The following is a 56,998-nucleotide window of genomic DNA, read 5'->3' on the forward strand; positions in this document are numbered from 1 at the left end:
CGCTCCGCCAGAAAATGAAGAAGCCCGCCTTGTGCGGGCTTTTTCATTTGCGTTCCCGGTTGCGCCCGCTGGCGGGCGCGTAACTTCCGGTCATCCGGCGTCGAGCCGCTACGAGAAATCCGCGATTGCATCCGCACGCGACTGCGCTATCGTGGCGGGATGCGTTCTTGACCCCTGCGCGATGCTCGATCCGACCGACCTGCGACTCCTGTATCAGCTCCGGCCCGCGGAGGCTGGCGATTTTCCGTTTGCCGAAGCGTTGACGCACGGCAACATGGGCGGCTATTACAAGCGCCATGGGCTCGTGTGGCGCAGCGACCTGTTCTACGCGAGCTGGCGCGAATCCGAAAACTTCATCCTCGAGGCCGACGGCGAGCGCATCGGCGTGCTGCGCGTGACCGAGGAGGGCGACTCGCTGCACATCCGCGACGTCCAGATCGCGGCCGGCCATCGCGGGCAGGGCGCCGGCACCTACATGCTCGACATGTCGCATCGCTGGGCGCGGGCGCGCGGGCTGCACGAACTGCAACTGCGCGTGTTCGTCGACAATCCTGCCGCGCGTCTCTACCTGCGCATGGGCTATCAGGTTGCCGGGTCGCGGCTCGCGCAACTTGGCTCGATCCGCCACATGGTGCGGCCGGTCTGAAGACCCGACGACCCGGAACCCGGCGTTCAGCGGACAGCGCCGATCGCGTCGTCGTCCGGGGTTTCGTCGTCCGCGAGCCTGCCTTCCGGGCCGCGATGCTCGTAGCCGCGCAGCATGAATGCGCGCGGGCTTTCGCCGAATGCACGCCGGAACATCGCCGAAAAGGCGCTCTGGCTCTGGTAGCCGAGTTCGCGCGCGATATGCGACAGCGGGCGGCCTTGGTTCAGCAGCGGAATGGCTCGCGCCAGCAGCGCCTGCTGGCGCCACTGCGAAAAGCTCACGCCGAGTTCCTGCTTGAAGAGCCGCGAAATCGTGCGCGTGCTCGCGCCGACCTCGCTTGCCCAATGTTCGAGCGACTCCGCATTTGCCGGATGCGCGAGTACCGATTCGCACAGCAAGCGCAGCCGTTTTTCGTCGGGCATCGGCACCGCGAGCGGCAGCGGTTCGGCGTGGCTCAGTTCGTCGAGCACGAGCCCGCACAGCAGGCGCTCGCGCGCAGTGCTCAGGTCGCGCGCGTCGAGCGCGACGATCAGTTCGCGCAGGAGTCCCGTCACTTCGACGACGCGGCACGCGTCGAGCCCGTCCGGCACGATCGACTCGTCGATATACAGCGTGCGCAAATACGCCTCTTCGACGATCACGACCTCGTGCGTCACGCGCGGCGGCACCCAGATCGCGCGGGACGGCGGCACCATCCATGTGGTGCCGGTCGTTGCGACGCGCAGCACGCCGCGCGACGCGTACGCGAGCTGCGCCCACGCATGCGTATGCAGCGGGATGCGATGCCCGGTATTGACCTGCCGTGCGCGCACGCGCATCGGATGGATGGCGGTCGGTGCGAACTCGGGCGGAATGTCGATGACGTACGGGTTCGGTACGTCGGCTTGGAACGGCGGGTTCATGGACGATTCGGGCAGCGCGGCGGCGATGCCGTTATTGTAGAAGGCGCCGCGAAAGTGCATGCGGCGGTTTGTCGGGCGATCATGCCGCGTTCGAATGAACTTTGTGTGGAGGCCTGGCGATTTCGGCCCGGCGCCGGGCGCGCGTGCGGGGTCGAACCATCGGGCCGGTATCGTGGTCTATCGATGCGCGGGCGATTTCGCAAGAATCGCGCGCGAACACGGCAATATGCGAATCAAAGAGGAGAACCACGATGCGTTACGTATTCGTCTACGGCACCTTGAGAAACGGAGAGGCCAACGACATCGGCCACGCGGCCGCCAGGCACGGGATTGCCGCGCCGACGCTGCTCGGCGCCGCCGCGCTGCCGGGCGAACTGTACGATTTCGGTACGTATCCGGGGATGATCGCCGGGTCGGCCGGCAAGTCGCTGGTCTGGGGCGACGTCTACGAGGTCGACGACCAGCTCGTTCCGGTGCTCGACGAAATCGAGCGCGTCTATCCGGGCGTCGACTCGCTGTTCAAGCCGGAAGAGGTGACCGTCGAGCTCGGTGGCCGGCAGTACGCCTGCCTTTACTATCCGGTCGCCGCACATGCGATTGCCGGGCGTCCGCGCATTGCGTCGGGCGACTGGGTTCAGCACCGGCGCGAGCGGGAAGCCGTCTGACCGGTTGCGTGGCAGTTGGCCCCGCTGCTAAAGAAAAAGCGCCCCTGTGGGGCGCTTTTTTGATGCCGTGATCGCATGCGACCGGCGCCGACGCCGGCACCGATCGCAGCGGGCAGCTACGTCAGATTTCCTCGTACAGCGGCAGCGTCAGGAATTCGGTGAAGCCTTCCGACGTCGACATCTGCTCGAAGATCGCAGCGGCGCGCTCGTACGGCTGCGTGTTGCCGCCGACCGAGCGCTTCACGTTGTCGAGCTCGGCCTTCGCGAAGTCACGCACGAGTTCGGCCGTGACCTTGCGGCCGTCGTCGAGCACGCCCTTCGGCGAACGGATCCATTGCCACACCTGCGACCGGGAGATCTCGGCCGTGGCCGCATCTTCCATCAGGTTGTGGATCGGCACGCAGCCGTTGCCGTCGAGCCATGCGCCGAGGTAGTGGATGCCGACGTTGATGTTGTTGCGCAGGCCGGCTTCGGTGATCGGCGCCTCAGGCTGGAAGTCGAGCAGGTTCTTGCCTTCGACCTGCACGTCGTCGCGCTGCTTCGCGATCTGGTTCGGCTTGTCGCCGAGCACCTTGACGAACTCTTCCATCGCGATCGGCACGAGGCCCGGGTGCGCCACCCAGCCGCCGTCGTAGCCGTCGGTCGCGTCGCGCTGCTTGTCCGAGCGCACGCCGCCCATGGCCTTGTCGTTCGCTTCCGGATCGTTCTTGATCGGGATCAGCGCGCTCATCCCGCCGATCGCCGGCGCGTTGCGCTTGTGGCAGGTCTTCAGCAGCAGGAGCGCGTACGCGCGCATGAACGGCACCGTCATCGTGATCTTCGAACGCTCGGCGAGGCAGAAGTCGCGGTCGTTCTTGAACTTCTTGATGGCCGAGAAGATGTAATCCCAGCGGCCGGCGTTCAGGCCCGAGCTGTGTTCGCGCAGTTCGTACAGGATCTCGTCCATCTCGAACGCGGCAAGGATCGTCTCGATCAGCACCGTCGCGCGGATCGTGCCGCGCGGCACGCCGACGCCTTCCTGCGCGGCGACGAAGATGTCGTTCCACAGGCGTGCCTCGAGATGACTTTCCATCTTCGGCAGGTAGAAGTACGGGCCCGAGCCGCGTGCGAGCAGTTCCTTCGCGTTGTGGAACAGGAACAGCGCGAAATCGAAGATGCCGCCGGACACGCGCTGGCCGTCGACCGTCACGTGCTTCTCGTCGAGGTGCCAGCCGCGCGGGCGCACGATCAGCGTCGCGACCTTGTCGTTCAGCTGGTACGACTTGCCGTTCTGCTCGAGCGAGATCGTGCGGCGCACCGCGTCCTTCAGGTTGATCTGGCCGTCGATCTGGTTCGTCCAGCTCGGCGCGTTCGAATCCTCGAAGTCCGTCATGTACGAATCCGCGCCCGAGTTCAGCGCGTTGATGATCATCTTGCGCTCGACGGGGCCCGTGATTTCGACGCGGCGGCATTGCAGGTCGGCCGGCAGCGGCGCGACCTTCCAGTCGCCTTCGCGGATCGCCTTCGTCTCGGCCAGAAAGTCGGGGCGCTCGCCCGCGTCGAGGCGTTTCGTGCGCTCGACGCGTGCCTGCAGCAGCGCCTGGCGGCGCGGCTCGAACGTGCGGTGCAGCGCCGCGACGAGTGCAAGCGCTTCGGGCGTCAGGATTGCTTCGTAACCCGGCTTGATTTCGCCGGTGATCGCCATGCCTTGCGGCAGCGTGATCGGGGTGCTCATGAGTCTCATCTCCTTGGTCGGTCAGTTGCGGTTTCGGTGAAGGGGGAAGGCGGCAGCGCTGCGAATGTCATGCACCCGGGCCGGGGCGCGTGCGGTTCGCGGGTCTGCCGGACGGAGCCGGGGTGGCGAGGAATGCGAGCAGGTCGGCCATGCCGGTGCCCGTGCCGTCGGGCGGCGCGCCGAGTTCCTCGGCGGGCGCGCCCGTGCGGTTGAGCCAGAACGTCGTGTAGCCGAACCAGACGGCGCCGGCGACGTCCCATGCGTTCGACGACACGAACACGATGCCGCGCCGGTTCGGTCCGAACGCGTCGGTGCCGAGCGCGTAGGCGGCCGGGCTCGGCTTGTACGCGCGCACGGTGTCGGCCGACAGCACGCGATCGAACAGCCCGGACATGCCGGCGCTCTTGATCGCGATGTCGAGCATCTGCGGCGTGCCGTTCGACAGGATCCCGAGCGGCGGGCGCGGGTCGAGCGCGCGCAGCTTGCGCAGCGCGGGCACCGTATCGGGATAGGTGGACAGGCACGCGTATTCGTCCATCAGCCGCTTCTCGGCCGCGCTGTTCAGCGCGAGCCCGAGCCGGCGCGCGGCGAACCGCAGCGCATCGAGCGTGATGTCCCGGAACGGGCGATAACGCGCGCCGGCCGGATCGGCGAGCGTGCGCAACTGCGAGTATTCGATTTGCTTGCGTCGCCACAGCTGCGACAACCGTTCCCCGTGACCGGGAAACATCTGCTCCGCCGCGGCCAGGACCGCACGCACGTCGAACAACGTGCCGAATGCGTCGAAGAGGATTGCGTCGGGAGAGGAGAGTGTCGTTGTGGCCGACATAGCCTTGCGCTCCAGTTTCAGAGGTCCGGTGAATTCTATTCGTGATCGTATGCGCTAAAAAAGACGCTAATCATCACTTGATCTTTTACTTTCATATACCTAATCTGGAGCGGTTTAAGCTATTTGAAGGGCGGCAGCGCCGCCCGTGCGAGTCATGGACCGGTTCAAGCAGATCGAAACGTTCGCTGCGGTCGCGGCGAAGGGCAGCCTGTCGGCGGCCGCGCACGCGGAAGGCGTCGCACCGGCGATCATCGGCCGCCGCCTCGATGCGCTCGAGGAGCGGCTCGGCGTGAAGCTGCTGGTGCGCACGACGCGCAAGCTCACGCTGACGTTCGAGGGCTCGGCGTTCCTCGAGGATTGCCAGCGCGTCATCAACGACATGCAGAACGCGGAGGCGAGCGTGTCCGCCGGCGGCGTCAAGGCGAGCGGCCACCTGCGCATTTCTGCGCCGGCCGGCTTCGGCCGGCGGCACGTCGCGCCGCTCGTGCCCGAATTCAGCGTCGGTCATCCGGATGTATCGGTCACGCTCGACCTGTCCGACCGGATGGTCGACCTCGTCAACGAAGGGTTCGATTGCGCGGTGCGGCTCGGCGAGCTGCCCGACTCGTCGCTCGTGTCGCTGAAGCTCGGCGAGAATCGCCGCGTGTGCGTCGCCGCGCCCGCGTACCTCGTACGGCGCGGCACGCCGGCCACGCTCGCGGAACTGGCGCGGCACAACTGCCTCGCGCTCGCGGCCAACGCGAACCAGCAACGCGGCTGGGCGTTCCAGGAGGACGACAAGGTCGTGTCGATCCGCGTGAACGGCACGATGGAATGCTCGGACGGCGCGGTGCTGCACGAGTGGTGCCTCGCCGGTCATGGCCTGGCGTGGCGCTCGTGGTGGGAGGTCGGCGAGGACATCGCGGCCGGCCGGCTCGTCAGCGTGCTCGACGCATTCGCCGCTCCACCGATCGGCATTCACGCGGTGTTTCCGCAACGCCGGCATCTGCCGCTGCGCGTGCGGCTGTTTCTCGATTACCTGAAGCACACCTACGAACAGCCCGGATATTGGGGCGAATAGGCCGCGCATGCCCGCGCGTTTCCGATATGAGGGCGAACCCGCTGCCGGCGCCGGTTGGGCGGTTTCGCGCACTACACTCGTAGGAGGCATGACCGACGCGTCGCGGCCGGCTCGGATGGGATCGCGGCGCGCGGAGTGCGATTGACGAAGGAGAGCGCGATGTTCCGGCACATCCTCGTTCCAACCGACGGTTCCGAACTGTCGCAGAAGGCAATCGACGGCGCGATCGACCTGGCTCGGGCGGTCGGTGCACGTGTGACGGCCTACGCGTGCCTGCCGCAGTATCCGTACTCGCCGTTTTCCGAAGTGATCATCGAGCCGCCCGCCGATTTCCGGGCGCGCAGCGAACGCGAGGCGCGTGCGCATCTCGACGAGGTCGAATCGGCCGCGAAGGCGGCCGGCGTCGATTGCGACACCTGGACGAGTGTGCATCCGTCGCCGTATCTCGGCATCATCGAGGCGGCCGAACGCGGCGGCTGCGACGTGATCTTCATGGCGTCCCACGGACGCCGCGGGCTCGGCAGCTTGCTGATCGGCAGCGAGACGCAGCGCGTGCTGACCCATACGAAAATTCCGGTGATCGTCTATCGGTAGGGCGGCGCCCTGGAAAAAGGGCGCGCCGGGCGGAGCCGGCGCGCGTCGTTGCTGGCGGCCCGCAGGCCGCGCGGCCGGTCGCGCGATCGGTATCGCGCGCCTGCCGTCTCCTCCCTGATTTTTGTTCGGTGGCCGATGCCGCACCGTCGCGAGACGGGGCGGACATCAGCATGACGCGTGGCGCGTCGTGTCCTGCTTATGCGACCTTCTTGCCGTCGAAGAACTGCTCGTCTTCGGTCGAGCCGTGCAGCGCGGTGGTCGATGCTTCGCGCTCGACCGTCTGCGTCACTGCGTCGAAGTAGCCGGTGCCGACTTCGCGCTGGTGCTTGACGGCCGTGAAGCCCTTGTCCGCCGCCGCGAACTCGGCCTGCTGCAGTTCGACGAACGCGCTCATCTGCGTGCGGGCATAGCCGTGCGCGAGGTTGAACATCGAGTAGTTCAGCGCATGGAAGCCGGCCAGCGTGATGAACTGGAACTTGTAGCCCATCGCGCCGAGTTCCTTCTGGAACTTCGCGATCGTTGCGTCGTCGAGATTCTTCTTCCAGTTGAACGACGGCGAGCAGTTGTACGACAGCAGCTTGCCCGGGAACTGCTTGTGGATCGCTTCCGCGAACTTCTTCGCGTACTCGAGATCCGGCTTGCCCGTTTCGCACCAGACCAGGTCGGCGTACGGTGCGTATGCGAGACCGCGCGAGATCGCCTGTTCGATGCCCGGCTTCGTGCGGAAGAAGCCTTCCACCGTGCGCTCGCCCGTCAGGAACGGCTTGTCGTTGTCGTCGACGTCGGACGTGATCAGGTCGGCCGCTTCTGCGTCGGTGCGGGCGACCAACACGGTCGGCGTGCCCATCACGTCGGCCGCGAGACGCGCTGCCGACAGCTTCGCGACGGCTTCGCGCGTCGGCACGAGCACCTTGCCACCCATGTGGCCGCACTTCTTCACCGAAGCGAGCTGGTCCTCGAAGTGGACGCCCGACGCGCCGGCTTCGATCATCGCCTTCATCAGTTCGAACGCATTCAGCACGCCGCCGAAGCCGGCTTCCGCGTCAGCGACGATCGGTGCGAAGAAATCGACGTAGCCTTCGTCGCCCGGGTTCTTGCCTTCCGACCACTGGATCTGGTCGGCGCGCGTCAGCGTGTTGTTGATGCGCTTCACGACGAGCGGCACCGAGTTTGCCGGGTACAGCGACTGGTCCGGGTACATTTCGCCCGCGACGTTCGCGTCGCCGGCCACTTGCCAGCCGGACAGGTAGATGGCCTTCAGGCCGGCCTTCACCTGCTGCATCGCCTGGTTGCCGGTCAGTGCACCGAGTGCGTTGACGAACGGCTCGTTGTTGATGAGGCTCCACAGCTTTTCCGCGCCGCGCTTGGCGAGCGTGTGCTCGATCGGGATCGAACCGCGCAGGCGGACCACGTCCTCAGCCGAGTAGCTGCGCTTGGTGTCCTTCCAGCGCGGATCGGTTTCCCATTGCTTTTGCAGTTCCTGTGCCTGTTGCTGACGCGACATGATGAGCTCCTTGATGCGGTGCGATGCCTGATAGGTTGACTCTGACGGTGGTGAGGCTGTTCTCGAAGCCGGGAGCGGTGTGTTCCGGTTCGTGAGGTCTTGTATAAGAGTCTAGGCAAATCGACCGGAGCGGGACAGGGGGCTTTCAGAGGAGTGGGGTAAATTTTTAGTTGTTTTAAATCAATATCTTGAAATTGCAATTTCGGGATAAGAAATGCTTTTTCCCATCCCGCAATCGCCTGGGTTGTGCCACGCAGCATGATTTTTTACGACACAAAAAAATTTTCCGCATCGTGAAATGTGGGGCGGGGCGAAAAAAAACCGGCGCAGATGCGCCGGTTGGCTGGATGGGCAGGGCGGCTATTCGCCGGTTTGCCCTCCGTGGGGCGGCCGGTGGCCGCCCGTGCGTGCTTACGACGCGGAGTTGCTGCGACGCGGGCCGCCGCTGCGCTGGCCGTCGCGACGCGGGCCGCCGTCACGGCTGCCGCCCGGCTTGCCGCTCCAGCCGCCGCCATTGCCGCCGCCGTAGCTGCGGCCGTTGCCGTTACCGTTGCCGTTGCCGCCATAACCACCGCCCGGCTTGCCGCCGAAACGGCGACCGCCGTTACCGCCACCCGGACGGCCGCGGCCACCGTTGCCGCCGTTGCGCGGGGGGGCCTTGCGCGGCTCGAAACCTTCGACCACGTTGACCGGCAGCGGCGAGCGCACGAAGCGCTCGATGCGCTTGAGCGCGCCTTGCTCGGCGTGGTGCACGAGGCTCACCGCGGTACCCGAACGGCCGGCACGGCCCGTACGGCCGATCCGGTGCACGTAGTCTTCCGCGAACTTCGGCAGGTCGTAGTTGAACACGTGCGTGATGCCCGGGATGTCGATGCCGCGTGCCGCGACGTCGGTTGCCACCAGCACGCGCACGCGGCGCTCGCGCAGCGCACGGATCGTGCGGTTACGCGCGCCCTGCGGCAGGTCGCCGTGCAGCGCGGCCGATTCGAAGCCCGCGTCGGCGAGGCGGCCGGCCAGCTGGTCGGCGTCGATCTTGGTTGCCGTGAAGATGATCGCCTGGTCGAGCGCGTCGTCGCGCAGCAGGTGATCGAGCAGGCGATCCTTGTGATCGCGGTCGTCGACGTAGTGCACGGTCTGCGCGATGTTCGTACGCGATTCGAGGCGCTGCTGGATCTCGATGCGTTCCGGATCCTTCAGCAGGCGGCCCGTCAGCGAACCGATCTTGCCGTCGAGCGTGGCCGAGAACAGCATCGTCTGGCGCGACTCGGGCGTCGCGGCGACGATCGTTTCGATGTCGTCGATGAAGCCCATGTCGAGCATGCGGTCGGCTTCGTCGAGCACGAGCATCTTCAGTTCGGACAGGTCGATACGGCCGCGCTCGAGGTGGTCGAGCAGACGGCCCGGCGTGGCGACCAGGATTTCCGGGTTCTTCGCGAGCAGCATCAGCTGCTGGCCGTAGGCGACGCCGCCGAGGATGCTGACCGTGCGCAGGCGCTTCAGGTGCTTGCCGTAGGTCGATGCGGCCGTGGTGACCTGCATCGCGAGTTCACGGGTCGGCGTCAGCACGAGCAGGCCCGGGCGCGCGACGGGTTGCGGGCGGCGCACGCGGCGGTCGCCCTGGTTCGGTTCGCGCGGCGCGCGCGGTTGCTGCGCCTGCGTCTTCTGGAGCTGCGCGAAACGTTCGATCGCGGGCAGCATGAATGCAGCGGTCTTGCCCGAACCGGTCGGGCTCGAGACCAGCAGGTCGCGGCCGGCGATGCCGGCCGGAATCGCGCGCTGCTGGACCGGCGTCGGCTTCACATAGCCGGCGGCCTGCAGCGCGGAGACGATCTCCGGCGACAACCCGAGCGACGCGAAGCTCGGCTCGTCCGACGCCGGTTCGACCGCGGCCGGTGCGGCGGCGTCGTCGAGACCGAGCGCCTGGTCGGCGATCGCGTTGAGCGGGCTGGAGTTGATGCTCGAAGTCATAACAATCCTTGAAACACAGTGGGTGAAACGTCGGCGCCAATCGCGCATACCCAAGTCGTCGGATTCAGCGAGCAAATCGGGAAACGGGTGCAATCCGCCGAACCTTCAGCGGATGAGGCATTAGAAGCTGTTTTGGGTGCGGCGCGCTTCAGGAGCGGGGCCGCCAGCCTGATAAGTGACGACCGCGAAGGTCGAAGCAGGAGGGGACAGGTTCTAAACCGGATTGGAGCTTAACGCTACGAGGCGTCAGGCCGGACGGCTTGCGGGCCGAGCGCGGAGGGTGACGCAGGCCGCATTATAAAGAGATTTGCTGCGCTGCGCCACTGATTTGATTGCCTATTGCGGCCGGGGGCGATTCGGTCAGGAAGCCGTGCCGTTCTTCAGCGATTCGACGAGTTCGACGTACTGCTGCTTGGCCGCGTCCTGCGACGTGCCCTTCAGCGCATCCCATGCGTCGTACTTGTATTTGCCGACGATGTCGGTGAAGCCCGGCTTGTCGCCATGGGCGTCGCCGTCGGTCGCCTGCTTGAAGAGCGCATACAGGCGCAGCAGGGTCAGGTTGCCCGGACGTTCCGTCAGTTGCTTGACGTCGATCTGGGCCTGGTCGAATTGGGCGGTGAGTTCGCTCATCGGGTGTCTCCGTAAGGGTTTCAGGTCGGGCGATCTTAACAAGCGGACCGCCGCGCGGGGTCGAGCGATCCTTCCAAACCGCCGCCGGCGCGGCGCGCGCGCACGGATCGGGCCCGATCGCCCGTGGGAGCGGGGCGCCGCATTACAATGTCGCCCATGACGCAAACAGTGCTCCTCGCCATCGATACGTCGACCGAATACTGCTCGGTCGCGCTGCTGCGCTCGGCCCACGCCGATGACGCCGTTTCCACCCCGCAAACCTGGGTCCGCCACGAGCTGACGGGCGCCGTGTCGAGCACGCGCGTGCTGCCGGCCATCCAGGAGCTTTTCGCCGAATCGGGGCTGACGCTCGCCGATTGCGACGCGATCGCGTTCGGCGCGGGCCCCGGCTCGTTCACGGGCCTGCGCACCGCGACGGGCATTACCCAGGGTCTCGCGTTCGGGCGCGGGCTGCCGGTCGTGCCGATCGGCACGCTGCTCGCGTGCGCCGAGCACGCGCGGCTGCGCGCGCCCGGCACGACCCGCGTGCTGGCCGCGCTGGATGCGCGGATGGACGAAGCCTACTGGGCGGATTTCGCGTGGGACGACAGCGCCGGCGACTGGCTCACGCTGCATCCGGCTTCGCTCGATGCGCCGGGTGCCGTCGGCGTGCCCGATGCGCCGTTCACGCTCGCGGGCAATGCGGCCGCCGCATTCGGCGCGCAGTTGCCGGCCGCGGCGCACGCGGCCGTGATCGACGGCGACGCGATGCCGCACGCGCTGGCGGTCGCCCATGCCGCGCTGCGCGCGTTCCGTGCCGGCCGTGCAGTGCCGGCCGATCAGGCCGCGCCGGAGTACGTGCGTGACAAGGTTGCGCAGACCACCGCCGAGCGCGTCGCGGCACGTGCCGCGCAGACGGGCGGAGCGAAGGGATGACGGGTGTACTGCTGAGCGACCGCTATCTGGCGCCGATGACGGATGCGGATCTCGACGAGGTCGTCGCGATCGAGCACGTCGCGTACGAATTCCCGTGGAGCCGCGGCAACTTCGAGGATTCGTTGCGCAACGGCTATCTGGGCGTGTGCCTGCGGCACGTGACGGGTTCGCTGGTCGGCTATTGCGTGCTGATGCCCGTGGTCGACGAGATGCACCTGCTGAACCTGTGCGTCGCGCCGGCGGCGCAGTGCGCGGGCGCGGGCCTGGCGCTGCTGCGCGAGGCCGTGCGCATTTCGCGCGCGGAAGGGCTCGACGGCGTGCTGCTCGAGGTGCGGCCGTCCAATCCGCGCGCGATTCATCTGTACGAGCGTTTCGGCTTCTTGACGATCGGCCGGCGCAAGAATTATTACCCGGCGAAGCATCGCAGCCGGGAGGACGCGATCGTGATGCGTCTGACGCTGAACAAGGACGAAGGGGACGCGCATGGCATGGGCTGAAGCGGCGCTCGAGGAAATGGGCCTCGCGCAGATCTGGGTACGGCGCGGGCAAAGCGCGGATGAAGGCGTCGACGAGCGCGCGGCAGCCGAAGCGCCCGCCGCGGCGCAAACCGGCGCGGCGCACGCCGCACCGGCCGTCGCGACCGAGCGACCTGCGCGGATCGCGCGTACGCCGGTGCAGGACGAGGCGCCGCCGACAGTGGCGCGGAGCGGCGATGCTTCGCCGGCTCGCGAGCCGGTCGCTCCGTCAAGCCGTGTCGGCGGCGGCGATCGCGCACCGGTCGCGTCGGCCGACACGATGCCGCCGATGGACGACATGCCGCCTGCCGGCCCCGACGATTTCGCGTGGTTCGATGCGGCGCCGCCGGGCGACCCCGTGCCGGCGGCCGAATCGCGTCCCGCCGGTACGCCGGTTGCCGCGCTCGACTGGGATGCGCTGGCCGCGCGCGTGGCCGACTGCACGCTGTGCCGGCTGTGCGAGAAGCGCACCAACACCGTGTTCGGCGTCGGCGACCGCGAAGCGGACTGGATGCTGATCGGCGAAGCGCCGGGAGAGAACGAGGACAAGCAGGGCGAGCCGTTCGTCGGCCAGGCCGGCAAGCTGCTCGACAACATGCTGCAGTCGCTGTCGCTCAAGCGTGGCGAGAACGTGTACATCGCGAACGTGATCAAGTGCCGGCCGCCCGGCAACCGCAACCCGGAGCCGGACGAGGTCGCGAGCTGCGAGCCGTATCTGCAGCGCCAGGTCGCGCTCGTGAAGCCGAAGCTGATCGTCGCGCTCGGCCGCTTCGCCGCGCAGACCCTGCTGAAGACGGACGCGAGCATTGCGTCGCTGCGCGGCCGCGTGCATGAGTACGAAGGCGTGCCGGTGATCGTGACCTACCACCCGGCGTACCTGTTGCGCAGCCTGCAGGACAAGTCGAAGGCGTGGGCCGACCTGTGCCTCGCGCGCGACACGTTCCGGCGCGCAGACGGCGCCGACGCGAACGGGCCGGCCGGACAATGACGGCCGGCGCGGCGTTCGCATTCGTCGATACGCTGCACGACGTCGCGGTTCGGGATCTGGGCTGGCTGCTGGCCAGCCCGAGCCTGCTCACCGCGGTACCGGACGCGCCGCTTGCGCGCCCATGGCTGGATGCGGCCGGGCAGTCGGCCGTCGAAGCCTGGCTCGCCGCGCTCGATGCGCAGCCCGAGCCGCTGCATCGCGCGCTCGACGGGTTCCGGCCGACGCGGCTCGGCCGCTACGCCGAATGTCTGCTCGAGTATTTCCTGACGCACGGGCCGGTGCTGCGGCTCGTCGCGGCCAATCTGCCGTTGCGCAGCAACGGCAAGACGCTCGGCGAAGTCGATTTTCTCGTCGATGCACCGGACGGACAGCGCCTGCACTGGGAACTCGCGGTGAAGTGCTACCTGTGCGCGCCGGTGCAAGCCGGCGCATCGCTTGCCGATTTCGTCGGCCCCAACCTCGTCGACCGGTTCGACCGCAAGCGCAGCCGGTTACTTGAGCACCAACTGCGGCTCGGCGATCGCGACGGGTTTGCGCGGCTCGGCTACGGCGCGCCGTCCGACGCGCAGATGTTCATCAAGGGCTGGTTGTTCTATCCGTACGGCGCGCCGTTGCCGCCGGTGTCCGCGGAAATCGCGCCGGATCACCCGCACGGCTTCTGGCTGACGCACGCGCAGTGGCCGGCGTGGGCGGCCGCGCAGCGTGCCGGCATCGCATGGAGCGTGTTGCCGCGGCTGGCGTGGTTGGCGCCGAGACGTGCTGCCGCCGATACCGGATTCGAACCCGAGCCGCTGGCGGCCGCTCTGGAGCTGCCGCCCGTGCTGACGGCGCGCGAAGCCCCCGCGTTGATCGGCATTCATGAAAAGGGCAGTGACGGCACGTGGCGCGAAACGGCGCGCGGCTTCGTCGTGCCGGACGACTGGCCGGTACGCGCACAGGCGTTCGCGGCGCAGGATCACTGACGCCGCGTCACCCGGTGCTTACCACCAGCGATGGAAGTGATGGACAGGGCCGACGCCGTGGCCGACGTCGAGGCGGCCGCTCGCGGTGATCGCGCCGGTCAGGTAGGTCTTGGCTTCGCGCACCGCGCTTTCGAGGTCGGGCTGCTGAGGCAGCAGCGCGGCGATCGCCGACGACAGCGTGCAGCCGGTGCCGTGCGTGTTGCTGACCGGCACGCGTGCGCCGCCGAGCCGCACGGTGCGCGTCGCTTCGACGAGCCAGTCGGGGCTCGCGGACGCGTCGGGCAGGTGGCCGCCTTTCATCAGCACGGCGCGCGCGCCCGTCTGCAACAATGCCTGGCCTTGCCGGACCATGTCGTCTTCGGTGGTTGCGGGCACATCGTTAAGCAGCGCGGCCGCTTCGGGCAGGTTCGGCGTCACGACCGTCGCGAGCGGCAGCAGCGCATCGCGCAACGCGTCGACCGCATCGGGCGCGAGCAGCGCGTGCGAACTCTTCGAGATCATCACCGTGTCGAGCACGACGAAGCGCGGCGCGTAACGGCGCAGCGCGTCGGCGACCGCGTGCACGATCGCCGCATTCGCGAGCATCCCGATCTTGACCGCGTCGATGCGGATATCGCCGAACACCGCGTCGAGCTGCGCGGTCACGAATGCCGCGTCCGGCGCATGCACGCCCGTCACGCCACGCGTGTTCTGGGCGGTCAGCGCAGTGACCACGCTTGCGCCATACGCGCCGAGCGCGGAAAAGGTCTTCAGGTCGGCCTGGATGCCTGCGCCGCCGCCCGAATCGGAGCCGGCGATCGTCAGGATGTTGGGTATCGGGTGCGTCATGAGGGCAACGCGCCGGTTCGAGGACCGGCGCCGGCGGACGGAAACGGGAAGTGTAGCGTCAGTGCCGCGATTCGCCGATCAGCGCGACCGAGTCGAACTGACGCTGGTTCGCCTGGTGGCGGCGCATCACGAGCCACATCGTCAGGCAGACGAACGTGCCGAACAGCACGATCACGACGCCGACCGGCACGTCGAGCCACACGAGCACCGCATACAGGCACAGCATCACGAGCACCGACAGGTTCTCGTTGAAGTTCTGCACCGCGATCGAGTGGCCGGCCGACAGCAGCACGTGGCCGCGATGCTGCAGCAGCGCGTTCATCGGAACGACGAAGTAGCCGGACAGCGCGCCGACGCACATCAGGAAGATGTACGCGATGATCAGGTACACGGGCATGCGCAGGTGGCCGAAGTGCACGACCCAGTTCGACGGGAACAGGTCGCGCGTATAGAACGCCATCAGCATCACCGCGATGCCCATGATGATGCCGACGGGCAGCACGGTCAGCGACTTCTTCAACGGGATCCGGGCGGCGGCGGCGATTGCGCCCGCCGCGACGCCGACGGCGACCACGGCCTGCAGGATCGCGCCTTCCGACAGCGACATGCCGAGCGACACTTCAGCCCACTTCAGCACGATGAACTGCAGCGTCGCGCCCGCGCCCCAGAACAGCGTCGTGACCGCGAGCGAGATCTGGCCGAGCTTGTCGCGCCACAGCACCATGAAGCAGTCGGCGAAATCGGTGAGGAGCTTGACCGGGCCGCGTTCCTGCTTCGGGTAGCGGGCGCCGGTATCGGGAATGCGCAGGTTGAACAGCGCGGCGATCACGTAGATCGCCATGATGATCGCCATCGCCGCTTCGGCGGGCGTGCTGATCCAGGCGGGTGTGTGCGCGATCACGTGCGACGCGATGTGCGGGCTGATCAGCGCACCGCCGAGCACGGTGCCGAGGATGATCGAGCTGACGGTCGTGCCTTCGATCCAGCCGTTCGCCGCGACCAGCCGGTCGGCCGGCAGCAGCTCGGTGAGGATGCCGTATTTCGCGGGCGAGTAGGCCGCCGCGCCGAAGCCGACGATCCCGTACGCGATCAGCGGGTGGGCGCCGATCAGCATGATCATGCAGCCGACGACCTTGATCGAGTTGGTGATGAACATCACGCGGCCCTTCGGGCGCGAATCCGCGAAGGCGCCGACATAGGCCGCCAGCACCACATAGGACAACACGAAGAACAGCTTCAACAGCGGTGTCATCCAGTTGGGCGCGTGGAGGTCTTTCAGCAGGGCGATGGCGGCGATGAGAAGCGCATTGTCGGCCAGCGACGAGAAAAACTGCGCGGCCATGATGGTGTAAAAACCTTTTTTCATCTGATGCGATGCTTTCGTCGCTGCGGCAGGGCCGCGTAGGCCGCCTGGTATGCGATCGGCTTATTCCGTTCGAAATGGGTTGTGCGCACGGCTTTATAACATGAAAATACGCCAATTCGGACTAGCAAGATTCCCCGATCGTTCCGCAAATTGTCGGCTTCAGTGCTCAAAAGGCGCGGTAAGCTGATGATTCGCAAGCGTCTTTACGTAAATTTCCCATGCCGCGCCCGATCTCCGCCACCATCCATACCGCCGCTCTCGCGAACAATCTCTCCGTCGTCCGCCGCTTTGCCGGCCCGTCCAAGGTCTGGGCGGTCGTCAAGGCCAACGCGTACGGTCACGGTCTCGCGCGTGCGTTTCCCGGCCTGCGCGGCACCGACGGCTTCGGCCTGCTCGACCTCGACGAGGCCGTCAAGCTGCGTGAGCTCGGCTGGGCCGGCCCGATCCTGCTGCTCGAAGGGTTCTTCCGCTCGACCGACATCGACGTGATCGACCGCTACAGCCTGACGACGACCGTCCACAATGACGAGCAGATGCGGATGCTGGAAACGGCGCGGCTGTCGAAGCCCGTCAACGTGCAGCTCAAGATGAACAGCGGGATGAACCGGCTCGGCTACCTGCCGGAAAAATACCGCGCCGCATGGGAGCGTGCCCGCGCGTGCCCCGGCATCGGCCAGATCACGTTGATGACCCATTTTTCGGATGCCGACAACGAGCGCGGCGTCGCCGAGCAGCTCGCGACGTTCGAGCGCGGCGCGGAAAACATCGCCGGCGCGCGCAGCCTCGCGAATTCCGCGGCCGTGCTGTGGCATCCGGCTACGCACTTCGACTGGGTGCGCCCGGGGATCGTGCTGTACGGCGCGTCGCCGTCCGGGCTGTCGTCCGACATCGCCGATACCGGGCTGAAGCCTGCGATGACGCTCGCGTCCGAGCTGATCGCGGTGCAGACGATCGGGAAGGGGCAGGCCATCGGCTATGGCTCGACGTTCTCCGCGCAGGCGCCGATGCGGATCGGCGTGGTCGCGTGCGGCTACGCGGACGGCTATCCGCGGGTCGCGCCCGAAGGCACGCCCGTGATCGTCGACGGCATCCGTACGCGGATCGTCGGCCGCGTATCGATGGACATGATTACCGTCGACCTGACCCCGTGCCCGCAGGCCGGCGTCGGCGCGCGCGTCGAGCTATGGGGCAATGCCCTGCCGATCGACGACGTCGCCCGCCATTGCGGCACGATCGGTTACGAGCTGATGTGTGCGGTCGCCGGCCGCGTGCCCGTGCGCGCGGAATAAGGGCGTCGCGCGTGGCCAAACAGAAAACCGTATACGTCTGCAGCGAGTGCGGCGGACAGACCCCGAAGTGGCAGGGCCAATGCCCGTCGTGCCAGGCCTGGAACACGCTGGTTGAATCGGTCGCCGAGGCGCCCGCAGCCCATCGTTTCCAGTCGCTCGCTAAGCGGGCGCCCGTCCAGCGTCTCGTCGACATCGAAGCGGCCGACGTGCCGCGCTTCTCGACCGGCATCGGTGAATTCGACCGCGTGCTCGGCGGCGGGCTCGTGCCGGGCGGCGTCGTGCTGATCGGCGGCGACCCGGGCATCGGCAAGTCGACGCTGCTGCTGCAGTCGCTCGCCGACATCGCGAGCGAGCGGCGCGCGCTCTATATCAGCGGCGAGGAATCGGCCGCGCAGATCGCGTTGCGCGCGCAACGGCTTGCGCTGCTCGACGGCGGGGCGCCGGCGGATGAACTGAAGCTGCTCGCCGAGATCCAGCTCGAGAAGATCCAGGCCGCGATCGACGCGGAACGGCCGGACGTGGCCGTCATCGATTCGATCCAGACCGTCTATTCGGAGGCGCTCACGTCGGCGCCGGGTTCCGTCGCGCAGGTGCGCGAGTGCGCGGCGCAGCTCACGCGCATCGCGAAGCAGTCGGGCACCGCGATCATCATGGTCGGGCACGTGACGAAGGAGGGCAACCTGGCCGGCCCGCGCGTGCTCGAGCACATCGTCGACACGGTGCTGTACTTCGAAGGCGACACGCATTCGTCGTTCCGGCTCGTACGCGCGTTCAAGAACCGCTTCGGTGCGGTCAACGAGCTCGGCGTGTTCGCGATGACCGAGCGCGGGCTGCGCGGTGTCGCGAATCCGTCCGCGCTGTTCCTGTCGCAGCACGAGCAGGTCGTGCCCGGCTCGTGCGTGCTCGTCACGCAGGAAGGCACGCGCCCACTGCTCGTCGAAGTCCAGGCGCTCGTCGATACGGCGCACGTGCCGAACCCGCGCCGGCTCGCGGTCGGCCTCGAGCAGAACCGGCTCGCGATGCTGCTCGCGGTGCTGCACCGGCATGCGGGCATCGCGTGCTTCGATCAGGACGTGTTCCTCAATGCCGTGGGTGGCGTGAAGATCACCGAGCCGGCCGCCGACCTCGCGGTGCTGCTGGCGATCCATTCGTCGATGCGCAACAAGGCGCTGCCGAAAGGGCTGATCGTGTTCGGCGAAGTGGGGCTGGCGGGCGAGATCCGGCCGTCCCCGCGCGGGCAGGAGCGGTTGCGCGAAGCGGCGAAGCTCGGTTTCACGTCCGCGCTGATTCCGAAGGCGAATGCGCCGAAGCAGCCGATCGAAGGGCTGAACGTGATGGCGGTCGATCGGCTCGAACAGGCGATCGACCGCGTGCGCGATCTCGAGTGACCGGCCCGGCAGGCGCCCGGGCCAAGCGCGCGGGCGATCTGTCGCGTAATTCGTTGTAAAGAATATGTAGGGTTCTGTAACCCGCCGGACATTGCTTTTCCCTATCCTTTGCCGGATTGTCGAACCGCGCAATGCGAAGGGAACCTATGTTGAAATCGTATGGGGAAGCGCCGAGCGGACGCCTTTACAACCTGCGTGGCTGCCGCGTGTCGGAGCCGATTCGCCAGCCCTGGGGCGGCGGATGCCGGATCGTCGAGTGGATCGACGAAGAGGGGCGCTTGGCGCGCAAGGTCGTGTCCGAGGACGTGACCGAAGCGGAAGTCGCTGCCGCGATCCGGCGGCCGACCGAAGGGCGCCGGCACCTTATGGGCGACGACGAACAGATGCCGCGCGACACGTTGCCGCGCCGCTGAGCCGGTGGCTTGGCGAATCGGGTGACTGCGGTAATGAATGAACAGGCCGGGCTCTAGCGCCCGGCCTTGCCGTATCTGGGCCCGCAAAGGGCCCGATGGGCTGTCGAGGTGCCGCGATACCAGGGTACCGCTGCCCCGAGGCAGCCGGCACGCCGGGCTGGCTGGCGTATCGGCCGGCCGCGGCGCGACGGCGGTCAGCCGATCTGCTCGAGCTCTTCGTGCGCGGCGAGCCAGTCGGCCTCGACCGTTTCGAGACGCGTGTTGACGTCCCCGAGCTTGCGGATCGCGTCGGTCAGTTCGGTCTTGCGCTCCGCTTCGTAGCTCGCCGGATCGGCGACGAATGCGTCGAGGCGCGCCTTCTCCGCGTGCAGCGTCTCCATTTCCTTTTCGAGCTTCGTGATGCGCGTCTGCAGCGGTTTCTTCAACACGGACAGGCGCTGCCGCTCCTCGGCGGCCTGACGCTTCTGGTCCTTGCGGTTGGCCGCGGCGCCCGCGCCCGGCGAAGCTGCGCTGTCGGCCTTCGCGGCCGCGCGCTGTTCGGCCGCGTGCTGCAGCAGCCAGTCGCGGTAGTCGTCGAGGTCGCCGTCGAACGGCTGCAGACGGTGCTTCGCAACCAGCATGAACTGGTCGGTCGTCGCGCGCAGCAGATGGCGGTCGTGCGAGACGAGGATCAGCGTGCCTTCGAACTGCGCGAGCGCCATCGTCAGCGCATGGCGCGTTTCGAGGTCGAGGTGGTTGGTCGGTTCGTCGAGCAGCAGCAGGTTCGGCTTCTGCCAGATGATCAGCGCGAGCGCGAGGCGAGCCTTTTCACCGCCGGAAAACGGCCCGACCGGGGTGGTCGCCATGTCGCCCGAGAAGTTGAAGCCGCCGAGGAAGTCGCGCAGTTCCTGCTCGCGCGTGTCGGGCGCGAGCCGCGCCAGATGCGCGAGCGGAGAATCGTCCTCGCGCAGCGTTTCGAGCTGGTGCTGTGCGAAATATCCGATCGTCAGCCCCTTGCCGTCGCGGACATGCCCCGACAGCGGCGCGAGCGTGCCGGCCAGCGTCTTGATCAGCGTCGACTTGCCCTGGCCGTTCGCGCCGAGCAGGCCGATGCGCTGGCCATTCTGGATCGACAGCGCGACCCGCTCGACGATCGGGATTTCCGCTCCGCCGTCGGCGTGGTAGCCGCAGCGGACGTCTTCCATCACCATCATCGGGTTCGGCGCGGCATCGGGCGTGCGGAATTCGAACGTGAACGGCGACGCGATGTGCGCGGGCGCGATCAGCTCCATCTTCTCGAGCGCCTTCATCCGGCTCTGCGCCTGCTTGGCCTTGGTGGCCTTGGCCTTGAAGCGGTCGACGAAGCTCTGCAGGTGCTCGATCGTCTTCTGCTGCTTTTCGTAGGCGCTTTGCTGCAGCGCCAGTTGCTGCGCGCGCAGCACTTCGAACTGCGAGTAATTGCCGCCGTAGCGCTTCACCTGGCGGTTTTCCAGGTGCAGCGTGACGTTGCAGATCGAATCGAGGAACTCGCGGTCGTGCGAAATCACGACGAGCGTGCCGGGGTAGCGGTGCAGCCAGTCTTCGAGCCAGACGATCGCGTCGAGGTCGAGGTGGTTCGTCGGTTCGTCGAGCAGCAGCAGGTCGGAACGGCACATCAGCGCTTGCGCAAGATTCAGGCGCATGCGCCAGCCGCCGGAGAAGCTGGCGACGGATTCGCGCGTTTGCTCGAGCGTAAAGCCGAGGCCGAGCAGCAGCGCCTCGGCACGGGCGGGCGCGGTGTAGCCGTCGGCGTCGGCGAACGCCGCGTGCGCGTCGGCTTCGGCGGCGCCGTCATGCGCGGCGGACGCAGCGGCGATGCGCGCCTCGATCTCGCGCAGCGCGGCGTCGCCGTCGAGCGTGTAGTCGAGCGCGGAGCGATCGACCGCGGGCGTTTCCTGCGACACATGGGCGATCCGCCAAGACGGCGGCATCGAGAAATCGCCGCCGTCCGAGTGCAGCTCGCCGCGCAGGACCGAGAACAGGGTCGACTTGCCGGCGCCGTTCGCGCCGATCAGGCCGGCTTTCTCGCCGGGATTGAGCACAAAGGAGGTCGACTCGAACAGCGGCTTGGTGCCGCGCGCAAGGCTGAACTGATTGAAACGGATCACGGCGGAAATGACTGGCCAAAACCGCTATTCTAGACTGCGCGCCGCTCGCGCCGGGTATTGGCCGTTCGGCGGATGCCGCAATGGGGCAATTTCGCCTAGACTCCACGTCGATCCGGTTTCGTTAAAGGAGTGCCCGATGTCCACCCTGTATTCGTTCAGCGCAGAGACGCTTGCCGGCGCGCCGGCCTCGCTCGACGCGTATCGCGGCAAGGTGCTGCTGATCGTCAACACCGCGAGCGAGTGTGGTTTCACGCCGCAGTACGCGGGCCTGCAGAAGCTGTACGACCAGTACGCGGCGCGCGGCTTCTATGTGCTCGGCTTCCCGTGCAACCAGTTCGGCAAGCAGGAGCCCGGCGACGCCGCGCAGATCGGCACGTTCTGCGAGCGCAATTACGGCGTCACGTTCCCGATGTTCGCGAAGATCGACGTGAAGGGCGACCATGCGCATCCGCTGTACCGCTACCTGACCGACGAGGCGCCCGGCATCCTCGGCCTCAAGGCGATCAAGTGGAATTTCACGAAATTCCTGGTCGATCGCGAAGGGCGCATCGTCAAGCGCTACGCGCCGTCGACCAAGCCGGACGAAATCGCCGCGGATATCGACAAGCTGCTGTGACGGCTGCCGGTGGCGTTCGCGGCGCCGGTGCGGATCGCACGGGCGCCGTCGTCCCGGCCGTTACAGGATCGGTGCGAACAGCCGCGCGACGTGCATCGCGATGCGCCGCCAGGCGGGCGACCGCCGGTATTCGTTCGCATCGACCTCGTACGCCTGCGCGAAATCGGCATCGAGCATCGTCTCGACCTCGTCGGCGAACGCGCGGTCGACGGTCAGCACCATGATCTCGAAATTGAGGCGGAACGAGCGGTTGTCGAGATTCGCGCTGCCGATCGCCGCGGCGATGCGGTCGATCAGCACGACCTTCTGGTGCAGGAAGCCGGGCCGGTAGCGGAACACCTTGACACCTGCATCGACCAGGTCGCGCGCGTACAGCTTCGACGCTTCGAACACCACGTAGTGATCGCGCCGGCTCGGGATCAGGATGCGCACGTCGACGCCGCGCATCACGGCGAGCTTCAGCGCGGAGATCACCGCTTCGTCGGGGACGAGGTACGGCGTCGTGATCCAGACCCGCTCGCGCGCGGCGTTGATTGCCTCGACGAAGAACAGCGAGCCCGTCTCCTGCTTGTCGGCCGGCCCCATCGGCACCGCGAGGCAATGCATGCTGTCGCCGGGCTGCGCGGGCGGCGGCAGCGCGAGCGGTGGCAGCTTCTGCGTCGCCCAGTGCCAGTCTTCGGCGAACACGTACTGGATGCTCGCCACCACCGGGCCGCGGATCTCGATGTGCGTGTCGCGCCACGGCGACAGGCGCGGCTTCGCGCCGAGATACTCGACGCCGACGTTGTGGCCGCCGACGAACGCGCGATTGCCGTCGACGACGACGATCTTGCGGTGGTTGCGGAAGTTGAGCTGGAACCGGTTGACGAACTTCCGGTTGGTCGCGAACGGATGAACCTCGACGCCACCCCGGCGCAGCGCGTCGACGTAGCTGTGCGGGAGGTCGAAGCTGCCGATGCTGTCGTACAGCAGGCAGCAGCGCACGCCGGCTGCCGCGCGCGCGAGCAGCGAGTCGCGCAGCATCCGGCCGAGCGCATCGTCGCGCACGATGAAGAACTGCACCACCACGTAGTCGCGCGCGGCGTCGATCGCCGCCAGGATCGCGGAGAACGTCGCGTCGCCGTTCACGAGCGTGCGCACCGAATTGCCGCCGAGGAACGGCATGCCGCCGAGCCGAGTAAGGGCGAGCACCGCGGCCTGGCCGAGTGCGTCGGCGGCCGGCCCGTCGGTTGCGTCGGTCGCGTCGGCGCTGAGCCAGGGCGAGCGCGGTGTGTGCATGCGCAACATTTCGAGCTCGTGGCGCCGGGCGTCGACGTAGCCGGAGAACTTGCTGCGGCCGAGGAACAGGTACGGAACGAGCGTCAGGTACGGCATGGCCGCGAGCGAGACGGCCCACGCGATCGCGCCTTGCGACGTGCGCGTGTTCATGATCGCGTGGCACGCCGCGACGATCCCGAGCACGTGGATGGTCAGGATCAGGGTGCCGAGATGTAGCCAGTCGAGGGTCATGGGCGCGTGACGGACTCCTGAGGTCGCGCGGCCGGGCGGCCGCCTACGCGCATCTTACCCAACCGTGCGGCGCAACGGTGCACCGCACGGTGGGCGAGCCGGAAAGGCTCAGGCCTTGCGCGGCAGATCCGACGCCTGGATCAGGAACACGGCGTCGTCGCCCGCGCTGGTGGGCAGCCACGTGAGTTCGAGGCCGCCGAACGCGGCTTCGACGTGTTCGCGCTCGTTGCCGATCTCGACGACGAGCACGCCGTCGTCGTGCAGCCAGCGATGGGCCTCGGCGACGATGCGTCGCACGATGTCCATCCCGTCATCGCCACCCGCGAGCGCCATCTCCGGCTCGTGCCGGTATTCGGGCGGCAGCGCGGCCATCGACGATGCGTTCACGTAAGGCGGGTTCGTCAGGATCACGTCATAGCGTGAGCCCGGGTCGGTGCGGAACGCGGGCAGCGGCGCGTAGAGGTCGCCGCGATGCAGCGCGACGCGGTCTTCGAGGCCGTAGTCGCGCACGTTGATCTCGGCGACTTCGAGTGCCTTGTCGGACAGGTCGACCGCATCGATCTCGGCGTTCGGGAACGCGCTCGCCGCAAGGATCGCGAGGCAGCCGGAGCCCGTGCACAGCTCGAGCACCGCGCCGACCTGCTCGGGATCGGCGACGTACGGCTGCAGCCCGTCGTCGAGCAGCTCGCCGATGAACGAGCGCGGCACGATCACGCGTTCGTCGACGTAGAAGCGGTGGCCGTGCATCCACGCTTCATGCGTGAGGTACGCGGCCGGCACGCGGTCGGTCGCGCGCCGTTCGATCACCGCGAGCACGGCCGCGATTTCGTCGGGCAGCAGCCGTGCATCGAGGAACGGCTCGAGCGTGTCGAGCGGCAGGTCGAGCGTGCGCAGCACGAGGTAGGCCGCTTCGTCGTACGCATTGTCGGAGCCGTGGCCGAACGCGAGCTTCGCCTTCGAGAAGCGCGTGACCGCGTAGCGCAGCAGGTCGCGAACAGTTGCAAAAGGTGTCGTCATGCGAGGCTCCATCAGGCGATCAGTTGTTCGAGCACGCGGCGGTACACGTTCTTCAGCGGGTCGACGAAGCGCACTTCGATGTGCTCGTCGATCTTGTGGATGCTGCCGTTCGGCGGGCCGAACTCGATCACCTGCGGGCAGAGGCGCGCGATGAAACGACCGTCCGACGTGCCGCCCGTCGTCGACAGCTCGGTCGTGATGCCGGTTTCGGTGCGGATCGCGTTTTCCAGCGCGCCCGACAGCTCGCCGCGCGGAGTGAGGAACGGCAGGCCGCTCACCGACCACTTCAGCGTGTATTCGAGGCCATGCTTGTCGAGGATCGCGTGCACGCGTGCCTGCAGGCCCTCGACCGTGCTGGCGGTCGAGAAGCGGAAGTTGAACAGCAGGTCGGCGTGGCCGGGGATCACGTTGGTCGCGCCGGTGCCGGCGTGCAGGTTCGACACCTGCCAGGTGGTCGGCGGGAAGTATTCGTTGCCTTCGTCCCACTGCTCGGCGGCGAGCTCGGCGAGCGCCGGCGCGAGCAGGTGGATCGGGTTCTTTGCAAGGTGCGGATACGCGATGTGGCCCTGCACGCCCTTGACGACGAGTTCGCCCGACATCGAGCCGCGGCGGCCGTTCTTGACGACGTCGCCGAGCTCGGTGGTCGACGTCGGCTCGCCCACGATGCAGTAGTCCATGCGTTCGCCGCGCGCTTCGAGCAGTTCGACGACCTTCACGGTGCCGTCGGTGGCGGGGCCTTCCTCGTCGCTCGTGATCAGGAACGCGATCGCGCCGCGGTGGCCGGGATGGGCCGCGACGAATTCCTCGGACGCGACGACGAATGCCGCGAGCGACGTCTTCATGTCGGCTGCGCCGCGGCCGTACAACTTGCCGTCACGATGGGCGGGGATGAACGGCGGCGAGCTCCACTGCTCGAGCGGGCCGGTCGGCACGACATCGGTGTGGCCCGCGAACGCGAGCAGCTTGCCGTCGCGGCCGTCGGTGCCGCGCTTGACGGCCCACAGGTTGGTCACGCCGTGCGACGCGATGGTCTCGCATTCGAAGCCGAGCGCGGCGAGGCGCTCGGTCATGATCTGCTGGCAATGCTGGTCGTCGGGCGTCACGGACGCGCGGGCGATCAGCTGTTCGGTAAGGGCTAGGGTGGCGGACATGGTTCGGACCACTTTCGATAAAAAATGCCGGCGCGGTGGCCGGCAGCGACAAGACGTCGGGCTGCGCCGACAGGCGCAGCGCGGGCAACCCTATGCGGCAAACAGCGCCGCGTATTGATCGGCCGCGAAGCCGAGCGATTTCACACGGCCGTTGACCACCAGCACGGGGCGCTTGATGACCGACGGCTTGTGGATCATCAGCGCGACCGCGCCGGTTTTCGTTTCGGCGGCCGCCTTCATCGCATCGTCCAGGCCGCGCCACGTCGTGCCGCGCTTGTTGACGAGCGCGTCGAGCGACACGTCCTTCAGCCAGTCCTCGACGAGCGGTGCGCTGACACCGAGCTTCTTGAAATCGTGGAACTCGAATTCGACGCCGTGATCGTCGAGCCACACGCGGGCCTTCTTCACGGTGTCGCAGTTCGGAATGCCGTAGACGACCACGGTGTGCGGCTTTGCCATCAGTCGCCTCGCAGCAGCTCGTTCAGGCCGACCTTCGCGCGGGTCTTCGCGTCGACCTTCTTGACGATCACCGCGCAGTACAGGCTGTGCGAGCCATCCTTCGACGGCAGGTTGCCGGCGACGACGACCGAGCCGGCCGGGATGCGGCCGTAGCTGACTTCGCCCGTCTCACGGTCGTAGATCTTCGTGCTCTGGCCGAGGTACACGCCCATCGAGATCACCGAGTTTTCCTCGACGATCACGCCTTCGACGACTTCCGAGCGCGCGCCGATGAAGCAGTTGTCTTCGATGATGACCGGGTTCGCCTGCAGCGGCTCGAGCACGCCGCCGATGCCGACGCCGCCCGACAGGTGCACGTTCTTGCCGATCTGCGCGCAGGAACCGACCGTTGCCCACGTGTCGACCATCGTGCCTTCGTCGACGTACGCGCCGATGTTGGTGTACGACGGCATCAACACGACGTTCTTCGCGATGAACGAGCCGCGGCGCGCGATGGCCGGCGGGACGACGCGGAAGCCGCCCGCGGCGAAATCTTCAGCGGTGTAGTTCGCGAACTTCGACGGTACCTTGTCGTAGAACTGCGAGTAGCCGCCGGCAGGCATCGGCGCGTTGTCCTCCAGGCGGAACGACAGCAGCACGGCCTTCTTCAGCCACTGGTGCACGGTCCAGTTGCCGTCGATCTTCTCGGCAACGCGCAGCGCGCCTTTGTCGAGCTGCTCGATCGCGTGCGCGACGGCTTCGCGGACGTCGGCCGGTGCGGCCTTCGGCGACAGCTCGGCGCGGTTTTCCCAGGCGGTATCGATGATTTGCTGAAGTTGTTGCGACATGTTCGTTTTCGCAGGAGATGGATGGAATTGATCGGATGGACGATTACCGCGCGAGAGAGCGGCAGAAATCGACGATGCGTTGCGCGCCCTCGACGCATTCGGGGGTGCCCGCGACGAGCGCGATCCGGATGAAATCGCGGCCCGGATTCGTGCCGTGCGCATCGCGCGCCAGGTACGAGCCGGGCAGAACCGTCACATTATAGTCGGCGTACAGGCGGCGGGCGAACTCGGTGTCCGACAGCCCGGTGCGCGACACGTTGGCCCACAGGTAGAACGCCGCGTCGGGCAGTTTCACGTCGATCACCTCGGCCAGCATCGGCGTGACCGTATTGAACTTCTGCAGGTACAGCGCGCGGTTCTCGCGCACGTGCGCCTCGTCGTTCCACGCGGCGATGCTCGCGTGCTGCCAGACCGGCGACAGCGCCGCGCCGTGGTACGTGCGGTACAGCAGGAATTTCTTCAGCAGCGCCGCGTCGCCGGCGACGAAGCCCGAGCGCATGCCCGGCACGTTCGAGCGCTTCGACAGGCTCGACAGCATCACGAGCCGCTCGAAGCCGCGGCCGAGGCGGTGCGCGGCCTCGAGGCCGCCCAGCGGCGGCGCCGCTTCATCGAAATAGATTTCCGAATAGCATTCGTCGGACGCGATCACGAAACCGTGGCGGTCGGACAGCGCGAACAGCTCGCGCCAGTCGTCGAGCGTCAGCACGGCACCCGTCGGATTGCCCGGCGAGCACACGTACAGCAGTTGCGTGCGCGCCCAGACTGCGTCGGGCACGGACGCGTAGTCGCACGCGAAGTTGCGGGCCGGGTCGCTGTTCGCGAAATAGGGTTCGGCACCGGCCAGCAGCGCCGCGCCTTCGTAAATTTGATAGAAAGGATTCGGACAGAGTACGATCGCCTTCTCGCCCTGTTCGGACGGGCGTGCGTCGATCACCGTCTGCGCAAGCGAGAACAGCGCTTCGCGCGACCCCGACACGGGCAGCACCTGCGTGGCCGGATCGATGGCCGGCAGCCCGTAGCGGCGCTCGATCCAGTGCGCGATCGACGTGCGCAGCGCGTCCGAGCCGGCGGTGGCCGGGTACGACGCGAGACCGTCGAGCGCGGCGACCACGGCGTCGCGGATCAGCGCCGGAGTCGCATGTTTGGGCTCGCCGATGCCGAAGCTGATCGGTTTGAGGGCGCCGGATGGCGTCACGTCCTTGAACAGGGCGCGCAGCTTTTCGAAGGGATAGGGCTGGAGCGAGTCGAGTCGAGGGTTCACGGGCGAAGCGGCCATCGCGGCCGGTTGGAGCGAAAGAAGCGGCGGGCGCGCCGCGCGGCTGCGAACGGGCGCCGATGGCGCGCGGGTCGCAACGGACGATTATAGCGTGACGCAATGCGGTCGCGGCCCGCCGGAACGGCGGCCGGGCCAGTCGAATAAAGGGTATTGAACCAAATGAATAACGCGGTACGCGGCAGCCTGCCGACGCTGGCCATCCTGATCGGCGCATCGGTATGGGGCCTGATCTGGTATCCGCTGCGGATCCTTGCATCGCTGGGCGTGACGGGCACACTGGCGAGCGCGCTGACGAGCCTCGTCGCGTTCCTGTTCGTGGTCGTCGCGCGACACCGCACGATCGCGACGCTGCGTTGGCACTGGGTGCTGCCTGGGATTGCAGTGACGGCCGGTGTGACGAACCTCGGGTTCGTGTGGGGCACGATCCACGGCGAGGTGCTGCGCGTGATGCTGCTGTTCTACCTGACCCCCGCGTGGACCGCGATCTACGCGCACTTCCTGCTGCGCGAGCGGCTGACCTGGGCCGGCGCGGGGCTCGCGGCGCTGTCGATCGGCGGCGCGATGCTGATGCTGTGGTCGCCGAAGCTTGGCCTGCCGCTGCCGGCCAGCCCGGCCGAATGGGCCGGTCTTGCGGCCGGGTTGAGTTTCGCGATGAGCAACGTGCTCGTGATCAAGGCGAGCCGCGAGCTGCCGGAGATGCGTGCCGAGATGCGTACCGCGACGCTGTTCGGCGGCGCGGCGGTATTCGGCGCGATCGCGTCGCTGTTCGAGGGGATACCGGCTGCGCCGGCGGGCGACCACCTCAGCACGGCCGCGCTGATCATCGTCGCGATCGGCGTGACGATGGCGTCCAACAACCTGCTCGTGCAGTACGGGCTGGCGCGCGTGCCGGCGAACCGTGCGTCGATCATCATGCTGTTCGAGATCGTGATCACCGCGCTGTCGGCGTGGGTGTTCGCGAACGAGCTGCCGACCGCGCGCGAGTGGGCGGGCGGCGCGTGCATCGTGCTGGCGACGCTGCTGTCGAGCCGGGTCCATCGTGCCGCGCCGGCACCGGACAAACCCGGCGACGGTCGGGACGGCGCACGCGCGATGGTATGATGGAAGCCGTTTGCGGGGCCCAACGCTGTATGCGCGCGGCCCCGTTTTTGAATTCCGGGGCGCGTCGCGCGCAGGGGCCGTCCGGCCTCGCGCAGTGCGGCTCCGTCCGTTTCACACCTTCTTCACATCCGATACCGCCGTGCGTCTGAGCTCGATCAAACTCGCTGGCTTCAAATCCTTTGTCGATCCCACGCATTTCCAGGTTCCGGGCCAGCTTGTCGGCGTGGTGGGCCCGAACGGGTGCGGCAAGTCCAACATCATCGACGCCGTGCGCTGGGTGCTCGGCGAGTCGCGCGCTTCCGAGCTGCGCGGCGAGTCGATGCAGGACGTGATCTTCAACGGCTCGACCGCCCGCAAGCCCGGCAGCCGGGCCAGTGTCGAACTGATCTTCGACAACTCCGACGGCCGCGCGGCCGGCCAGTGGGGCCAGTACGGCGAGATCGCCGTGAAGCGCGTGCTCACGCGCGACGGCACGTCGAGTTACTACATCAACAACCTGCCGGCGCGCCGCCGCGACATCCAGGACATCTTCCTCGGCACCGGCCTCGGGCCGCGTGCATACGCGATCATCGGGCAGGGCATGATCGCGCGGATCATCGAGGCGAAGCCGGAAGAGCTGCGCGTGTTCCTCGAGGAAGCCGCGGGCGTGTCGAAGTACAAGGAACGCCGCCGCGAAACCGAGAACCGCCTGCACGACACGCGCGAGAACCTGACGCGCGTCGAGGACATCGTCCGCGAACTCGGCGCGAACCTCGAGAAGCTCGAGGCACAGGCCGTCGTTGCCACCAAGTACAAGGAACTCGTCGCCGACGGCGAGGAGAAGCAGCGCCTGTTGTGGCTGCTGCGCAAGAACGAGGCCGCCGGCGAGCAGCAGAAGCAGCAGCGCGCGATCGAACAGGCGCAGATCGACCTCGAGGCGCAAACCGCGAAGCTGCGCGAGGTCGAGGCGCAGCTCGAGACGCTGCGCGTGGCGCATTACTCGGCGAGCGACGCGATGCAGGGCGCGCAGGGGTCGCTCTACGAAGCGAACGCCGAAGTGAGCCGCCTCGAAGCCGAGATCAAGTTCATCGTCGAATCGCGTAATCGCGTGCAGGCGCAGATCGCCGCGCTCAATGCGCAGCGCGAGCAATGGCGCGCGCAGGCCGAGAAGGCGCAGGACGAGCTCGAGGACGCCGAAGAAGCGCGCGCGATGGCCGACGAGAAGGCCGCGCTCGCCGAAGACAACGCAGCCGCGAAGCACGACGCGCTGCCGGCGCTCGAAGCGAAATTCCGCGATGCGCAGGCGCAGCTCAACGACGAGCGCGCGCGGATCGCGCAGACCGAACAGTCGCTGAAGCTCGAAGCCGCGCACCAGCGCAACGCCGACCAGCAGCTCCAGCAGCTTCAGCAGCGCCATGAGCGCCTGAAGAGCGAAGCGGGCGGGCTCGACGCGCCGGACGAGGCCCAGCTCGAGGAGCTGCGCATGCAGCTCGCCGAGCAGGAAGAGATCCTGGCCGAAGCGCAGGCGCGCCTCGCCGACGCGCAGGAAACGGTGCCGCGTCTCGATGGCGAACGGCGTGCCGCGCAGGAGCGCGTGCAGGCCGAAGCCGCGCAGATCCACCAGCTCGAGGCGCGTCTCGCCGCGCTGAAGCAGCTGCAGGAAAACGTGCAGACCGAAGGCAAGGTGCAGCCGTGGCTCGACAAGCACGAGCTCGGCGCGCTGCCGCGTCTGTGGAAGAAGCTGCATGTCGAAGCCGGCTGGGAAGCCGCGCTCGAAGCCGTGCTGCGCGAGCGCCTCGCCGCGCTCGAAGTGTCGAACCTCGACTGGGTGAAGGCATTCGCAACCGACGCACCGCCCGCGAAGCTCGCGTTCTACGCGCCGCCCGCGGCCGGCGAACCGCCGGCGGCCGTGGCCGGGCTGCGTCCGGTGCTGTCGCTCGTGCGCATCGACGATGCGGGCATCCGCGCGGTGCTGAACGACTGGCTCGGCAACGTGTATGTCGCCGACGACGTCGCGCAGGCGCTTGCAACGCGCACGCAGCTGCCGGCAGGCGGCGCATTCGTCGTCAAGGCCGGCCATATCGTCACGCGCGTTGGTGTGCAGTTGTATGCCGCCGATTCGGAGCAGGCCGGGATGCTGGCCCGCCAGCAGGAAATCGAAAACCTGACGCGCCAGGTGCGTGCGCAGGCGCTGCTCGCCGACGAGGCGCGCACGGCCGCCGTGCGCGCGGAAGCCGCGCACACGCAGGCCACGCAGGCGCTCGGCGACGTGCGTGCACAGGCCGAGCGTGCGACGCAGCGCGTGCACGCGCTGCAGATGGACGTGCTGAAGCTCGCGCAGGCGCACGAACGTTACACGCAGCGCAGCACGCAGATCCGCGAGGAACTCGAGGAAATCGGCGCGCAGATCGAAGAGCAGCGCGCGATGCGCGCGGAATCGGAAGCGAATTTCGAGCGTTTCGACGGCGAACTCGCGGAACTGCAGGCGCGCTTCGAGGACAATCAGCTTGCATTCGAAGCGCTCGACGAATCGCTGACGCAGGCGCGCCAGGAAGCGCGTGACCTGGAGCGCGGCGCGAACGACGCACGCTTCGCCGCACGCAATGCGGTGACGCGGATCGACGAGCTCAAGCGCAGCATCCAGGTCGCGCACGAACAGAGCGAGCGCGTTGCCGCGTCGCTCGAAGACGCGCGCGCCGAGCTCGAGACGATCAACGAGCAGACCGCGCACACGGGCCTGCAGGACGCGCTTGAGATTCGTGCGGTGAAGGAAGAAGCGCTGCAGGCCGCGCGGATCGAACTCGACGACTTGACCGCAAAACTGCGTGCGTCGGACGAGCAGCGCCTCGTCGCCGAGCGCTCGCTGCAGCCGCTGCGCGACCGCATCACCGAATTGCAGTTGAAGGAGCAGGCCGCGCGCCTGTCGGTCGAGCAGTTCGCCGAGCAACTGACGACGGCCGAGGTCGACGAGGCCGCGCTGTCCGCGAAGCTGACGCCGGACCTGAAGCCGTCGTACCTGCAGGGCGAGGTCACGCGCCTGAACAACGCGATCAACGCGTTGGGCCCGGTGAACATGGCCGCGCTCGACGAGCTGAAGGCCGCGAGCGAGCGCAAGGTGTTCCTCGACGCGCAGTCGGCCGACCTGATCGACGCGATCACGACGCTCGAGGACGCGATCCACAAGATCGACCAGGAAACCCGCACGTTGCTGCAGGGTACCTTCGACGAGGTCAACCGTCACTTCAGCGACCTGTTCCCGCGCCTGTTCGGCGGCGGCCAGGCAAAGCTGATCATGACGGGCGACGAAATCCTCGACGCCGGCGTGCAGGTGATGGCGCAGCCGCCCGGCAAGAAGAACGCGACGATTCACCTGCTGTCGGGTGGCGAGAAGGCGCTGACCGCGACCGCACTGGTGTTCGCGATGTTCCAGCTGAACCCGGCGCCGTTCTGTCTGCTCGACGAGGTCGATGCGCCGCTCGATGACGCGAACACCGAGCGTTTCGCGAATCTCGTGCGCGCGATGTCCAACAAGACGCAGTTCCTGTTCATCTCGCACAACAAGATCGCGATGGAAATGGCGCAGCAGCTGATCGGCGTGACGATGCAGGAGCAGGGCGTGTCGCGGATCGTCGCGGTGGACATGGAAACCGCCGCGGGTTTTGCCCAGAATTGACGTTTGACGAAACCGGATCGCGTTCGCGCGGCGCATGGGCGCCCGTTCGCGGTTCCGACGAACAAGAATTGCTGATGGAGCGTGCATGGACGAGTTGACACTCGGTTTGATCGGCGCGGGCGCCGTCGTGGTGGGCGGCGTCGTGGTCTACAACGCATGGCAGGGCGCGAAGGTGCGGCGCAGGATGCCGCGCCCGATGCCGGAGGAAGCGGCCGAGGCGATGAATCGCCCCGAACGCGAAGAAGAGCTGCCGTTTATCGAGCCGGTGCGTCAGCCGGTGCGGCGCGAATCCGCGGCACCGGCCGCGGCCGCCGCCACGGCCGGCACGCCGGCCGAAGTTGCGCGCGTCGAGCCGACGTTCGGTGGCGTAGCGCCGGCCGACATGCCGGCCGATCTGCAGGCCGAGGCGACCGGCGTCGATACGCCGGCCGAGTCGGTCGAGCCGGTTGCCGGTGAAGAGGCCGCGCCTGCCGTCGCGCACCAGGCGACCGCCGCAGCTGCCGAGCCGGTCGAACCCGTGCTGCCGGCCGCAACGACGATCTCGTCGGCACCGCCGGCAATCGTCGACCGCCGGATCGACTGCATCGTACCGATCCGCCTCGGCGGGGCGCTGCCGGGCGACAAGATCCTGCCGGCCGCGCAGCGGCTGCGCCGCGCAGGCAGCAAGCCCGTGCATATCGAAGGCAAGCCGGAAGGCGGCCAGTGGGAGCTGCTGCAGAACGGCGTGCGCTACGAGGAACTGCGCGCGGCCGCTCAGCTCGCGAACCGCAGCGGCGCGCTGAACGAGCTCGAGTTCTCCGAATTCGTGACGGGCGTCCAGCAGTTCGCCGACGCGATCGACGGCGCGCCCGAATTCCCGGACATGATGGAAACGGTTGCGATGGCGCGCGAGCTCGACGCGTTCGCCGCGCAATGCGACGCGCAACTGTCGATCAACGTGATGTCGGACGGCGCACCGTGGTCGGCGAATTACGTGCAGGCGGTCGCATCGCAGGACGGGCTGCTGCTGTCGCGCGACGGCACGCGTTTCGTCAAGCTCGACGCGAAGCAGAACCCGGTGTTCATGCTGCAGTTCGGCGATACGAACTTCCTGCGCGACGACCTGACGTACAAGGGCGGCAACATGATCACGCTGGTGCTCGACGTGCCGGTCGCCGAAGAGGACATCCTGCCGTTCCGGCTGATGTGCGATTACGCGAAGTCGCTGTCCGAACGGATCGGCGCGCGGGTCGTCGACGATTCGCGCCGGCCGTTGCCGGAGTCGACGCTGGTCGCGATCGACCAGCAACTGATGAAGCTGTACGCGAAGCTCGAGGAAGCCGGCATCCCGGCCGGTTCGCCGGTCACGCGCCGCCTCTTCAGCCAGTAACGCGAAGGCGCGGGCGGCGGGCTTCGGTGCCGTCGTCCGCCGCCATAGTGCACACCTCGTTCGTGTGCGCTGCAGCACGCGCGCCGGGCGCGCATTGCACGCCCCGCCACGGCGGCAAACTGAGATAATCGGGCATCCGATTTTCTCAGAACGACTCTGCCGCCAGCATGGCCCGAACCCAAGCCGAACCGCCAGCCAGCCAGCCCGACGCGCGCGCCGCGTGGCTGCGCGACCAACTCGAGCGGGCGAACTACGCCTACTATGTGCTCGATCAGCCGGACCTGCCCGACGCCGAATACGACCGGTTGTTCCGCGAGTTGCAGCAGCTCGAAACCGACCATCCCGAACTCGTGACGCCCGATTCGCCGACTCAGCGCGTTGGCGGCGAAGCGGCGGGCGGCTTCACGCCGGTCGTCCATGATGCGCCGATGCTGTCGCTGAACAACGGCTTCGCCGACGAGGATATCGCCGCATTCGACAAGCGTGTCGCCGGCGCGCTCGACAAGACGACCGATCTCGCCGGCTCGGTGACGGAGCCGGTCGAATACGCGTGCGAACTGAAGTTCGACGGCCTCGCGATCTCGCTGCGCTACGAGCAAGGTGTATTCGTGCAGGCGTCGACGCGCGGCGACGGCACGACCGGCGAGGACGTGACCGAGAACGTGCGCACGATCCGCTCGATTCCGCTGAAGCTGAAGGGCACGAACGTGCCGGCCGTGCTCGACGTGCGCGGCGAGGTGCTGATGTTCAAGCGCGATTTCGCACGCCTGAACGAACGCCAGCGCGCGGCCGAGCAGCGTGAATTCGCGAACCCGCGCAACGCGGCGGCCGGCAGCCTTCGCCAGCTCGACTCGAAGATCACCGCGCAGCGTCCGCTGTCTTTCTTCGCGTACGGGATCGGCGTGCTCGACGGGATGCCGATGCCCGATACGCACAGCGCGCTGCTCGACTGGTACGAGTCGCTCGGCCTGCCCGTGAACCGCGAGCGTGCGGTCGTGCACGGCGCCGAAGGCTTGCTCGACTTCTTCCGCAAGGTTGGCGAGAAGCGCGAATCGTTGCCGTATGACATCGACGGCGTCGTCTACAAGGTCAACCGGCGCGACGAGCAGGAGCGCCTCGGCTTCGTGTCCCGTGCGCCGCGCTTCGCGCTCGCGCACAAGTTCCCCGCGCAGGAAGCACTGACCAAGCTCGTCGCGATCGACGTGCAGGTCGGCCGCACGGGCGCGATCACGCCGGTCGCGCGCCTCGAGCCCGTGTTCGTCGGCGGCGCGACCGTCACCAACGCGACGCTGCACAACGAGGACGAGGTGCGCCGCAAGGACATCCGGATCGGCGATACCGTGATCGTGCGCCGCGCGGGCGACGTGATCCCCGAGGTGGTCGGCGCGCTGCTCGACCGGCGCCCGGCCGATGCGGCCGAATTCGTGATGCCGACCGAATGCCCGGTGTGCGGCTCGAAGATCGAGCGCCTGCCGGACGAAACGATCGCGCGCTGCACGGGCGGCCTGTTCTGCCCGGCGCAGCGCAAGCAGGCGCTGTGGCACTTCGCGCAGCGCCGCGCGCTCGACATCGACGGGCTCGGCGAGAAGATCATCGACCAGCTCGTCGAGCTGAATCTCGTGCGCACGCCGGCCGACCTGTTCAATCTCGGTTTCGCGACGCTCGCCGAACTCGACCGGTTCGCCGAGAAGTCCGCACAGAATCTGCTCGACTCGCTCGAGAAGGCGAAGCACACGACGCTCGCGCGCTTCATCTACGGGCTCGGCATTCGTCACGTGGGCGAATCGACCGCGAAGGATCTCGCGAAGCATTTCGGCTCGCTGACGCCGATCATGGACGCATCGATCGAAGAACTGCTCGAAGTCAACGATGTCGGGCCGATCGTCGCCGAGTCGCTCCACCAGTTCTTCGCGGAAGAGCACAATCGGACGGTGATCGAGCAGTTGCGCGCGCCGGGCAAGGTGACGTGGCCGGAAGGGCCGCCCGCGCCGAAGGCGCCGCAGGGCGTGCTGGCCGGCAAGACGGTCGTGCTGACGGGCACGCTGCCGACGCTCACGCGCGATGCCGCGAAGGAAATGCTCGAAGCGGCGGGTGCGAAAGTGGCCGGTTCGGTATCGAAGAAGACGGATTACGTGGTCGCGGGCGCCGAAGCCGGCAGCAAGCTCGCGAAGGCCGAGGAACTCGGCATCCCCGTGCTGGACGAAGACGGTCTGCACCAACTCCTGGAGGGCAACACGCCATGATTCGCGAGATCCTGAAGATGGGCGATCCGCGCCTGCTCGAAGTCGCCAAGCCGGTCGAGCGGTTCGATACACCCGAACTGCACGAGATCGTCGCGGACATGTTCGAGACGATGCATCATGCGAACGGCGCCGGCCTGGCCGCGCCGCAGATCGGCATCGGGCAGCAGATCATCATTTTCGGCTTCGGCAACAACAACCGCTACCCGGATGCGCCGCCGGTGCCGGAGACCGTGCTGATCAACCCGAAGATCGAGTACCTGCCGCCGGACATGGAAGAGGGCTGGGAAGGCTGCCTGTCGGTGCCGGGCATGCGTGGTGTCGTCAGTCGCTATGCGAAGGTGCGCTACAGTGGCTTCGACCAGTACGGCGAGAAGATCGATCGCGTTGCCGACGGTTTTCACGCACGCGTCGTCCAGCATGAATACGATCACCTGATCGGCAAGCTGTATCCGATGCGGATCACCGACTTCACGCGCTTCGGTTTCACGGAAGTGCTGTTCCCGGGGCTCGATCCGGCTTCCGACGACTGATTGGCCGGCTTTCCCGGCATCTCGCAGGAAACAAAAAAGCCCGCTTGCGCGGGCTTTTTCATTGCGTGGCGCACGTGTGGCGCGCTCGCGGTCAGAACGTCTCGTCGGCCGACAGATAGCGCCATTGACCCTGCGGCAGTGCACCGAGCATCACGCGGCCCATCCGTACGCGCTTCAGGCCGATCACTTCGAGGCCCACCAGTTCGCACATGCGACGGATCTGGCGCTTCTTGCCTTCGCGCAGCACGAAGCGCAACTGCTCGCCGTTCTGCCAGCTCACCATCGCGGGCTTCAGCGCGACGCCGTCGAGCTCGAGGCCGTGGCGCAACTTCGCGAGCGATTCCGCGGGGAAGTGCTGGTCGATGTCGATGAGCTGTTCGCCGAAGCGCACGCGCACCAGGTACTCCTTGTCGATATCCGACTGCTCGCCGATCAGCTGCTTCGCGATCACGCCGTTCTGCGTCAGCACGAGCATGCCGGTCGAATCGATGTCCAGGCGGCCGGCCGGTGCGAGTGCGTGCAGATGCTGCGGCGAGAAGCGTACCGGCGAATGGTCGCCGCTCCAGCGGTTCGCGCGCGTGATCAGCACGGCCGCGGGCTCGTAGCCGTCTTCCGCCTGGCCCGACACATAGCCGACCGGTTTGTGCAGCAGGATCGTCACTTGCGCAGCTTGCGCGGCGCTTGCCCGTTCGTCGATCTCGATCTTCTGGTCGGCGCGTACCTTGGTGCCGAGCGTGTCGATGCGTTCGCCGTCGACGAGGACCCAGCCCTTTTCGATCCATTCGTCGGCTTCGCGGCGCGAGCACATGCCGAGCTCGGACATCCGTTTGGACAGGCGCATCAGGCCCGATTCGTCACCGTAATCGATGTCGGCCGACGGGCGCTTGACCGGTTGTGCGGTCTTGACCGCGCCGAACGAGCGGCGCTCGTCGTCGCGTGCGGGGCGGGCCGGGCGGTCGCCGAAGCTGCGCTTTGCGCCTTCGCCGGCCGGCTTGTCGCGATACGACGGGCGCTTGCCGTCGTCGGCGCCGGCGCGGCGCGGGCGGTCATCGTCGTTGCGGCGCGGCGGGCGATCGGACGACGTGCGGCGGTCGCCAAAGCTGCGTTTCGCACCTTCGCCGGATGCGTTGTCGCGATAGGGTGCGCGTGCACCGCCTTCGCCGGCACCCGCACGACGCGGACGCGCATCGTCATCGCGGCGGGGCGGGCGATCGGACGACGTGCGACGGTCACCGAAGCTGCGTTTTGCGCCTTCGCCGGATGCGTTGTCGCGATACGGCGCGCGTGCGCCGCCTTCGCCGGCACCCGCACGACGCGGACGCGCGTCGTCATCGCGGCGCGGCGGGCGATCGGACGACGTGCGACGGTCGCCGAAGCTGCGTTTTGCGCCTTCGCCGGATGCGTTGTCGCGATACGGTGCGCGTGCGCCGCCTTCGCCACCTGTGCGACGCGGCCGTGCATCGTCATCACGGCGCGGCGGGCGATCGGACGACGTGCGACGGTCGCCGAAGCTGCGCTTTGCGCCTTCGCCGGCCGCGTTGTCGCGATAAGGGGCACGCGAGCCGCGTTCGGCACCGCCGTCACGCGGCGCACGCTTGGCCGGTGCGCGATCCGCGCCCGGGCGCTCGGCGCCTGCCGCGCCGCGCGGCTTGAACGAGCGTTCGCCGGAGGCTGCCGGGGCGGCCTTCTTCGGGCGGGCCGGCTTGTCCCCTGCGGGCGGCGCAGCGGGACGCACCGCCTTGCGGGCGACGAGGCTGCCGGAGCGGACAGGGGCGCGGGTCGGCGACGCCGGCTTCGGATTCTTGACGGTTAGTTTGGTGCGCATAAACGCTGGAATTCATTCAGACTGCGATCGCACGCAGCAATTCGGTTTCGAGCTGGATCTGCAGGCGGTTGTCGGACAGGCCGGCACCCGCGAGCAGGAAGATGTCCTCGACGCGTTCGCCGAGCGTATTGATCCGCGCCGCGTGGACGCCGATCCGATGCTCGGCGAGTACGCGCGCGATCGAATAGAGAAGGCCCGGCCGGTCGTTGGCCGACACGGACAGGATGTAGTACTGGCCGCGCTCGTCGGCCCGCAGGTCGACGCGCGGCGTGATCGGAAACGTCCGGGACAGCCTCGACAGGCGGCCCTTGGACGGCTCCGGCAGCGGTGCGGTTTCGGTGAGCCGCGACGCAAGCTGTTGTTCGACGAGATTCGCGATGTCGCGGTACCGCACGTCACGTTCGGTCTGCGTGACGATGAAGTTGTCGAGCGCATAGCCGTGCCGCGTCGTGCTGACGCGCGCGTCGAGCACCGACAGCCCGTTGCGGTCGAAATACGCGCAGATGCCCGCGAACAGGTCGGGGCGATCCTTCACGTACACGAGCACCTGCAGCGCGTCGCCGATCGGCGACGGCCGCGCGCGGACGATCGCGGTTTCGGCGTTCACGTGCCGGTACAGCACGCGTGTCTGCCACGCGATGTCGGCCGCGTCGTGACGCAGGAAGAAGCCGACGTCGAGCTGATCCCACAGCGCGCGATGCGCGTCGTCGGGCACGGTTTCGAGGCGTAGCAGCGCGAGCGCCTGCTCCTGCCGCGACTTCAGCTCCGAATGCGCGTCGGGGTTGGCGCCGCCGAGCACCGCGAGCGTGATGCGGTACAGGTCCTCGAGCAGCTTGCCCTTCCACGTGTTCCACACCTTCGGGCTCGTGCCGCGGATATCGGCGACGGTCAGCAGGTACAGCGCGGTGAGGTACCGTTCGTTGCCGACGACTTCGGCGAAGCGCTTGATGACTTCGGGGTCGCTCGTGTCCTGCTTCTGCGCGACCTGGCTCATCGTCAGGTGATGCTGGACGAGCCACACGATCAGCGCCGCGTCGTCGCCGGCAATGCCGTGCTCGCGGCAGAAGCGCCGCGCATCGGCCATCCCGAGCGTCGAGTGGTCGCCGCCGCGGCCCTTCGCGATGTCGTGGAACAGCGCCGCGACATACAGCACCCACGGGCGCTCGAAGTTGCCGATCAGCTGGCTGCAGAACGGATATTCGTGCGCGTGCTCGGCTACCGCGAAGCGGCGGATGTTGCGCAACACCATCAGGATGTGCTGGTCGACCGTGTACACGTGGTACAGGTCGTGCTGCATCTGGCCGACGATGCGGCGGAAATTCAGCAGGTAGCGGCCGAGCACGCTCGTCTGGTTCATCAGCCGGAACGCGTGCGTGATCCCTTCGGGTTGCTGAAGGATCCGCATGAACGTGTCGCGGTTCTGCGGATCGCGGCGCCACGTGTTGTTCATGATCTCGCGCGAGTTGTACAGCGCGCGCAGCGTGCGGGCGGACAGGCCCTTCACGCCGCGGGTCGTCTCGTACAGCAGGAACGCTTCGAGGATCGCGTCGGGATGGCGTTCGAACACGCCGTCGTCGACGATCTCGAGCATGCCCTGCTTCTCGACGAAGCGGTCGGGCGACAGCACGCGCGTGATGCCGCTCGTCGCGGGGAATAGCTGCGCCTCGATGTTCTGGATCAGGATCGTCGCGAGCTGCGTGACGGCTTTCGCGGCCCAGTAATAGCGGCGCATCAGCTGCTCGCTCGCGCGCTTGGCCTGCGTCGGCTGGTAGCCGAAGCTCTCGGCCGCCTGCGTCTGCAGGTCGAACACGAGCATGTCCTGGCGGCGGCCGGCGATCACGTGCAGCCGTGCGCGCAGCGTCTTCAGGAAACCTTCGTTGCGGCGCAGCTCGCGCGCTTCGCGATCGGTGATGAGGCCGCGCGTGTCGAGTTCGCGCCAGCTGCTGCCGAAACCGGCCGCGCGCGCGATCCACAGGATCGTCTGCAGGTCGCGCAGCCCGCCCGGGCTTTCCTTCACGTTCGGTTCGAGGCTGTACGGCGTGTCCTGGAACTTCGCGTGGCGCTGGCGCATCTCGAGCACCTTCGCGGTGAAGAACGCGCGGGCGTCGAGCGCCTCGTGGTAGCGCACCGTGAAGCGCTCGAACAGCGCGGTGCTGCCGACGATGCGGCGGGCTTCCAGCAGCGAGGTCTGCACCGTGACGTCCTGCGACGCCTCCTCGATGCACTGCGCGACCGTGCGCACGCTGCTGCCGATCTCGAGGCCGAGATCCCACGCCATGCCGATGAAGCGCTCGATGCGCGCGTCGAGCGCCGGGTCGTGCGCATCGTGCAGCAGCACGAGGATGTCGACGTCGGAATAGGGCGCGAGCTCGCCGCGCCCGTAGCCGCCGACGGCGACGAGCGCGAGCGTCGCGGGCAGCTCGCACTCGTCCCATACACGCTTCAGCGCTTCGTCGGTGAGTTTCGACAGCGCGTGCATCAACGACGCGACGTTCGTCGCGCGGCGAAAGCGCTCGAGCATGTCCGTCTTGGCGGCCTTGAATTCGGCGCGCCGCGACAGCGCTTCGGGCGAGGGGGCAGCGTGAGCGCTCATGGGCGGCCGTTCAGGTGCGGGTGGGGCGGGCAGGCGACGGCGCTCAGACTGCGGCGGCCGGTTGCGCGAACACGGGGCGCGCCGGCGTACCGGCCGACACGGTCAGCACGTCGTAGCCGGTTTCGGTGACGAGCACCGTGTGCTCCCACTGCGCCGACAGGCTGCGGTCGCGCGTCTTGACCGTCCACTGGTCGGGCATCGTGCGGATGTCGCGCTTGCCGGCGTTGATCATCGGCTCGATCGTGAAGATCATCCCGGCCTTCAGTTCGATGCCCGTGCCCGGACGGCCGTAGTGGACGACCTGCGGATCCTCGTGGAACACCGTGCCGATGCCGTGGCCGCAATATTCGCGCACGACGCTGTAGCCCTGCGCTTCCGCGTGCTTCTGGATCGCGTAGCCGATGTCGCCGAGGTGCGCGCCGGGCTTGACCTGGTCGATGCCGAGCCACATGCATTCGTAGGTGGTCTGCACGAGGCGCTTCGCGAGGATCGAACCTTCGCCGACGATGAACATGCGGCTCGTGTCGCCGAAGTAGCCGTTCTTGATCACGGTGACGTCGATGTTCAGCGCATCGCCGTTCTTGATCACCTTCTCGCCGGGAATGCCGTGGCAGATCACGTCGTTGACCGAAATGCAGGTGGCCTTCGGGTACGGCGGGTAGCCGGGCGGCTGGTAGTTCAGCGGCGCCGGGATCGTGCCCTGCTCGTTGAGCATGAACTCGTGGCAGAGGCGATCGAGTTCGGCGGTCGTGATTCCCGCGACGACGTGCGGCGTGATGAAGTCGAGCACTTCGCTCGCGAGACGGCAGGCGACGCGCATCTCGGCGATATCGTGTTCGTTTTTGAGCGTAATAGCCATCGAGGTATGCCTGGAATGCGGTGAATTGACGGATTATCGCACCTTCTGGCAGGCGTCGCAGCCCCTGCCGGCGGTGCGGGTGCGGGTTTTCGCGGATTGTCCGCCCGGCTGCCGCGCGGCAAGCGAAAGTGGTGAGCGACTTGAGAGCGGACAAATCGGCGTGCTATACTCTTTGGCTAAGTCGATATCCAAATGCCGATGTGCCCCGTTTTGGGGCGGCATGGCGGTGAAAGGCTTGCGGCACGCGCATTTCGCACGTGTCGAATCGCAAGCCGGCGCAACCAGGGTGCCGGCCGCGTGGAATTCGCGCCCTTCGGGGCAGGTTCGCGCGGCGGTACGGCGGCCGGCTTAAGACCCAACCCTCGTGGAGAATTTCATGGCAGTTACGATGCGCCAAATGCTGGAAGCGGGTGTCCACTTCGGTCACCAGACGCGTTTCTGGAACCCGAAGATGGCTCCGTTCATTTTCGGTCACCGCAACAAGATTCACATCATCAACCTCGAAAAGACGCTGCCGATGTTCACGGACGCACAGAAGTACGTGCGCCAGCTGGCAGCGAACCGCGGCACGATCCTGTTCGTCGGCACGAAGCGTCAATCGCGTGACACGATCGCCCAGGAAGCGCAGCGCGCAGGCATGCCGTTCGTCAACGCACGCTGGCTCGGCGGCATGATGACCAACTTCAAGACGCTGAAGGTATCGATCAAGCGCCTGAAGGACATGGAAACGGCAGTCGAGGCAGGCGAGCTCGAGAAGATGAGCAAGAAGGAAGCGCTGCTGTTCGAACGCGAAATCGCCAAGCTGCAAAAGTCGATCGGCGGCGTGAAGGACATGGGCGGCATTCCGGACGCAATCTTCGTCGTCGACGTCGGCTACCACAAGATTGCTGTTACCGAAGCGAACAAGCTGGGCGTGCCGGTCATCGCCGTGGTCGATACGAACCACTCGCCGGAAGGTGTGGATTACGTGATCCCGGGTAACGACGACTCGAGCAAGGCAGTCGCGCTGTACGCTGAAGGCGTGGCCGACGCGATCCTCGAAGGCCGTGCGAACGCGGTCAACGAAGTGGTCCAGGCTGCACGCGGCGACGACGAGTACGTCGAGGAAAACGCGTAACTGGCCCCGAGCCGGCGCAAAAAGGGGGCTCTCAACAGGCCCCCTTTTTTTAAGCTTGTGCGCCGGACCTGATCGCGCCGAATGGGTGCGGGTCCGGAAACGAATCTCGGCCGTTCGCGTCCAAGCGGGCGGCGTTGTGAATACAGACTCAAGGAGCGAATGATGGCGGCAATTACCGCAAGCATGGTGGCAGAACTGCGCGCAAAGACCGACGCACCGATGATGGAGTGCAAGAAGGCGCTGACGGAAGCTGACGGCGATCTGGCCAAGGCTGAAGAGCTGCTGCGCGTCAAGCTCGGCAACAAGGCGAGCAAGGCGGCATCGCGCGTGACGGCAGAAGGCGTCGTCGCATCGTTCGTCGGCGGCAATGCAGGTTCGCTCGTCGAACTGAACTGCGAAACCGACTTCGTCGCGAAGAACGACGATTTCCTCGCGTTCTCGAAGACGGTTGCAGAACTCGTCGCGACGCAAAACCCGGCCGACGTGGCTGCGCTGTCGGCGCTGCCGCTCGAAGGCTCGACGGTCGACGCAGTGCGCCTGGCACTGGTCGGCAAGATCGGCGAGAACGTCTCGATCCGCCGTTTCGTCCGTTTCGAAACCGCAAACAAGATCGCAACGTACCTGCACGGCGCGCGTATCGGCGTGATCGTCGAGTACACGGGTGCGGAAGAGCAGGTCGGCAAGGACGTCGCGATGCACATCGCGGCCATGAAGCCGGTCGCGCTGTCGTCGGCTGACGTGCCGGCGGAACTGATCGAAACGGAACGCCGCGTGGCCGAGCAGAAGGCTGCGGAATCGGGCAAGCCGGCAGAGATCGTCGCGAAGATGGTCGACGGTAGCGTCCAGAAGTACCTGAAGGAAGTGTCGCTGCTGAACCAGACGTTCGTGAAGAACGACAAGCAGACGATCGAGCAGATGCTGAAGGCAGCGGATGCCGCAGTGCAGAAGTTCGCGCTGTTCGTCGTCGGCGAAGGCATCGAGAAGCGCCAGGACGACTTCGCCGCCGAAGTGGCCGCGCAAGTCGCAGCAGCAAAGCAGCAGTAAGCCGTAAGCAGTCAGGCAGTATCCGCGGCGGGCGTCCGCTCCGCCGCGGTCGGCGCCGCCGCCGGCCGGCCGGGAAACCCGGTCCGACCGTCGGCGCTTGCCCGAATCAGTATTTCGCCCCTACAGTTCGTGGTTGTCATCCTCTCGTCGCTCGGAAGCCCCTATGTCCAATGCCTATAAACGCGTCCTTCTCAAACTTTCCGGCGAAGCGCTGATGGGCGACGATGCCTTCGGCATCAATCGCGCGACGATCGAACGGATGGTGGCCGATATCGCGGAAGTGGTGCGTCTCGGCACGCAGCTCGCGGTCGTGATCGGTGGCGGTAATATTTTCCGTGGCGTTGCGGGCGGCGCGGCCGGCATGGATCGCGCGACGGCGGACTACATGGGGATGCTCGCAACGATGATGAACGCGCTGGCGCTGCAGGACGCGATGCGCCACGCCGGCATCGAGGCGCGCGTGCAGTCCGCGCTGCGGATGGACCAGGTCGTCGAGCCGTACATCCGGCCCCGCGCGATCCGTCAGCTCGAGGAAGGCCGCGTCGTGATCTTCGCGGCCGGTACGGGCAACCCGTTCTTCACGACGGACACGGCCGCCGCGCTGCGCGGTTCGGAAGTGGGCGCCGAGGTCGTATTGAAGGCGACCAAGGTCGATGGCGTATATTCTGCCGATCCGAAGAAGGATCCGTCGGCCACGCGCTACACGACGATCAGCTTCGACGAGGCGATCGGCCGCAACCTGCAGGTGATGGACGCGACGGCCTTCGCGCTGTGCCGCGACCAGAAGCTGCCGATTCGCGTGTTTTCGATCAACAAGCCGGGCGCGCTCAAGCGCATCGTGCTGGGCGAGGACGAAGGTACGCTCGTCCACGTGTAAACTCCCGCGGATGCGGGCCATCGGCCGCGGCGCGCCAGATGCGCCGGGTGGGGTCCGCGTTCTTTGAAGGTTTGAAGGTTCGGAGGTTGAAATGAGTGTCGCTGATACCAAGAAGGGCGTCGAGCAGAAGATGCAGCGCTCGATCGATGCATTCAAGAGCGATCTGGCGAAGATCCGTACGGGCCGTGCGCACACCGGCATGCTCGATCACGTGCAGGTTGACTACTACGGGTCGATGGTGCCGATTTCGCAGGTTGCCAACATGACGCTCGTCGACGCGCGCACGATCGGTGTGCAGCCGTGGGAAAAGCCGATGGTTGCGAAGGTCGAGAAGGCCATTCGCGAAGCCGATCTCGGCCTGAACCCGGCCACGTCCGGCGACCTGATCCGCGTGCCGATGCCGGCGCTGACGGAAGAGCGCCGCCGCGAGCTGACCAAGGTCGTCAAGAGCGAAGGCGAAACGGCCAAGGTCGCGATCCGCAACCTGCGCCGCGATGCGAACGAAGCGCTCAAGAAGCTCGTGAAGGACAAGGAAATCTCGGAAGACGACGAGCGCCGTGCGAGCGACGACGTGCAGAAGCTGACCGACAAGCACGTTGCCGAAATCGACAAGCTCGTGCAGAGCAAGGAAGCCGAGATCATGACGGTCTGACGACCGTCCTCGCGCGCCGCCTTCTTCCAGCATTACTGTCTCAACGGCCATGACCTATACCAGCTCTACCGTTCGCGTGCCTGACGTCGGCGTCGTGCCGCGTCATATCGCGATCATCATGGACGGCAACGGCCGTTGGGCGACCGAACGCCGCTTGCCGCGCGTCGCGGGGCATACCCGCGGCGTCGATGCCGTGCGGGCGGTGGTCGAAGGCTGCGCGCGCGCCGGCGTCGAATACCTAACGCTGTTCGCGTTCAGTTCGGAGAACTGGCGCCGGCCGAACGACGAAGTGTCGTTCCTGATGCGCCTCTTCATCACCGCGCTCGAGCGCGAAGTCGGCAAGCTCCATGCGAACGGGATCCGCCTGCGTGTCGTCGGCGATCTCGACCGCTTCGAGCCGCGCATCCGCGAACTGATTCGCCGCGCCGAAACCAAGACGGCGCGCAACACCCGTCTTACGCTCACCATCGCGGCCAACTACGGCGGCCGGTGGGACATCCTGCAGGCGACGAAGAAGCTCGTCGAGCAGGCCGTGCGCGAGGGTCGCGAGGTCGAAGTGACCGAGGACGCGTTCGCGCCGCATCTGGCAATGGCCTATGCGCCGGAGCCCGATCTCTTCATCCGTACCGGTGGCGAGCAGCGCGTCAGCAACTTCCTGCTGTGGCAACTCGCGTACGCCGAATTCTATTTCACCGACAAATACTGGCCGGATTTCGACGGCACGGCACTGGCCGACGCAATGGCGTCGTATACGGAGCGCGAGCGCCGTTTCGGCCGCACGAGCGCACAGCTCGAACCACAATCGCAGAACGCCGACTCCCTTTCATGCTGAAAACCCGTGTGATCACGGCGATCGTGATGCTGGCGGTGCTGCTGCCGGTGACGCTGTTCGCGCCGCTCACCGCGTTCGGCGCGCTGATCGGCGTCGTGCTCGTGTTTGCCGCGTGGGAATGGGCGCGCCTGCTCAAGCTCGGCGGCGCCGGCCCGATCGTCTATGCAGTCGTCGCGGCGCTTGCGCTCGCGGCCACGGCGCCGCTCGGCATCGATGCGGCTTCGTCCCGTCCCCTTTTCATGGCAGCCGGCGTGTTCTGGCTGCTGGTCGGCCCGTTCACGCTGCGGCGCAAGCCCGAACTCGCGGGCGGCGTATGGCGCCCGTTCCTGCTGGCGGCCGGCCTCGTGGTCTTTGCGGCCTGCTGGCATGCGCTCGTCGCGGCGCGTGCGCAGGGCGTGCCGTTCGTGCTGTCGCTGCTTCTGGTCGTCTGGCTCGCCGATATCGGCGCATACTTCGCGGGCAAGGCCTTCGGAAAGCGTAAACTGGCCATCACGATCAGCCCCGGCAAGAGCTGGGAAGGCGCGATCGGTGGCTGGCTGGCCGTGATGGTCGTCGCCAGTGTCGCGATGGCCGCGCATGCGTTCGAGCCGACCCTGTTTTCCACATTCGCCGCGCGCTACGGGATGCCCGGCGCGTGGGCCGCACTGACGCTGCTGGTCGCGTACAGCGTGATCGGCGACCTGTTCGAGTCGCTGCTGAAGCGGCAGGCGGGCGTGAAGGATTCGAGCGGGCTGCTGCCGGGTCACGGCGGCGTGCTCGACCGTGTCGACGCGTTGCTGCCGGTGCTGCCGCTCGCGATGCTGCTGCTTGGTTAAACCACTCATTCTGTTATGCAAAAACGTCTGACATTGCTCGGTTCCACGGGCTCGATCGGAGACAGCACGCTCGACGTGGTCGCGCGTCATCCCGAGCGCTTCTCCGTCTACGCGCTGACCGCGCACCGCAACGGCGACAAGCTCGTCGAGCAGTGTCTGCGCTTCGCGCCCGAAGTGGCGGTGGTCGGCGATGCCGCGACTGCCGCGCACGTCGACGCGAAACTGCGCGCGGCAGGCAGCAAGACGACCGTGCTGCACGGGCCGCAGGCGCTCGTCGACGTGTCGAAGAGTGACGGCTGCGATACCGTGGTCGCGGCGATCGTCGGCGCGGCCGGCCTCGTGCCGAGCCTTGCGGCCGCGCGCGCCGGCAAGCGCATCCTGCTCGCAAACAAGGAAGCGCTGGTGATGTCGGGCGCGATCTTCATGGACGCCGTGCGCGACCATGGCGCGATCCTGCTGCCGGTCGACAGCGAACACAACGCGATCTTCCAGTGCATGCCGCGCGACGCGGCCGAGCACGGCGGGATCTCGAAGATCATCCTGACCGCGTCGGGCGGCCCGTTCCGCACGCGCGAGCCGGCCACGCTCGTCGACGTGACGCCGGACGAGGCGTGCAAGCACCCGAACTGGGTGATGGGCCGCAAGATCTCGGTCGATTCCGCGACGATGATGAACAAGGGCCTCGAGGTGATCGAGGCGCACTGGATCTTCGGGCTGCCGGGCGACCGGATCGACGTGTTGATCCATCCGCAGAGCGTGATCCATTCGCTCGTGTCGTATCGCGACGGCTCGGTGCTCGCTCAGCTCGGCAACCCCGACATGCGCACGCCGATCGCGCACGCACTCGCGTTCCCGGACCGTGTCGATGCGGGCGTCGACCAGCTCGACCTCGCGCAGATCGCCCAGCTGTCGTTCGAAAAGCCCGATTACGCGCGCTTCCCGTGCCTCGCGCTCGCGCTGAAGGCGCTTGAGGAAGGCGGTATCGCGAGCGCCGCATTGAACGCGGCGAACGAAGTCGCGGTCGAAGCGTTTCTCGAGCGCCGCATCGGCTTCATGGCGATTGCGGCGACGGTCGACGCCGTGCTCAATACGCTGCCGAACCGCGCGCCCGACGGGCTCGAGGACGTCCTTGCTGCGGATACCGAGGCTCGCCGCCTCGCCGCCGAGATCATTGCGAAAGCGCCTGCGCCACGCGTGGAGCGCACTGTCTGAATGGGGTGCTCATGAACGTGCTGGTCGAACTGATCGCGTTTGCGGTGGCGATCGGGGTGCTGGTCGTCGTGCATGAGTACGGACACTATCGTGTCGCGCGCTGGTGCGGCGTGAAGGTGCTGCGTTTCTCGATCGGCTTCGGCCAGCCCGTCGCGCGCTGGGTCAGCCGCAGGACAGGCACCGAGTGGACGCTGTCCGCGCTGCCGCTTGGCGGCTACGTGAAGATGCTCGACGAGCGCGATCCCGGCCCCGGCATCGCACCCGAGGAGCTTGGCCAGGCGTTCAACCGGCAGTCGGTCTACAAGCGCATCGCGATCGTCGCCGCCGGGCCGATTGCGAACTTTCTGTTGGCAATCGCGCTGTTTTCCATCGTATTTGCCACCGGTGTGACCGAGCCGGCCGCGATCGTCGCACCGCCGGCCGCCGGCACGGTGGCGGCGCGCGCGGGCTTCGACGGCAGCGAGACGATCGTGTCGATCCGCAACGCGCAAGGCGGCGAGTCCGAGTCGGTGCGGTCGTGGTCGGACCTGCGCTGGAAGCTGCTGGCGGCCGCGTTCGATCACCGCGAGATCGTGCTCGGCGCCCGCGACGGCAACACGACGTTCGATTTCCGCGTCGACCTCCGCAATGTTCCCGAAAGTCAGCTCGACGACGATTTCATGGCCCATCTGGGCTTCGAAACCGGCGGCGGCACGCTGTCGGTCGCGTCGGTGCAGCCCGGCAGCGCGGCGGAGCAGGCGGGCCTGAAGTCCGGCGACAAGCTGGTCGCGCTCGACGGCAAGCCGATCGGCGGCGCATCGCGCTTCATCGATTCCGTGAAACACCATGCGGGCAAGCCGCTCGACCTGCAGATCGAGCGCAATGGCGCCGCACAGACGGTGTCGATCGTGCCGCAGATGCAGCGCGACGACGAATCGGGGCAGCAGGTCGGCCGCATCGGCGCGGCGCTGTCGATGCATGCGCCGTCCGTCGACGTGCGTTACGGGCCGATCGACAGCTTGCGGCTCGGCGCGCACCGCACGTGGGACATCTCCGTGTACTCGCTGCGAATGTTCGGGCGCATGATCACGGGCAACGCGTCGCTGAAGAACCTGTCCGGCCCCGTGACGATCGCCGACTACGCGGGCAAGAGTGCGCGGCTCGGTCCGTCGGCGTTCCTGTCGTTCCTCGCCCTTGTCAGCATTAGCCTTGGCGTCCTGAACTTGTTGCCGATTCCCGTTTTGGACGGGGGGCATCTGTTATATTATGCGGTTGAAGCCGCGACCGGGAAAGCCGTCTCGGAGCGCTGGCAGCTGATTCTGCAAAGAGCCGGGTTGATCTGCATCGTCGCATTGTCGGCGATTGCGCTGTTCAACGATCTGGCTCGGTTAATCCATTTCTGAAGCGTCAGGCGGCGGCCGCTGGGCAGCCGCCTGATTTGATGCAGCTAAATATTGGGGATGCATGTTGTTCAAACCTCATCGCTTTGTACCTAAGACAGTTGCAGCGGCCGCGCTCGCCGCGCACGGCCTCGCGGCGCATGCAGCGGCACCGTTCGTGGTGCAAGACATCAAGATCGAGGGGCTGCAGCGCGTCGAAGCGGGTTCGGTGTTCGCCTACCTGCCGATCAAGCAGGGCGATACCTTCACGGACGACAAGGCATCCGAAGCAATCCGCGCGCTGTACGCGACGGGCTTCTTCAACGACGTACGCATCGCCACGCAGGGCAACGTCGTGATCGTGCAGGTGCAGGAGCGTCCGGCCATCGCGTCGATCGACTTCACCGGCACGAAGGAGTTCGACAAGGACAACCTGACGAAGGCACTGCGCGCAGTCGGTCTCGCCGACGGCCGCTACTACGACAAGGCGCTCGTCGACAAGGCGGAGCAGGAGCTCAAGCGCCAGTACCTCACGCGCGGCTTCTACGCGGCCGAGGTCAAGACGACGGTCACGCCGGTCGACGCGAACCGCGTGTCGATCCTGTTCGCGGTGGCCGAAGGCCCGAGCGCGAAGATCCGCCAGATCAACTTCATCGGCAACAAGGCATTCAGCACCAGCACGCTGCGTGACGAGATGCAGCTGTCGACGCCGAACTGGTTTTCCTGGTACACGAAGAACGACCTGTACTCGAAGGAAAAGCTGACGGGCGACCTCGAAGCGGTGCGCTCGTACTACCTGAACCGCGGCTATCTCGAGTTCAACATCGATTCGACCCAGGTGTCGATCTCGCCCGACAAGAAGGACATGTACCTGACGGTCACGCTGCACGAAGGCGAGCCGTACACGGTGTCGGGCATCAAGCTGTCGGGCAACCTGCTCGATCGCGAAGCCGAACTCACCAAGCTGATCAAGATCAAGCCGGGCGACCGTTTCTCGGCCGAAAAGCTGCAGCAGACCACCAAGTCGATCGTCGACAAGCTCGGTGAGTACGGTTACGCGTTCGCGACCGTCAATGCGCAGCCGGACATCGACCAGGCGAACCACAAGGTGAACCTGAACCTCGTCGTCGATCCGAGCCGCCGCGTGTACGTGCGCCGCATCAACGTCGTCGGCAACACGCGTACGCGTGACGAAGTGGTGCGCCGCGAAATGCGCCAGCTCGAAAGCTCGTGGTTCGATTCGAACCGCCTCGCGCTGTCGAAGGATCGCGTGAACCGTCTCGGCTACTTCACCAACGTCGACGTGACGACGTTGCCGGTCGACGGCACGAACGACCAGGTCGACGTGAACGTGAAGGTCGACGAAAAGCCGACCGGCGCGATCACGCTGGGCGCCGGTTTCTCGTCGACGGACAAGGTCGTGCTGTCGGCGGGCGTGTCGCAGGACAACGTGTTCGGTTCGGGTACCAGCCTGTCGGTGAACGTCAACACCGCGAAGAGCTACCGTACGCTGACCGTCACCCAGGTCGACCCGTACTTCACGGTCGACGGTATCAAGCGGATCACGGACGTCTACTACCGCACGTACCAGCCGCTCTACTATTCGACGAGCTCGAGCTTCCGGATCATCAGCGCGGGCGGCAACCTGAAGTTCGGTATCCCGTTCTCGGAAGTCGACACCGTCTACTTCGGCGCGGGCTTCGAGCAGAACCGTCTCGACGTCGATTCGAACACGCCGCAGAGCTACCAGGATTACGTGAACCAGTTCGGCCGCGTGTCGAACACGGTACCGCTGACGGTCGCGTGGTCGCGCGACGCGCGTGACAGCGCGCTGATTCCGAGCCGCGGCTACTTCACGCAGGCGAACATGGAGTACGGCGTGCCGGTCGGCAAGATCCAGTACTACAAGGCCGACCTGCAGGCCCAGTACTACTATTCGTTCTCGCGCGGCTTCATCCTGGGCATGAACCTGCAGGGCGGCTACGGTAACGGTATCGGCAACCCGTACCCGATCTTCAAGAACTACTACGCGGGCGGTATCGGCTCCGTGCGTGGCTACGAGCCGAGCTCGCTGGGCCCGCGCGACACGAAGACGAACGACCCGATCGGCGGTTCGAAGATGCTCGTCGGCAACATCGAACTGACGTTCCCGCTGCCGGGCACGGGCTACGACCGCACGCTGCGCGTGTTCACGTTCCTCGACGGCGGTAACGTGTGGGGCAATGCGCCGGGCGGCACGAGCACGGGCGCCAACGGGCTGCGCTACGGCTACGGTGTGGGTCTCGCGTGGATCTCGCCGATCGGCCCGCTTAAGCTGAGCCTCGGCTTCCCGCTGCAGAAGCACGAAGGCGACCAGTACCAGAAATTCCAGTTCCAGATCGGGACGGCGTTCTGACCGAACGCATGACAACAGCAACGAGAGGGTAATTTTGCTAACCGGTAAGTTTTCGAAACGAGTGATGTGCGCGCTGACCGTTGCGCTGGCCCTGGGCGCGGCAACGGTGCACGCACAGGACGTCGCCCGCATCGCGGCGGTCAATTCGGATCGGATCCTGCGCGAGTCGGCGCCCGCGAAGGCGGCGCAGACGAAGCTCGAAGCCGAGTTCGCGAAGCGTGACAAGGATCTGCAGGACCTCGGGGCGCGTCTGAAATCGATGTCCGACTCGCTGGACAAGAACGGCGCGTCGCTGTCGGCGGCCGACCGCGCGCAGAAGCAGCGCGATCTCGCCCAGCTCGATACCGACTTCCAGCGCAAGCAGCGCGAGTTCCGCGAAGACCTGAACCAGCGCCGCAACGAGGAGCTGGCGGCCGTGCTCGAGCGGGCGAACAAGGTCATCAAGCAGATCGCCGAGCAGCAGAATTACGACCTGATCGTGCAGGAAGCCGTGTACGTCAGCCCGCGCATCGACATCACCGACAAGGTGCTCAAGGCGCTCGCGTCCGGCTCGACGAACTGAACGGAGCAGACGACGAATGGCATTGACGCTTGAGGAACTCGTAAAGCGGTTCGGCGGCGAGATCGCCGGCGACGCACAGTGCAAGGTGAGCGGGCTCGCACCGCTCGACCAGGCAGGCCCGCAGCAACTCGCGTTCCTCGCGAATCCGAAGTACCTGTCGCAGGTCGAGTCGACCCGCGCCGGCGCGGTGCTGATCGCGCCGAGGGATCTGGAAAAGCTTGGCGCGGCCGCTAACGGCCGCAGCTTCATTGTCACGCCGAATCCGTACGCGTACTTCGCGCGCGTCGCGCAGATGTTCATCGACCTGGCCACGCCGCAGCGTGCCGCCGGCGTGCATCCGAGCGCGACGATCGATCCGGCCGCACAGGTCGCCGCGAGCGCGGTGATCGGCCCGCACGTGACGGTCGAGGCCGGCGCGGTGATCGAAGACGGCGTGCAGCTCGACGCGAACGTATTCGTCGGCCACGGCACGACGATCGGCGCGGGCTCGCACCTGTATCCGAACGCGTCGGTGTACCACGGCTGCAAGGTCGGCCCGCGCGCGATCATCCATGCGGGCGCGGTGATCGGCTCCGACGGCTTCGGCTTCGCGCCGGATTTCGTCGGCGACGGCGATGCGCGCACCGGCAGCTGGGTGAAGATCCCGCAGGTCGGGGGCGTATCGATCGGCCCTGACGTCGAGATCGGCGCGAACACGACGATCGATCGCGGCGCGATGGCGGATACCGTCATCGAGGAATGCGTGAAGATCGACAACCAGGTCCAGATCGGCCACAACTGCCGGATCGGTGCCTATACGGTGATCGCCGGCAGCGCGGGCATCGCGGGCAGCACGACGATCGGCCGCCACTGCATGATCGGCGGCGCGGCCGGGATCGCCGGCCACGTGACGCTCGGCGACTATGTCATCATCACCGCGAAGTCGGGCGTATCGAAGTCGCTGCCGAAGGCAGGCATCTATACCAGCGCGTTTCCGGCCGTCGACCACGGCGAATGGAACAAGAGCGCCGCGCTCGTGCGCAACCTCGACAAGCTGCGCGAGCGCATCAAGGCGCTCGAAGCCGCGCTCGCCGCCCAGGGCGGCACGGACGCCTGAGCGCATCATGCGAGACCTCGAACCGGGCACGGCCAGCGCAACCGGCCCGGTTTGCCAGACTGGGCCGCACGGCGGCCCGCTTCAGCCTTTGCATCACCACCGCGCAGCCTCTGCGTGAGACGAACCATCATGAGCACTGAAAAAATCAATCTCGACATCCACAAGATCCTCACGCTGCTGCCGCATCGCTACCCGATTCTGCTCGTCGATCGCGTGCTCGAACTCGAACCGCACAAGGGAATCAAAGCGCTGAAGAACGTGTCGATCAACGAGCCGTACTTCCAGGGGCATTTCCCGAAGCGGCCGGTGATGCCGGGCGTGCTGATCCTCGAGGCGCTCGCGCAGGCCGCGGCGCTGCTGACCTTCTCGGAAGAGCAGCCGAAGGATCCGGAGAACACGCTGTACTACTTCGTCGGGATTGACGGCGCGCGCTTCAAGCGTCCGGTCGAGCCGGGCGACCAACTGATTCTGAACGTGACGTTCGAACGCTACATCCGCGGCATCTGGAAGTTCAAGGCGGTGGCGGAAGTGGACGGCAAGGTGGCGGCGGAAGCCGAACTGATGTGCACGGTCAAGACGACCGACGTGGCGCCCTGAGCGACGCGGCACGCACAGGCAACGCAACGCGACACTTCACATCGAGAGGCAACGGCGCATGACCAGGATTCATCCCACCGCGATTGTCGAACCGGGCGCGCAGATCGACGAATCGGTCGAGATCGGCCCGTACGCGATCGTCGGTCCGCACGTCACGATCGGCGCGCGTACGACGATCGGCTCGCACAGCGTGATCGAAGGCCATACGACGCTCGGCGAGGACAACCGCATCGGCCATTACGCGTCGGTCGGTGGTCGTCCGCAGGACATGAAGTACAAGGACGAGCCGACGAAGCTGGTGATCGGCAACCGCAACACGATCCGCGAATTCACGACGATCCACACGGGCACCGTGCAGGACGTCGGCGTGACGACGCTCGGCGATGACAACTGGATCATGGCCTATGTGCACATCGGTCATGACTGCACCGTCGGCAACCACGTGATCCTGTCGAGCAACGCCCAGATGGCCGGCCACGTCGAGATCGGCGACTGGGCGATCATCGGCGGGATGTCGGGCGTCCACCAGTTCGTGCGCATCGGTGCGCACTCGATGCTGGGCGGCGCGTCGGCGCTCGTGCAGGACATTCCGCCGTTCGTGATCGCGGCGGGCAACAAGGCCGAGCCGCACGGGATCAACGTCGAGGGGCTGCGCCGGCGCGGCTTCTCGGCCGATGCGATCTCGGCGCTGCGCAGCGCATATCGCGTGCTGTACAAGAACGGCCTGTCGTTCGAGGAAGCGAAGGTGCAGTTGCGCGAGCTGGCGGAGGCGGGCGGCGACGGCGATGCACCGGTGAAGGCGCTCGTCGAGTTCATCGACGCGTCGCAACGCGGCATCATCCGCTAAGCGATGACGCTTCCGACCAATCAGCTCCGGCTCGCGATGGTGGCCGGCGAGCCGTCGGGCGACCTGCTCGCGGCGTCGCTGCTCGGCGGGCTGCGCGAGCGGCTGCCCGAATCGACCCAGTACTACGGGATCGGCGGCCAGCGGATGATCGCGCACGGCTTCGATTCGCACTGGCAGATGGACAAGCTGACCGTGCGCGGCTATGTCGAGGCGCTGGGCCAGATTCCCGAGATCCTGCGGATTCGCGGCGAGCTGAAGCGCCAGTTGCTCGCCGAGCGGCCGGACGCGTTCATCGGCGTCGACGCGCCCGACTTCAACTTCAACGTCGAACAGGCCGCGCGCGACGCGGGCATCCCGTCGATCCACTTCGTGTGCCCGTCGATCTGGGCATGGCGCGGCGGCCGGATCAAGAAGATCGCGAAGTCCGTCGATCACATGCTGTGCCTGTTCCCGTTCGAACCGGCGATTCTCGACAAGGCAGGCGTCGCGTCGACCTACGTCGGCCATCCGCTCGCCGACGAGATTCCGCTCGAACCCGATACGCACGGTGCGCGCATCGCGCTCGGTCTGCCGGCCGATGGCCCGGTGATCGCGGTGCTGCCGGGCAGCCGGCGCTCGGAAATCGCGCTGATCGGCCCGACCTTCTTCGCGGCGATGGCGCTGATGCAGCAGCGCGAGCCCGGCGTGCGTTTCGTGATGCCGGCGGCCACGCCCGCGCTGCGCGCGCTGCTGCAGCCGCTCGTCGATGCGCATCCGCAGCTCGCGCTGACGATCACCGACGGCCGATCGCAGGTGGCGATGACGGCTGCCGATGCGATTCTCGTGAAGAGCGGCACGGTCACGCTGGAAGCCGCGCTGCTGAAAAAGCCGATGGTGATCTCGTACAAGGTGCCCTGGCTGACCGGGCAAATCATGCGCCGGCAGGGCTACCTGCCGTACGTCGGCTTGCCGAACATTCTGGCGGGGCGTTTCGTCGTGCCCGAGTTGCTGCAGCATTTCGCGACACCCGAGGCGCTCGCCGATGCGACGCTCACGCAACTGCGCGACGACGCGAACCGCCGCACGCTGACTGAAGTATTTACCGAAATGCATCTTTCGCTGCGGCAGAACACGGCCGCGAAGGCGGCCGAAGCGGTCGTGCGCGTACTCGAACAACGCAAGGGGCGCGCATGACCGCAGTACGTGCACCACGCCGCCGCGCGTCGAGCGACGTGCAGGGCGGTTTCGATTTCAGCCGTCCCAACGAGATCGTCTGCGGTGTCGAC

50 protein-coding genes (1 of these 50 cut by a window edge) are annotated in these 56,998 nt (G+C 66.9%); 32 read left to right on the forward strand and 18 right to left on the reverse strand.

Features of this window, described 5'->3' with window-relative positions; genetic code table 11:
• The first annotated feature begins 181 nt into the window (after positions 1-181).
• Positions 182-646, forward strand: coding sequence for a GNAT family N-acetyltransferase (locus tag BCO18175_RS04250; protein ID WP_027787064.1), 465 nt, complete (start codon positions 182-184; stop codon positions 644-646).
• Between the two features lie 26 nt (positions 647-672).
• On the opposite strand, the gene BCO18175_RS04255 is transcribed toward BCO18175_RS04250, so the two are convergent.
• Positions 673-1,548 (reverse strand): AraC family transcriptional regulator, encoded by an 876-nt coding sequence (locus tag BCO18175_RS04255; protein WP_174979628.1) that lies wholly within the window; start codon positions 1,546-1,548, stop codon positions 673-675.
• 251 nt (positions 1,549-1,799) lie between these two features.
• Between BCO18175_RS04255 and BCO18175_RS04260 the strand changes: the two genes are divergently transcribed.
• Positions 1,800-2,213: a gamma-glutamylcyclotransferase family protein gene (locus BCO18175_RS04260; protein WP_174967344.1), complete on the forward strand. Its 414-nt coding sequence runs from the start codon at positions 1,800-1,802 to the stop codon at positions 2,211-2,213.
• Between the two features lie 121 nt (positions 2,214-2,334).
• Here BCO18175_RS04260 and aceB read toward each other — a convergent pair whose 3' ends face one another.
• Together aceB and BCO18175_RS04270 are read right to left on the reverse strand one after the other, a co-directional pair.
• On the reverse strand, positions 2,335-3,927 hold the full coding sequence (gene aceB / locus BCO18175_RS04265) for a malate synthase A (protein WP_174979629.1): 1,593 nt from the start codon (positions 3,925-3,927) through the stop codon (positions 2,335-2,337).
• Between the two features lie 67 nt (positions 3,928-3,994).
• On the reverse strand, positions 3,995-4,756 hold the full coding sequence (locus tag BCO18175_RS04270; protein WP_039342629.1) for a haloacid dehalogenase type II: 762 nt from the start codon (positions 4,754-4,756) through the stop codon (positions 3,995-3,997).
• 154 nt (positions 4,757-4,910) lie between these two features.
• Between BCO18175_RS04270 and BCO18175_RS04275 the strand changes: the two genes are divergently transcribed.
• Positions 4,911-5,816 carry a LysR family transcriptional regulator gene (locus BCO18175_RS04275; RefSeq protein ID WP_174979630.1) on the forward strand — a complete coding sequence of 302 codons (906 nt, stop codon included), beginning with the start codon at positions 4,911-4,913 and terminating at the stop codon, positions 5,814-5,816.
• Between the two features lie 159 nt (positions 5,817-5,975).
• Entirely contained in the window at positions 5,976-6,410 is a 435-nt protein-coding gene (locus tag BCO18175_RS04280; RefSeq protein ID WP_031399397.1) for a universal stress protein, read from the forward strand.
• 196 nt (positions 6,411-6,606) lie between these two features.
• Here BCO18175_RS04280 and aceA read toward each other — a convergent pair whose 3' ends face one another.
• From aceA to BCO18175_RS04295, 3 genes are all read right to left on the reverse strand, one after another.
• Positions 6,607-7,914 (reverse strand): isocitrate lyase, encoded by a 1,308-nt coding sequence (gene aceA / locus BCO18175_RS04285; RefSeq protein WP_174967346.1) that lies wholly within the window; start codon positions 7,912-7,914, stop codon positions 6,607-6,609.
• A 411-nt stretch (positions 7,915-8,325) separates the two neighbouring features.
• A complete protein-coding gene (locus tag BCO18175_RS04290; RefSeq protein WP_174979631.1) occupies positions 8,326-9,882 on the reverse strand; it encodes a DEAD/DEAH box helicase in 1,557 nt (518 codons plus the stop codon).
• Between the two features lie 360 nt (positions 9,883-10,242).
• Positions 10,243-10,512 carry an acyl-CoA-binding protein gene (locus tag BCO18175_RS04295; protein WP_128850775.1) on the reverse strand — a complete coding sequence of 90 codons (270 nt, stop codon included), beginning with the start codon at positions 10,510-10,512 and terminating at the stop codon, positions 10,243-10,245.
• Between the two features lie 147 nt (positions 10,513-10,659).
• On the opposite strand from BCO18175_RS04295, the gene tsaB reads away from it, so the two are divergent.
• The 4 genes from tsaB to BCO18175_RS04315 are packed head-to-tail and all read left to right on the forward strand — an operon-like array spanning position 10,660 to position 13,892.
• Positions 10,660-11,427, forward strand: a complete 768-nt coding sequence (gene tsaB, locus BCO18175_RS04300) for a tRNA (adenosine(37)-N6)-threonylcarbamoyltransferase complex dimerization subunit type 1 TsaB (RefSeq protein WP_174979632.1) — start codon at positions 10,660-10,662, stop codon at positions 11,425-11,427.
• On the forward strand, positions 11,424-11,924 hold the full coding sequence (gene rimI / locus BCO18175_RS04305) for a ribosomal protein S18-alanine N-acetyltransferase (RefSeq protein WP_174918775.1): 501 nt from the start codon (positions 11,424-11,426) through the stop codon (positions 11,922-11,924). The genes tsaB and rimI overlap by 4 nt, the downstream gene beginning before the upstream one ends.
• Complete coding sequence (locus BCO18175_RS04310; protein ID WP_174979633.1) at positions 11,911-12,930, forward strand: uracil-DNA glycosylase; 1,020 nt, start codon at positions 11,911-11,913, stop codon at positions 12,928-12,930. Before rimI ends, BCO18175_RS04310 begins: the two co-directional genes overlap by 14 nt.
• Positions 12,927-13,892 carry a DUF1853 family protein gene (locus BCO18175_RS04315; RefSeq protein ID WP_174979634.1) on the forward strand — a complete coding sequence of 322 codons (966 nt, stop codon included), beginning with the start codon at positions 12,927-12,929 and terminating at the stop codon, positions 13,890-13,892. Before BCO18175_RS04310 ends, BCO18175_RS04315 begins: the two co-directional genes overlap by 4 nt.
• An 18-nt stretch (positions 13,893-13,910) precedes the next feature.
• On the opposite strand, the gene thiD is transcribed toward BCO18175_RS04315, so the two are convergent.
• Positions 13,911-14,720 (reverse strand): bifunctional hydroxymethylpyrimidine kinase/phosphomethylpyrimidine kinase, encoded by an 810-nt coding sequence (gene thiD, locus BCO18175_RS04320; protein WP_174979635.1) that lies wholly within the window; start codon positions 14,718-14,720, stop codon positions 13,911-13,913.
• Positions 14,721-14,778: 58 nt separating this feature from the next.
• Positions 14,779-16,086 (reverse strand): lysophospholipid transporter LplT, encoded by a 1,308-nt coding sequence (lplT, locus tag BCO18175_RS04325; RefSeq protein ID WP_174979637.1) that lies wholly within the window; start codon positions 16,084-16,086, stop codon positions 14,779-14,781.
• Between the two features lie 218 nt (positions 16,087-16,304).
• Here lplT and alr point away from each other — a divergent pair, with 218 nt between their 5' ends.
• The 3 genes from alr to BCO18175_RS04340 all read left to right on the forward strand — a co-directional run bounded on the left by alr (position 16,305) and on the right by BCO18175_RS04340 (position 19,176).
• On the forward strand, positions 16,305-17,375 hold the full coding sequence (alr, locus tag BCO18175_RS04330) for an alanine racemase (protein WP_174918780.1): 1,071 nt from the start codon (positions 16,305-16,307) through the stop codon (positions 17,373-17,375).
• Positions 17,376-17,386: 11 nt separating this feature from the next.
• Positions 17,387-18,763, forward strand: a complete 1,377-nt coding sequence (radA, locus tag BCO18175_RS04335; protein WP_059233837.1) for a DNA repair protein RadA — start codon at positions 17,387-17,389, stop codon at positions 18,761-18,763.
• A gap of 146 nt (positions 18,764-18,909) precedes the next feature.
• Positions 18,910-19,176, forward strand: a complete 267-nt coding sequence (locus tag BCO18175_RS04340) for a DUF2866 domain-containing protein (RefSeq protein ID WP_174979639.1) — start codon at positions 18,910-18,912, stop codon at positions 19,174-19,176.
• Between the two features lie 194 nt (positions 19,177-19,370).
• Here BCO18175_RS04340 and BCO18175_RS04345 read toward each other — a convergent pair whose 3' ends face one another.
• Positions 19,371-21,302, reverse strand: a complete 1,932-nt coding sequence (locus BCO18175_RS04345; protein ID WP_174918782.1) for an ATP-binding cassette domain-containing protein — start codon at positions 21,300-21,302, stop codon at positions 19,371-19,373.
• A gap of 136 nt (positions 21,303-21,438) precedes the next feature.
• On the opposite strand from BCO18175_RS04345, the gene BCO18175_RS04350 reads away from it, so the two are divergent.
• Entirely contained in the window at positions 21,439-21,918 is a 480-nt protein-coding gene (locus tag BCO18175_RS04350; RefSeq protein WP_174918783.1) for a glutathione peroxidase, read from the forward strand.
• A 60-nt stretch (positions 21,919-21,978) separates the two neighbouring features.
• Here the strand turns inward: BCO18175_RS04350 and cls are convergent, their stop codons facing one another.
• From cls to dapC, 6 genes are all read right to left on the reverse strand, one after another.
• Positions 21,979-23,427: a cardiolipin synthase gene (cls, locus tag BCO18175_RS04355; protein WP_174979641.1), complete on the reverse strand. Its 1,449-nt coding sequence runs from the start codon at positions 23,425-23,427 to the stop codon at positions 21,979-21,981.
• A 108-nt stretch (positions 23,428-23,535) separates the two neighbouring features.
• Positions 23,536-24,444 carry a 50S ribosomal protein L3 N(5)-glutamine methyltransferase gene (gene prmB / locus BCO18175_RS04360; protein WP_089445875.1) on the reverse strand — a complete coding sequence of 303 codons (909 nt, stop codon included), beginning with the start codon at positions 24,442-24,444 and terminating at the stop codon, positions 23,536-23,538.
• A gap of 11 nt (positions 24,445-24,455) precedes the next feature.
• A complete protein-coding gene (gene dapE / locus BCO18175_RS04365) occupies positions 24,456-25,595 on the reverse strand; it encodes a succinyl-diaminopimelate desuccinylase (RefSeq protein ID WP_174918786.1) in 1,140 nt (379 codons plus the stop codon).
• 90 nt (positions 25,596-25,685) lie between these two features.
• Positions 25,686-26,054 (reverse strand): ArsC family reductase, encoded by a 369-nt coding sequence (locus tag BCO18175_RS04370; protein WP_034184733.1) that lies wholly within the window; start codon positions 26,052-26,054, stop codon positions 25,686-25,688.
• A complete protein-coding gene (dapD, locus tag BCO18175_RS04375) occupies positions 26,054-26,881 on the reverse strand; it encodes a 2,3,4,5-tetrahydropyridine-2,6-dicarboxylate N-succinyltransferase (protein ID WP_006478479.1) in 828 nt (275 codons plus the stop codon). Before dapD ends, BCO18175_RS04370 begins: the two co-directional genes overlap by 1 nt.
• A gap of 43 nt (positions 26,882-26,924) precedes the next feature.
• On the reverse strand, positions 26,925-28,157 hold the full coding sequence (dapC, locus tag BCO18175_RS04380) for a succinyldiaminopimelate transaminase (RefSeq protein ID WP_174979643.1): 1,233 nt from the start codon (positions 28,155-28,157) through the stop codon (positions 26,925-26,927).
• 159 nt (positions 28,158-28,316) lie between these two features.
• Between dapC and BCO18175_RS04385 the strand changes: the two genes are divergently transcribed.
• From BCO18175_RS04385 to def, 5 genes are all read left to right on the forward strand, one after another.
• The gene (locus tag BCO18175_RS04385; protein WP_174980101.1) at positions 28,317-29,258 is read left to right on the forward strand and encodes a DMT family transporter; all 942 of its coding nucleotides are present in this window, start codon (positions 28,317-28,319) and stop codon (positions 29,256-29,258) included.
• Between the two features lie 139 nt (positions 29,259-29,397).
• Positions 29,398-32,910 (forward strand): chromosome segregation protein SMC, encoded by a 3,513-nt coding sequence (gene smc / locus BCO18175_RS04390; protein ID WP_174918788.1) that lies wholly within the window; start codon positions 29,398-29,400, stop codon positions 32,908-32,910.
• 85 nt (positions 32,911-32,995) lie between these two features.
• Positions 32,996-34,279, forward strand: coding sequence for a cell division protein ZipA C-terminal FtsZ-binding domain-containing protein (locus tag BCO18175_RS04395; RefSeq protein WP_174979644.1), 1,284 nt, complete (start codon positions 32,996-32,998; stop codon positions 34,277-34,279).
• Between the two features lie 167 nt (positions 34,280-34,446).
• Positions 34,447-36,522 carry an NAD-dependent DNA ligase LigA gene (ligA, locus tag BCO18175_RS04400; protein WP_174979646.1) on the forward strand — a complete coding sequence of 692 codons (2,076 nt, stop codon included), beginning with the start codon at positions 34,447-34,449 and terminating at the stop codon, positions 36,520-36,522.
• Complete coding sequence (def, locus tag BCO18175_RS04405) at positions 36,519-37,052, forward strand: peptide deformylase (RefSeq protein WP_174918791.1); 534 nt, start codon at positions 36,519-36,521, stop codon at positions 37,050-37,052. Before ligA ends, def begins: the two co-directional genes overlap by 4 nt.
• Positions 37,053-37,143: 91 nt before the next feature.
• On the opposite strand, the gene BCO18175_RS04410 is transcribed toward def, so the two are convergent.
• From BCO18175_RS04410 to map, 3 genes are read right to left on the reverse strand one after another with little or no spacing between them, the layout of a single operon-like run.
• Complete coding sequence (locus tag BCO18175_RS04410) at positions 37,144-38,877, reverse strand: pseudouridine synthase (protein WP_174979647.1); 1,734 nt, start codon at positions 38,875-38,877, stop codon at positions 37,144-37,146.
• A gap of 16 nt (positions 38,878-38,893) precedes the next feature.
• Entirely contained in the window at positions 38,894-41,470 is a 2,577-nt protein-coding gene (locus BCO18175_RS04415; protein ID WP_174979649.1) for a [protein-PII] uridylyltransferase, read from the reverse strand.
• 43 nt (positions 41,471-41,513) lie between these two features.
• Positions 41,514-42,329 (reverse strand): type I methionyl aminopeptidase, encoded by an 816-nt coding sequence (gene map / locus BCO18175_RS04420; RefSeq protein WP_174918842.1) that lies wholly within the window; start codon positions 42,327-42,329, stop codon positions 41,514-41,516.
• Between the two features lie 376 nt (positions 42,330-42,705).
• Here map and rpsB point away from each other — a divergent pair, with 376 nt between their 5' ends.
• From rpsB to rnhB, 15 genes are all read left to right on the forward strand, one after another.
• Complete coding sequence (gene rpsB, locus BCO18175_RS04425; RefSeq protein WP_174979651.1) at positions 42,706-43,446, forward strand: 30S ribosomal protein S2; 741 nt, start codon at positions 42,706-42,708, stop codon at positions 43,444-43,446.
• Positions 43,447-43,608: 162 nt separating this feature from the next.
• Positions 43,609-44,490 (forward strand): translation elongation factor Ts, encoded by an 882-nt coding sequence (gene tsf, locus BCO18175_RS04430; protein WP_089495101.1) that lies wholly within the window; start codon positions 43,609-43,611, stop codon positions 44,488-44,490.
• A gap of 163 nt (positions 44,491-44,653) precedes the next feature.
• Positions 44,654-45,367: a UMP kinase gene (pyrH, locus tag BCO18175_RS04435; protein ID WP_174918843.1), complete on the forward strand. Its 714-nt coding sequence runs from the start codon at positions 44,654-44,656 to the stop codon at positions 45,365-45,367.
• 91 nt (positions 45,368-45,458) lie between these two features.
• The gene (gene frr, locus BCO18175_RS04440) at positions 45,459-46,019 is read left to right on the forward strand and encodes a ribosome recycling factor (RefSeq protein ID WP_048248629.1); all 561 of its coding nucleotides are present in this window, start codon (positions 45,459-45,461) and stop codon (positions 46,017-46,019) included.
• A 49-nt stretch (positions 46,020-46,068) separates the two neighbouring features.
• Positions 46,069-46,851: a polyprenyl diphosphate synthase gene (gene uppS, locus BCO18175_RS04445; RefSeq protein WP_174918844.1), complete on the forward strand. Its 783-nt coding sequence runs from the start codon at positions 46,069-46,071 to the stop codon at positions 46,849-46,851.
• Positions 46,845-47,666 carry a phosphatidate cytidylyltransferase gene (locus BCO18175_RS04450; protein WP_174979652.1) on the forward strand — a complete coding sequence of 274 codons (822 nt, stop codon included), beginning with the start codon at positions 46,845-46,847 and terminating at the stop codon, positions 47,664-47,666. The genes uppS and BCO18175_RS04450 overlap by 7 nt, the downstream gene beginning before the upstream one ends.
• A gap of 15 nt (positions 47,667-47,681) precedes the next feature.
• Positions 47,682-48,878 (forward strand): 1-deoxy-D-xylulose-5-phosphate reductoisomerase, encoded by a 1,197-nt coding sequence (locus BCO18175_RS04455; protein ID WP_174979654.1) that lies wholly within the window; start codon positions 47,682-47,684, stop codon positions 48,876-48,878.
• Positions 48,879-48,889: 11 nt separating this feature from the next.
• Positions 48,890-50,260 carry an RIP metalloprotease RseP gene (gene rseP / locus BCO18175_RS04460; protein ID WP_174979655.1) on the forward strand — a complete coding sequence of 457 codons (1,371 nt, stop codon included), beginning with the start codon at positions 48,890-48,892 and terminating at the stop codon, positions 50,258-50,260.
• A 61-nt stretch (positions 50,261-50,321) separates the two neighbouring features.
• Entirely contained in the window at positions 50,322-52,631 is a 2,310-nt protein-coding gene (bamA, locus tag BCO18175_RS04465; protein ID WP_174979657.1) for an outer membrane protein assembly factor BamA, read from the forward strand.
• Positions 52,632-52,695: 64 nt separating this feature from the next.
• Positions 52,696-53,193, forward strand: coding sequence for an OmpH family outer membrane protein (locus BCO18175_RS04470; protein ID WP_174953350.1), 498 nt, complete (start codon positions 52,696-52,698; stop codon positions 53,191-53,193).
• Positions 53,194-53,209: 16 nt separating this feature from the next.
• Positions 53,210-54,289: a UDP-3-O-(3-hydroxymyristoyl)glucosamine N-acyltransferase gene (gene lpxD / locus BCO18175_RS04475; RefSeq protein WP_174979658.1), complete on the forward strand. Its 1,080-nt coding sequence runs from the start codon at positions 53,210-53,212 to the stop codon at positions 54,287-54,289.
• Positions 54,290-54,418: 129 nt separating this feature from the next.
• A complete protein-coding gene (fabZ, locus tag BCO18175_RS04480) occupies positions 54,419-54,886 on the forward strand; it encodes a 3-hydroxyacyl-ACP dehydratase FabZ (RefSeq protein WP_011352450.1) in 468 nt (155 codons plus the stop codon).
• Positions 54,887-54,944: 58 nt separating this feature from the next.
• Positions 54,945-55,733: an acyl-ACP--UDP-N-acetylglucosamine O-acyltransferase gene (gene lpxA / locus BCO18175_RS04485; protein WP_174918850.1), complete on the forward strand. Its 789-nt coding sequence runs from the start codon at positions 54,945-54,947 to the stop codon at positions 55,731-55,733.
• 3 nt (positions 55,734-55,736) lie between these two features.
• Entirely contained in the window at positions 55,737-56,906 is a 1,170-nt protein-coding gene (gene lpxB, locus BCO18175_RS04490) for a lipid-A-disaccharide synthase (protein WP_174967365.1), read from the forward strand.
• Positions 56,903-56,998, forward strand: partial view of a ribonuclease HII gene (gene rnhB, locus BCO18175_RS04495; RefSeq protein WP_174979660.1) — the start only. Its footprint extends 549 nt past the window's final position; the window shows 96 of its 645 coding nt (coding positions 1-96); its start codon is at positions 56,903-56,905; the stop codon falls past the right edge of the window. The genes lpxB and rnhB overlap by 4 nt, the downstream gene beginning before the upstream one ends.

Source organism: Burkholderia lata (assembly GCF_902499335.1).
GTDB lineage: Bacteria > Pseudomonadota > Gammaproteobacteria > Burkholderiales > Burkholderiaceae > Burkholderia > Burkholderia lata_B.

Excerpts from the sequence above, each read along its gene's own strand:
- BCO18175_RS04250 (WP_027787064.1), top strand. The coding sequence starts at position 182 with ATGCTCGATCCGACCGACCTGCGACTCCTGTATCAGCTCCGGCCCGCG.
- BCO18175_RS04255 (WP_174979628.1), bottom strand. The coding sequence starts at position 1,548 with ATGAACCCGCCGTTCCAAGCCGACGTACCGAACCCGTACGTCATCGAC.
- BCO18175_RS04260 (WP_174967344.1), top strand. The coding sequence starts at position 1,800 with ATGCGTTACGTATTCGTCTACGGCACCTTGAGAAACGGAGAGGCCAAC.
- aceB (WP_174979629.1), bottom strand. The coding sequence starts at position 3,927 with ATGAGCACCCCGATCACGCTGCCGCAAGGCATGGCGATCACCGGCGAA.
- BCO18175_RS04270 (WP_039342629.1), bottom strand. The coding sequence starts at position 4,756 with ATGTCGGCCACAACGACACTCTCCTCTCCCGACGCAATCCTCTTCGAC.
- BCO18175_RS04275 (WP_174979630.1), top strand. The coding sequence starts at position 4,911 with ATGGACCGGTTCAAGCAGATCGAAACGTTCGCTGCGGTCGCGGCGAAG.
- BCO18175_RS04280 (WP_031399397.1), top strand. The coding sequence starts at position 5,976 with ATGTTCCGGCACATCCTCGTTCCAACCGACGGTTCCGAACTGTCGCAG.
- aceA (WP_174967346.1), bottom strand. The coding sequence starts at position 7,914 with ATGTCGCGTCAGCAACAGGCACAGGAACTGCAAAAGCAATGGGAAACC.
- BCO18175_RS04290 (WP_174979631.1), bottom strand. The coding sequence starts at position 9,882 with ATGACTTCGAGCATCAACTCCAGCCCGCTCAACGCGATCGCCGACCAG.
- BCO18175_RS04295 (WP_128850775.1), bottom strand. The coding sequence starts at position 10,512 with ATGAGCGAACTCACCGCCCAATTCGACCAGGCCCAGATCGACGTCAAG.
- tsaB (WP_174979632.1), top strand. The coding sequence starts at position 10,660 with ATGTCGCCCATGACGCAAACAGTGCTCCTCGCCATCGATACGTCGACC.
- rimI (WP_174918775.1), top strand. The coding sequence starts at position 11,424 with ATGACGGGTGTACTGCTGAGCGACCGCTATCTGGCGCCGATGACGGAT.
- BCO18175_RS04310 (WP_174979633.1), top strand. The coding sequence starts at position 11,911 with ATGGCATGGGCTGAAGCGGCGCTCGAGGAAATGGGCCTCGCGCAGATC.
- BCO18175_RS04315 (WP_174979634.1), top strand. The coding sequence starts at position 12,927 with ATGACGGCCGGCGCGGCGTTCGCATTCGTCGATACGCTGCACGACGTC.
- thiD (WP_174979635.1), bottom strand. The coding sequence starts at position 14,720 with ATGACGCACCCGATACCCAACATCCTGACGATCGCCGGCTCCGATTCG.
- lplT (WP_174979637.1), bottom strand. The coding sequence starts at position 16,086 with ATGAAAAAAGGTTTTTACACCATCATGGCCGCGCAGTTTTTCTCGTCG.
- alr (WP_174918780.1), top strand. The coding sequence starts at position 16,305 with ATGCCGCGCCCGATCTCCGCCACCATCCATACCGCCGCTCTCGCGAAC.
- BCO18175_RS04340 (WP_174979639.1), top strand. The coding sequence starts at position 18,910 with ATGTTGAAATCGTATGGGGAAGCGCCGAGCGGACGCCTTTACAACCTG.
- BCO18175_RS04350 (WP_174918783.1), top strand. The coding sequence starts at position 21,439 with ATGTCCACCCTGTATTCGTTCAGCGCAGAGACGCTTGCCGGCGCGCCG.
- cls (WP_174979641.1), bottom strand. The coding sequence starts at position 23,427 with ATGACCCTCGACTGGCTACATCTCGGCACCCTGATCCTGACCATCCAC.
- prmB (WP_089445875.1), bottom strand. The coding sequence starts at position 24,444 with ATGACGACACCTTTTGCAACTGTTCGCGACCTGCTGCGCTACGCGGTC.
- dapE (WP_174918786.1), bottom strand. The coding sequence starts at position 25,595 with ATGTCCGCCACCCTAGCCCTTACCGAACAGCTGATCGCCCGCGCGTCC.
- BCO18175_RS04370 (WP_034184733.1), bottom strand. The coding sequence starts at position 26,054 with ATGGCAAAGCCGCACACCGTGGTCGTCTACGGCATTCCGAACTGCGAC.
- dapD (WP_006478479.1), bottom strand. The coding sequence starts at position 26,881 with ATGTCGCAACAACTTCAGCAAATCATCGATACCGCCTGGGAAAACCGC.
- dapC (WP_174979643.1), bottom strand. The coding sequence starts at position 28,157 with ATGGCCGCTTCGCCCGTGAACCCTCGACTCGACTCGCTCCAGCCCTAT.
- BCO18175_RS04385 (WP_174980101.1), top strand. The coding sequence starts at position 28,317 with ATGAATAACGCGGTACGCGGCAGCCTGCCGACGCTGGCCATCCTGATC.
- BCO18175_RS04395 (WP_174979644.1), top strand. The coding sequence starts at position 32,996 with ATGGACGAGTTGACACTCGGTTTGATCGGCGCGGGCGCCGTCGTGGTG.
- ligA (WP_174979646.1), top strand. The coding sequence starts at position 34,447 with ATGGCCCGAACCCAAGCCGAACCGCCAGCCAGCCAGCCCGACGCGCGC.
- def (WP_174918791.1), top strand. The coding sequence starts at position 36,519 with ATGATTCGCGAGATCCTGAAGATGGGCGATCCGCGCCTGCTCGAAGTC.
- BCO18175_RS04410 (WP_174979647.1), bottom strand. The coding sequence starts at position 38,877 with ATGCGCACCAAACTAACCGTCAAGAATCCGAAGCCGGCGTCGCCGACC.
- BCO18175_RS04415 (WP_174979649.1), bottom strand. The coding sequence starts at position 41,470 with ATGAGCGCTCACGCTGCCCCCTCGCCCGAAGCGCTGTCGCGGCGCGCC.
- map (WP_174918842.1), bottom strand. The coding sequence starts at position 42,329 with ATGGCTATTACGCTCAAAAACGAACACGATATCGCCGAGATGCGCGTC.
- rpsB (WP_174979651.1), top strand. The coding sequence starts at position 42,706 with ATGGCAGTTACGATGCGCCAAATGCTGGAAGCGGGTGTCCACTTCGGT.
- tsf (WP_089495101.1), top strand. The coding sequence starts at position 43,609 with ATGGCGGCAATTACCGCAAGCATGGTGGCAGAACTGCGCGCAAAGACC.
- pyrH (WP_174918843.1), top strand. The coding sequence starts at position 44,654 with ATGTCCAATGCCTATAAACGCGTCCTTCTCAAACTTTCCGGCGAAGCG.
- frr (WP_048248629.1), top strand. The coding sequence starts at position 45,459 with ATGAGTGTCGCTGATACCAAGAAGGGCGTCGAGCAGAAGATGCAGCGC.
- uppS (WP_174918844.1), top strand. The coding sequence starts at position 46,069 with ATGACCTATACCAGCTCTACCGTTCGCGTGCCTGACGTCGGCGTCGTG.
- BCO18175_RS04450 (WP_174979652.1), top strand. The coding sequence starts at position 46,845 with ATGCTGAAAACCCGTGTGATCACGGCGATCGTGATGCTGGCGGTGCTG.
- BCO18175_RS04455 (WP_174979654.1), top strand. The coding sequence starts at position 47,682 with ATGCAAAAACGTCTGACATTGCTCGGTTCCACGGGCTCGATCGGAGAC.
- rseP (WP_174979655.1), top strand. The coding sequence starts at position 48,890 with ATGAACGTGCTGGTCGAACTGATCGCGTTTGCGGTGGCGATCGGGGTG.
- bamA (WP_174979657.1), top strand. The coding sequence starts at position 50,322 with ATGTTGTTCAAACCTCATCGCTTTGTACCTAAGACAGTTGCAGCGGCC.
- BCO18175_RS04470 (WP_174953350.1), top strand. The coding sequence starts at position 52,696 with ATGTGCGCGCTGACCGTTGCGCTGGCCCTGGGCGCGGCAACGGTGCAC.
- lpxD (WP_174979658.1), top strand. The coding sequence starts at position 53,210 with ATGGCATTGACGCTTGAGGAACTCGTAAAGCGGTTCGGCGGCGAGATC.
- fabZ (WP_011352450.1), top strand. The coding sequence starts at position 54,419 with ATGAGCACTGAAAAAATCAATCTCGACATCCACAAGATCCTCACGCTG.
- lpxA (WP_174918850.1), top strand. The coding sequence starts at position 54,945 with ATGACCAGGATTCATCCCACCGCGATTGTCGAACCGGGCGCGCAGATC.
- lpxB (WP_174967365.1), top strand. The coding sequence starts at position 55,737 with ATGACGCTTCCGACCAATCAGCTCCGGCTCGCGATGGTGGCCGGCGAG.